The organism is Thauera sp. JM12B12 (assembly GCF_039614725.1).
In the GTDB taxonomy this organism is placed as follows: domain Bacteria; phylum Pseudomonadota; class Gammaproteobacteria; order Burkholderiales; family Rhodocyclaceae; genus Thauera.
In genome coordinates this window covers 3,581,292-3,638,640 of sequence record NZ_CP154859.1, presented here as the reverse complement: position 1 = coordinate 3,638,640, position 57,349 = coordinate 3,581,292, and the positions used below count along the sequence as shown (strand labels likewise).

47 protein-coding genes, 1 tRNA gene and 1 CRISPR repeat array (2 of these 49 only partly in view) are annotated in these 57,349 nt (G+C 65.2%); of the genes, 29 read left to right on the top strand and 19 right to left on the bottom strand.

Translation table 11 applies throughout. The features are described 5' to 3' along the window. A CRISPR array of direct repeats spans window positions 1–4,202; the repeat unit is 32 nt; unit sequence GTCGCGCCCCCCGTGGGCGCGTGGATTGAAAC; it reaches 10 nt to the left of the window's first position. Between the two features lie 66 nt (window positions 4,203–4,268). Together AAG895_RS16510 and AAG895_RS16505 are read right to left on the bottom strand one after the other, a co-directional pair. Then, the gene (locus AAG895_RS16510; RefSeq protein WP_345793072.1) at window positions 4,269–5,285 is read right to left on the bottom strand and encodes a nucleoid-associated protein; all 1,017 of its coding nucleotides are present in this window, start codon (window positions 5,283–5,285) and stop codon (window positions 4,269–4,271) included. 69 nt (window positions 5,286–5,354) lie between these two features. Further along, window positions 5,355–7,049, bottom strand: coding sequence for an alpha/beta fold hydrolase (locus tag AAG895_RS16505; protein ID WP_345795318.1), 1,695 nt, complete (start codon window positions 7,047–7,049; stop codon window positions 5,355–5,357). 300 nt (window positions 7,050–7,349) lie between these two features. Here AAG895_RS16505 and AAG895_RS16500 point away from each other — a divergent pair, with 300 nt between their 5' ends. Further along, window positions 7,350–8,249: a LysR family transcriptional regulator gene (locus AAG895_RS16500; protein ID WP_345793071.1), complete on the top strand. Its 900-nt coding sequence runs from the start codon at window positions 7,350–7,352 to the stop codon at window positions 8,247–8,249. Between the two features lie 36 nt (window positions 8,250–8,285). Here AAG895_RS16500 and AAG895_RS16495 read toward each other — a convergent pair whose 3' ends face one another. The 5 genes from AAG895_RS16495 to benA all read right to left on the bottom strand — a co-directional run bounded on the left by AAG895_RS16495 (window position 8,286) and on the right by benA (window position 13,277). After that, window positions 8,286–9,254: an AraC family transcriptional regulator gene (locus AAG895_RS16495; protein ID WP_345793070.1), complete on the bottom strand. Its 969-nt coding sequence runs from the start codon at window positions 9,252–9,254 to the stop codon at window positions 8,286–8,288. A gap of 302 nt (window positions 9,255–9,556) precedes the next feature. Further along, window positions 9,557–10,333, bottom strand: coding sequence for a 1,6-dihydroxycyclohexa-2,4-diene-1-carboxylate dehydrogenase (locus AAG895_RS16490; RefSeq protein ID WP_345793069.1), 777 nt, complete (start codon window positions 10,331–10,333; stop codon window positions 9,557–9,559). A gap of 27 nt (window positions 10,334–10,360) precedes the next feature. Then, entirely contained in the window at window positions 10,361–11,371 is a 1,011-nt protein-coding gene (benC, locus tag AAG895_RS16485; protein ID WP_345793068.1) for a benzoate 1,2-dioxygenase electron transfer component BenC, read from the bottom strand. Between the two features lie 67 nt (window positions 11,372–11,438). Then, a complete protein-coding gene (benB, locus tag AAG895_RS16480) occupies window positions 11,439–11,927 on the bottom strand; it encodes a benzoate 1,2-dioxygenase small subunit (protein WP_324525864.1) in 489 nt (162 codons plus the stop codon). 15 nt (window positions 11,928–11,942) lie between these two features. Continuing rightward, entirely contained in the window at window positions 11,943–13,277 is a 1,335-nt protein-coding gene (gene benA, locus AAG895_RS16475) for a benzoate 1,2-dioxygenase large subunit (RefSeq protein WP_345793067.1), read from the bottom strand. Between the two features lie 277 nt (window positions 13,278–13,554). On the opposite strand from benA, the gene AAG895_RS16470 reads away from it, so the two are divergent. The 15 genes from AAG895_RS16470 to AAG895_RS16400 all read left to right on the top strand — a co-directional run bounded on the left by AAG895_RS16470 (window position 13,555) and on the right by AAG895_RS16400 (window position 32,390). Continuing rightward, a complete protein-coding gene (locus AAG895_RS16470; RefSeq protein ID WP_345793066.1) occupies window positions 13,555–17,097 on the top strand; it encodes an indolepyruvate ferredoxin oxidoreductase family protein in 3,543 nt (1,180 codons plus the stop codon). 1 nt (window position 17,098) lies between these two features. Beyond that, window positions 17,099–17,422: a 2Fe-2S iron-sulfur cluster-binding protein gene (locus AAG895_RS16465; protein WP_345793065.1), complete on the top strand. Its 324-nt coding sequence runs from the start codon at window positions 17,099–17,101 to the stop codon at window positions 17,420–17,422. A 128-nt stretch (window positions 17,423–17,550) separates the two neighbouring features. After that, window positions 17,551–18,480, top strand: a complete 930-nt coding sequence (locus tag AAG895_RS16460; RefSeq protein ID WP_345793064.1) for a catechol 2,3-dioxygenase — start codon at window positions 17,551–17,553, stop codon at window positions 18,478–18,480. Window positions 18,481–18,596: 116 nt separating this feature from the next. Then, window positions 18,597–19,769 (top strand): ABC transporter substrate-binding protein, encoded by a 1,173-nt coding sequence (locus tag AAG895_RS16455; RefSeq protein WP_345793063.1) that lies wholly within the window; start codon window positions 18,597–18,599, stop codon window positions 19,767–19,769. 100 nt (window positions 19,770–19,869) lie between these two features. Then, window positions 19,870–20,736 carry a branched-chain amino acid ABC transporter permease gene (locus AAG895_RS16450; RefSeq protein WP_345793062.1) on the top strand — a complete coding sequence of 289 codons (867 nt, stop codon included), beginning with the start codon at window positions 19,870–19,872 and terminating at the stop codon, window positions 20,734–20,736. A gap of 4 nt (window positions 20,737–20,740) precedes the next feature. Next, complete coding sequence (locus tag AAG895_RS16445; RefSeq protein WP_345793061.1) at window positions 20,741–21,706, top strand: branched-chain amino acid ABC transporter permease; 966 nt, start codon at window positions 20,741–20,743, stop codon at window positions 21,704–21,706. Next, entirely contained in the window at window positions 21,703–22,479 is a 777-nt protein-coding gene (locus tag AAG895_RS16440) for an ABC transporter ATP-binding protein (RefSeq protein WP_345793060.1), read from the top strand. The genes AAG895_RS16445 and AAG895_RS16440 overlap by 4 nt, the downstream gene beginning before the upstream one ends. Beyond that, window positions 22,472–23,185, top strand: coding sequence for an ABC transporter ATP-binding protein (locus AAG895_RS16435; RefSeq protein WP_345793059.1), 714 nt, complete (start codon window positions 22,472–22,474; stop codon window positions 23,183–23,185). Before AAG895_RS16440 ends, AAG895_RS16435 begins: the two co-directional genes overlap by 8 nt. A 19-nt stretch (window positions 23,186–23,204) precedes the next feature. Further along, entirely contained in the window at window positions 23,205–23,777 is a 573-nt protein-coding gene (locus AAG895_RS16430; protein WP_345793058.1) for a hemerythrin domain-containing protein, read from the top strand. A gap of 34 nt (window positions 23,778–23,811) precedes the next feature. Further along, window positions 23,812–24,255 carry a hemerythrin domain-containing protein gene (locus AAG895_RS16425; RefSeq protein ID WP_345793057.1) on the top strand — a complete coding sequence of 148 codons (444 nt, stop codon included), beginning with the start codon at window positions 23,812–23,814 and terminating at the stop codon, window positions 24,253–24,255. A gap of 749 nt (window positions 24,256–25,004) precedes the next feature. Beyond that, window positions 25,005–25,205, top strand: coding sequence for a helix-turn-helix domain-containing protein (locus tag AAG895_RS16420; RefSeq protein ID WP_345793056.1), 201 nt, complete (start codon window positions 25,005–25,007; stop codon window positions 25,203–25,205). Window positions 25,206–25,263: 58 nt separating this feature from the next. Then, a complete protein-coding gene (locus AAG895_RS16415; RefSeq protein WP_345793055.1) occupies window positions 25,264–28,050 on the top strand; it encodes a DNA methyltransferase in 2,787 nt (928 codons plus the stop codon). Next, window positions 28,047–29,141 (top strand): hypothetical protein, encoded by a 1,095-nt coding sequence (locus tag AAG895_RS16410; RefSeq protein ID WP_345793054.1) that lies wholly within the window; start codon window positions 28,047–28,049, stop codon window positions 29,139–29,141. Before AAG895_RS16415 ends, AAG895_RS16410 begins: the two co-directional genes overlap by 4 nt. Then, window positions 29,141–31,213: a DEAD/DEAH box helicase gene (locus AAG895_RS16405; RefSeq protein WP_345793053.1), complete on the top strand. Its 2,073-nt coding sequence runs from the start codon at window positions 29,141–29,143 to the stop codon at window positions 31,211–31,213. The genes AAG895_RS16410 and AAG895_RS16405 overlap by 1 nt, the downstream gene beginning before the upstream one ends. Then, window positions 31,206–32,390: a GIY-YIG nuclease family protein gene (locus tag AAG895_RS16400; RefSeq protein ID WP_345793052.1), complete on the top strand. Its 1,185-nt coding sequence runs from the start codon at window positions 31,206–31,208 to the stop codon at window positions 32,388–32,390. The genes AAG895_RS16405 and AAG895_RS16400 overlap by 8 nt, the downstream gene beginning before the upstream one ends. 54 nt (window positions 32,391–32,444) lie before the next feature. On the opposite strand, the gene AAG895_RS16395 is transcribed toward AAG895_RS16400, so the two are convergent. After that, window positions 32,445–33,212 (bottom strand): hypothetical protein, encoded by a 768-nt coding sequence (locus tag AAG895_RS16395; RefSeq protein ID WP_345793051.1) that lies wholly within the window; start codon window positions 33,210–33,212, stop codon window positions 32,445–32,447. A 190-nt stretch (window positions 33,213–33,402) separates the two neighbouring features. Then, the gene (locus AAG895_RS16390; protein ID WP_345793050.1) at window positions 33,403–33,996 is read right to left on the bottom strand and encodes a recombinase family protein; all 594 of its coding nucleotides are present in this window, start codon (window positions 33,994–33,996) and stop codon (window positions 33,403–33,405) included. A gap of 502 nt (window positions 33,997–34,498) precedes the next feature. Between AAG895_RS16390 and AAG895_RS16385 the strand changes: the two genes are divergently transcribed. Beyond that, window positions 34,499–35,563, top strand: coding sequence for an AAA family ATPase (locus tag AAG895_RS16385; RefSeq protein WP_345793049.1), 1,065 nt, complete (start codon window positions 34,499–34,501; stop codon window positions 35,561–35,563). Window positions 35,564–36,072: 509 nt separating this feature from the next. Here AAG895_RS16385 and AAG895_RS16380 read toward each other — a convergent pair. From AAG895_RS16380 to AAG895_RS16370, 3 genes are all read right to left on the bottom strand, one after another. After that, window positions 36,073–36,924 carry a hypothetical protein gene (locus AAG895_RS16380; RefSeq protein ID WP_345793048.1) on the bottom strand — a complete coding sequence of 284 codons (852 nt, stop codon included), beginning with the start codon at window positions 36,922–36,924 and terminating at the stop codon, window positions 36,073–36,075. Window positions 36,925–37,326: 402 nt separating this feature from the next. Then, complete coding sequence (locus tag AAG895_RS16375) at window positions 37,327–38,766, bottom strand: site-specific integrase (protein ID WP_345793047.1); 1,440 nt, start codon at window positions 38,764–38,766, stop codon at window positions 37,327–37,329. Between the two features lie 89 nt (window positions 38,767–38,855). Continuing rightward, window positions 38,856–38,932: transfer RNA gene (locus AAG895_RS16370), tRNA-Met, on the bottom strand. Window positions 38,933–39,118: 186 nt separating this feature from the next. Between AAG895_RS16370 and AAG895_RS16365 the strand changes: the two genes are divergently transcribed. The 11 genes from AAG895_RS16365 (at window position 39,119) to AAG895_RS16315 (ending at window position 50,349) form a co-directional block, all read left to right on the top strand. Continuing rightward, window positions 39,119–39,493 carry a hypothetical protein gene (locus AAG895_RS16365; protein WP_345793046.1) on the top strand — a complete coding sequence of 125 codons (375 nt, stop codon included), beginning with the start codon at window positions 39,119–39,121 and terminating at the stop codon, window positions 39,491–39,493. Between the two features lie 58 nt (window positions 39,494–39,551). Continuing rightward, the gene (miaB, locus tag AAG895_RS16360; protein WP_345793045.1) at window positions 39,552–40,904 is read left to right on the top strand and encodes a tRNA (N6-isopentenyl adenosine(37)-C2)-methylthiotransferase MiaB; all 1,353 of its coding nucleotides are present in this window, start codon (window positions 39,552–39,554) and stop codon (window positions 40,902–40,904) included. After that, complete coding sequence (locus AAG895_RS16355) at window positions 40,905–41,945, top strand: PhoH family protein (protein WP_345793044.1); 1,041 nt, start codon at window positions 40,905–40,907, stop codon at window positions 41,943–41,945. Continuing rightward, window positions 41,926–42,708 (top strand): rRNA maturation RNase YbeY, encoded by a 783-nt coding sequence (gene ybeY, locus AAG895_RS16350; protein WP_345793043.1) that lies wholly within the window; start codon window positions 41,926–41,928, stop codon window positions 42,706–42,708. Before AAG895_RS16355 ends, ybeY begins: the two co-directional genes overlap by 20 nt. Before the next feature lie 22 nt (window positions 42,709–42,730). Beyond that, window positions 42,731–43,570, top strand: coding sequence for a transporter associated domain-containing protein (locus AAG895_RS16345; protein ID WP_345793042.1), 840 nt, complete (start codon window positions 42,731–42,733; stop codon window positions 43,568–43,570). Continuing rightward, window positions 43,570–45,264: an apolipoprotein N-acyltransferase gene (gene lnt / locus AAG895_RS16340; RefSeq protein WP_345795317.1), complete on the top strand. Its 1,695-nt coding sequence runs from the start codon at window positions 43,570–43,572 to the stop codon at window positions 45,262–45,264. Before AAG895_RS16345 ends, lnt begins: the two co-directional genes overlap by 1 nt. Window positions 45,265–45,414: 150 nt before the next feature. Beyond that, a complete protein-coding gene (gene glyQ / locus AAG895_RS16335; RefSeq protein WP_345793041.1) occupies window positions 45,415–46,341 on the top strand; it encodes a glycine--tRNA ligase subunit alpha in 927 nt (308 codons plus the stop codon). Continuing rightward, entirely contained in the window at window positions 46,341–48,428 is a 2,088-nt protein-coding gene (gene glyS / locus AAG895_RS16330; protein WP_345793040.1) for a glycine--tRNA ligase subunit beta, read from the top strand. Before glyQ ends, glyS begins: the two co-directional genes overlap by 1 nt. A gap of 64 nt (window positions 48,429–48,492) precedes the next feature. After that, window positions 48,493–49,026: a D-glycero-beta-D-manno-heptose 1,7-bisphosphate 7-phosphatase gene (gene gmhB / locus AAG895_RS16325; protein ID WP_345793039.1), complete on the top strand. Its 534-nt coding sequence runs from the start codon at window positions 48,493–48,495 to the stop codon at window positions 49,024–49,026. Window positions 49,027–49,066: 40 nt separating this feature from the next. Beyond that, window positions 49,067–49,849 (top strand): lysophospholipid acyltransferase family protein, encoded by a 783-nt coding sequence (locus AAG895_RS16320; protein WP_345793038.1) that lies wholly within the window; start codon window positions 49,067–49,069, stop codon window positions 49,847–49,849. 101 nt (window positions 49,850–49,950) lie between these two features. Beyond that, a complete protein-coding gene (locus AAG895_RS16315) occupies window positions 49,951–50,349 on the top strand; it encodes a 4a-hydroxytetrahydrobiopterin dehydratase (protein WP_345793037.1) in 399 nt (132 codons plus the stop codon). A gap of 160 nt (window positions 50,350–50,509) precedes the next feature. On the opposite strand, the gene AAG895_RS16310 is transcribed toward AAG895_RS16315, so the two are convergent. The 5 genes from AAG895_RS16310 to AAG895_RS16290 all read right to left on the bottom strand — a co-directional run bounded on the left by AAG895_RS16310 (window position 50,510) and on the right by AAG895_RS16290 (window position 54,305). Continuing rightward, window positions 50,510–51,076 carry a phasin family protein gene (locus AAG895_RS16310; protein ID WP_345793036.1) on the bottom strand — a complete coding sequence of 189 codons (567 nt, stop codon included), beginning with the start codon at window positions 51,074–51,076 and terminating at the stop codon, window positions 50,510–50,512. A gap of 315 nt (window positions 51,077–51,391) precedes the next feature. Continuing rightward, entirely contained in the window at window positions 51,392–52,168 is a 777-nt protein-coding gene (locus AAG895_RS16305) for an enoyl-CoA hydratase (RefSeq protein ID WP_345793035.1), read from the bottom strand. A 38-nt stretch (window positions 52,169–52,206) separates the two neighbouring features. Beyond that, the gene (lptA, locus tag AAG895_RS16300; protein WP_345793034.1) at window positions 52,207–52,734 is read right to left on the bottom strand and encodes a lipopolysaccharide transport periplasmic protein LptA; all 528 of its coding nucleotides are present in this window, start codon (window positions 52,732–52,734) and stop codon (window positions 52,207–52,209) included. Next, complete coding sequence (gene lptC / locus AAG895_RS16295; protein ID WP_345793033.1) at window positions 52,731–53,312, bottom strand: LPS export ABC transporter periplasmic protein LptC; 582 nt, start codon at window positions 53,310–53,312, stop codon at window positions 52,731–52,733. The genes lptA and lptC overlap by 4 nt, the downstream gene beginning before the upstream one ends. A gap of 3 nt (window positions 53,313–53,315) precedes the next feature. Beyond that, window positions 53,316–54,305: a KpsF/GutQ family sugar-phosphate isomerase gene (locus tag AAG895_RS16290; RefSeq protein WP_345793032.1), complete on the bottom strand. Its 990-nt coding sequence runs from the start codon at window positions 54,303–54,305 to the stop codon at window positions 53,316–53,318. A 153-nt stretch (window positions 54,306–54,458) separates the two neighbouring features. On the opposite strand from AAG895_RS16290, the gene AAG895_RS16285 reads away from it, so the two are divergent. Further along, a complete protein-coding gene (locus tag AAG895_RS16285; protein ID WP_345793031.1) occupies window positions 54,459–56,426 on the top strand; it encodes a monovalent cation:proton antiporter-2 (CPA2) family protein in 1,968 nt (655 codons plus the stop codon). A gap of 41 nt (window positions 56,427–56,467) precedes the next feature. Here AAG895_RS16285 and AAG895_RS16280 read toward each other — a convergent pair whose 3' ends face one another. Both AAG895_RS16280 and AAG895_RS16275 read right to left on the bottom strand, forming a co-directional pair. Continuing rightward, complete coding sequence (locus AAG895_RS16280) at window positions 56,468–57,106, bottom strand: prepilin-type N-terminal cleavage/methylation domain-containing protein (RefSeq protein WP_345793030.1); 639 nt, start codon at window positions 57,104–57,106, stop codon at window positions 56,468–56,470. 60 nt (window positions 57,107–57,166) lie between these two features. Next, a protein-coding gene (locus tag AAG895_RS16275) for a type II secretion system protein (protein ID WP_345793029.1) crosses the window boundary here: on the bottom strand, window positions 57,167–57,349 show its 3' end. The gene runs 522 nt beyond the window's last position; the window shows 183 of its 705 coding nt (coding positions 523–705); its start codon lies off the right edge, out of view; its stop codon occupies window positions 57,167–57,169.

The following is a 57,349-nucleotide window of genomic DNA, read 5'->3' as shown; positions in this document are numbered from 1 at the left end:
CCGTGGGCGCGTGGATTGAAACAGCTTTACAAGTTCGACGCCACGGCAGCGGTCCAGGTCGCGCCCCCCGTGGGCGCGTGGATTGAAACCGTGGTCGATCTGGTGTCAAAGACCCTGGTGGCGGGGTCGCGCCCCCCGTGGGCGCGTGGATTGAAACAAGTGCAGGACATCGGCTAATGGCAATCGTCGCGCAACGTCGCGCCCCCCGTGGGCGCGTGGATTGAAACGACAGCGAGGAAGACGCTAAAGCTGTTGCAGCAGGAAGTCGCGCCCCCCGTGGGCGCGTGGATTGAAACGAGCGCTTAGCTGAAATCGACAGCGCATCGGTGCGCGTCGCGCCCCCCGTGGGCGCGTGGATTGAAACGTGCTCAAGGCCGGAGACGCCTCGCACGCCGATCTGTCGCGCCCCCCGTGGGCGCGTGGATTGAAACGTGTCCTGTGGTGGGATGCGACGGCACCGGACGGCGTCGCGCCCCCCGTGGGCGCGTGGATTGAAACTCTACCACGACGCATTCAAGCGGCTCCTTGCCAGACGTCGCGCCCCCCGTGGGCGCGTGGATTGAAACAAGGGCGAACTGATCGCCGAGGCCAGCAGCAGCGCCAACGTCGCGCCCCCCGTGGGCGCGTGGATTGAAACGTGGTGTGGCACGAGGAGCACAAGGCCTACCACTGGTCGCGCCCCCCGTGGGCGCGTGGATTGAAACGCTGCTCGGGACGATGCTGCGCGCGCGTGCTCGGTGTCGCGCCCCCCGTGGGCGCGTGGATTGAAACACGAAAGGCGCGCTCAAGCTCGAGGCGGGCATCCGTCGCGCCCCCCGTGGGCGCGTGGATTGAAACGCGGCTGCGCGATCTGCGGGGCGTGGCCGGCGGGTCGCGCCCCCCGTGGGCGCGTGGATTGAAACTGTTGCTCGCGAATCACTTCGTCCGGCATGGCGGTGTCGCGCCCCCCGTGGGCGCGTGGATTGAAACTACGCCGACGCCGGCATGACCACCGAGCTCGCCACCGTCGCGCCCCCCGTGGGCGCGTGGATTGAAACACCGACTCACGCTATCCCACCGCGGACGGTTGGGCGGTCGCGCCCCCCGTGGGCGCGTGGATTGAAACGCGGCAGGCGATGTTTGCCGGCGTCGTCGATGTACCGTCGCGCCCCCCGTGGGCGCGTGGATTGAAACTGCGCGACCACGACGTGCGCGTCGGTCATCGACAGGTCGCGCCCCCCGTGGGCGCGTGGATTGAAACGCCTGGGCGAGCAGCATCGACAGTCCGCCCATGGTTCGTCGCGCCCCCCGTGGGCGCGTGGATTGAAACTGGAGCCGCCAGCCATTCAACTTGGAGCTGCCGACGTCGCGCCCCCCGTGGGCGCGTGGATTGAAACGTCGGCTACGGGATGATGAAGAAATGAGCCTTGTTGTCGCGCCCCCCGTGGGCGCGTGGATTGAAACCATGATCGGGCCGTGGGTGACGCGGAAATAGCGGTTGGTCGCGCCCCCCGTGGGCGCGTGGATTGAAACTTCATGCCCCGGGCGCGGCTGGCGCGGCCGTTGTAGGTCGCGCCCCCCGTGGGCGCGTGGATTGAAACCAGCGATAGCCCGCGTACTGATTCAACAGGTTGCCGGTCGCGCCCCCCGTGGGCGCGTGGATTGAAACTGCTCGAGCGGCGTCCAGCGGGCCTTGTCCAGCAGCGTCGCGCCCCCCGTGGGCGCGTGGATTGAAACAACCTGCTGGCCGGCGCGCTCATCGCCGGCTATGGTCGCGCCCCCCGTGGGCGCGTGGATTGAAACGCCCATCCGTTGATCGCCGCGACATTGACGGCCGTGTCGCGCCCCCCGTGGGCGCGTGGATTGAAACAGCGCCACGCGGCTCCGCTTGATCTCGGCCACCGGTCGCGCCCCCCGTGGGCGCGTGGATTGAAACAAAAGCGGCGTTGACGACGCATTTGAGAATTTGAGTCGCGCCCCCCGTGGGCGCGTGGATTGAAACGCGACCAACCTCAACAGCGTCACCGAGGCCGGGCGGGGTCGCGCCCCCCGTGGGCGCGTGGATTGAAACAACCGTTGCACGCCGACGCAAGGATTCGAGTCGATCGTCGCGCCCCCCCGTGGGCGCGTGGATTGAAACGGCGCGGTGCCGTCACCGACGGCAAGCTGCGTTTGTCGCGCCCCCCGTGGGCGCGTGGATTGAAACCGGGGCCTGGTTGAAGTGGTCTTCAGCGAGACCGCGCGTCGCGCCCCCCGTGGGCGCGTGGATTGAAACCGTCACAGAGAACACCGACTCGAACGGCACGATGGCGTCGCGCCCCCCGTGGGCGCGTGGATTGAAACATCGCCGTGATGGAGGGCATCGGCAAGACCACCGCGTCGCGCCCCCCGTGGGCGCGTGGATTGAAACGGCCCGACGATGGCGCCATCGGCTTTGCTGCCGCGTCGCGCCCCCCGTGGGCGCGTGGATTGAAACATGCCGGCTTGCCAGCGGGCGGACAGCGCCATGGCGCGTCGCGCCCCCCGTGGGCGCGTGGATTGAAACCAGCCCGGCTCACGCTTGAGCAGCTTGTCGACGGGTCGCGCCCCCCGTGGGCGCGTGGATTGAAACAGACACTGCCGCCGTGCTATTTCCAATCAACGTGGTCGCGCCCCCCGTGGGCGCGTGGATTGAAACGAAGCAGAACTGGAGAAGGTCGACAACATCACCGTCGTCGCGCCCCCCGTGGGCGCGTGGATTGAAACTGTCCGCGGCGGCGACGGCTTTCTTCGGGCGATTGGTCGCGCCCCCCGTGGGCGCGTGGATTGAAACGATGCCATGCACCCCTCTCTCTCGCCGCGTTGCGTCCGTCGCGCCCCCCGTGGGCGCGTGGATTGAAACGGGCGTGATGGTGCAGGAGGCGGTACGGTTGCCGGTCGCGCCCCCCGTGGGCGCGTGGATTGAAACCTGCGCCGAGTGGACCATTCCGGTGGCGCCACCAAGTCGCGCCCCCCGTGGGCGCGTGGATTGAAACACGCTGACCTTTGCGGTCGACCCGCACGAGGCCAGCGTCGCGCCCCCCGTGGGCGCGTGGATTGAAACATGTTCGCCTCTTCGCCGCTCTCGTACTGGCCCTGTCGCGCCCCCCGTGGGCGCGTGGATTGAAACGATCGCGTGGATCAAGCCTCCGCCGAATCCCTACGGGTCGCGCCCCCCGTGGGCGCGTGGATTGAAACCAGAACGAACCGATCGAGACCACCGAGGCGTGGTGTCGCGCCCCCCGTGGGCGCGTGGATTGAAACGCCTTCGCCGAGCGCCTCGATGATCGTCGCCTTGCCCGTCGCGCCCCCCGTGGGCGCGTGGATTGAAACGGCGATGCCATCCAGGACGATGACGTCGCCGCCAAGTCGCGCCCCCCGTGGGCGCGTGGATTGAAACGTCGGAGAGCGTGAGCGTGCCGGTGCTCGACCAGGGTCGCACCCCCCGTGGGCGCGTGGATTGAAACGCCGCCGCGATCAGTTCCGCCGCCAGTTCGCGTCGCGCCCCCCGTGGGCGCGTGGATTGAAACATGCTGTTCGGCCTGAACGTCGAGCAAGCGGCGGCAGGTCGCGCCCCCCGTGGGCGCGTGGATTGAAACGCCGGTCGTGGTGTCGGGCAGGCAGCGCAGCGCCAGTCGCGCCCCCCGTGGGCGCGTGGATTGAAACATGCGTCATGCGCATGGCGCAGCGTGGCGCGCGATCGTCGCGCCCCCCGTGGGCGCGTGGATTGAAACGCCACCAGCACCGCCCACCGCAGCTCCAGCGCGCTCGTCGCGCCCCCCGTGGGCGCGTGGATTGAAACACGACCCGCGCCGGGCGCCAGGAAGACGTGACCGTCGCGCCCCCCGTGGGCGCGTGGATTGAAACTTGAGCTTGATCGTCTTGGTCACTGCAGAGTCTCCGGTCGCGCCCCCCGTGGGCGCGTGGATTGAAACGACAGGCCGCGCACGATGCCGCACTCAGGGATGATCGTCGCGCCCCCCGTGGGCGCGTGGATTGAAACTCCACGACGCTGGTCAGACGCGCGGACTCGTGCGCGATGTCGCGCCCCCCGTGGGCGCGTGGATTGAAACGGCCGGCAGGGGCTGGAGCGCCCGGACGCGGCCCGTCGCGCGCCCCGTGGGCGCGTGGATTGAAACTCTGTGCGGTATGTGCGGTATGGATAAGGGGATGGTCGCGCCCCCCGTGGGCGCGTGGATTGAAACCGTCAAGGGATCGAACGGAAGCCGAAGCGGAGCGCAGGCTTACTCGACCCGTTTGGCGAGAGGGCTTCAGTCCGATCCCGCCTCGTCCAGCATCCGCTTCAGGTACTCCGGCACGCCGGACAGCACCAGCGTGTCGGTGGCGCGGTCGTAGTGCACCGCGCCGGAATGCAGGCCGCTGCGCTCGAATTCCAGCTTCCAGTTCTCGCCGCTGGCGCTGAAGCGGACCAGCGGGCGGATGGCGCGGCGGTTGGGGACGAAGCCGGGGGCGATCTTGGTCTCCTCGGCGCGCAGCAGGGCGTCGAGGCGCTCCGGGCGCTCGGGGAAGACCTCGCGCGCGAGCGCCTCGAAGACCACCGGGGCACCGGCCTCGCCGAGGGTGTCGAGGTAGTCGTGGGCGCGCTCGAGCACGGCGTCACGGGTGGCCGGGGCGAGCTGTTCGACATCGACGAAGCGGTCGAGGGTGGCGACCAGCTTCTTGGTCTCCTGCAGCGCCACCATCACGTCGCTGCAGCCGAGCACGCGCTTGAACCAGGCGCCGCCCTTGCCGCGGCCGCGCAGGAAGCCGAGGTAGCGCTCGGCGCCGCGCCGCCAGCCGGCGAGGTCGACGCGTCCGGCGGCGTGCAGCGCGGAAAAGTCCACATGGGTGCAATCGAGCGGCTCCAGCCCACCGCCGATCGCCACGCCCGCAGCGCTGCCGAGCAGGGCCACCCACAGGCTGTCGCCGTCGCCCTCGCGGATGCGCGCGAGCACCAGGTGGCCGCCGTCCTCGAGTTCCTCCTCGTCGGCGATCGCCTGCACGCGCTCCGCGAGCTGGCGCGACAGGGTGGTGAAGTCGAGCGTCTCGTCGATCAGGTGCGCGCGCAGCCAGCGCGCGAGCGGGAAGCTCTCCTCGTCGTCCTCGAAACGGCCGAAACCCTTGGCGCTGCGGCTGTCGTACTGGCCGCACAGCTGCTCGACCAAGCGCAGTGCCGCAGGGTCGAGCGCGCAGGGGGTGTCGCGCAGAACCAGGCGCGAGGGCGCGCCGGGCTCGCGGACGAGGGCGTGGACGATGAGGTGGGTGACGACGTGTTCGATGGTGCGCATGGTGGCGTCCCCGGGGCGGGGATGTAGGAAACGGGGGGCGCGATTCTCGCATGCGCGCCCCCGCGGGGGTCAGCGCTCGAGCACGTATGTCCCGGGGGCCGCGCCCAGGCTGGGGTGGCGATCGTCGCTGGCCGGGCGCGCTTCGACGACTGCGCCGGCGCGCGGCTTGAGCCAGGCCATCCAGTCTTCCCACCAGCTGCCCTCGCACACTTCGGCACGTTCGCGCCAGTGCGCGGACTTGTCGCTGCGATGCGCGGGCGCAACCCAGTAGCGTCGCTTGGGCGGCTTCACCGGAGGATTCACGATGCCGAGGATGTGGCCCGAGCTCGAAAGCACGAAGCGCTTGTCGGCGGCGACGTGGTGCAGGGTGTGGAAGGTCTGCGCCCAGGGCGCGATGTGGTCGTCCTCGGCGGCGACCGCGTACAGCGGCTGGCGGATGCGGCGCAGGTCGATCGGTTCGCCGGCGACGGTGAGCGCGTCGGGCTGGATGAGGCGGTTGTTCAGGTAGAGCTCGCGCAGGTACCAGGCGTGCATCGCATAGGGCATGCGGGTGGTGTCCATGTTCCAGAACAGCACGTCGAAGGCGGGCGGCGATTCGCCGTACAGCCAGCCGTGCACGACGTAGTGCCAGATCAGGCTGTTCGAGCGTAGCAGGCGGAAGGAGGCCGCCATGTCCTGGCCGTCGAGATAGCCCTTCTTCTCCATCTGCGCGCTCAGATGGTCGACCGTGTGCGCGTCGATGAAGACCTCGATGTCGCCTGGCTTGTGGAAGTCCACCAGGGTGGTGAATAGCGTCCAGTCGCGCACCGGCACCGCGTCCTCGCCGTAATGGCGCGCCGCCCACGCCATGTAGATCGCCAGCGCGGTGCCGCCGATGCAGTAGCCCACGGCGTGCACCCGGTCGGCGCCGCTGCAGTCGCGCGCCACGCGCACGATCGTGTCGATGCCTTCGGTGAGGTAGTCGTCGAAGCGCACGTCGCGCATCGAGGCGTCGGGGTTCTTCCAGCTCGTGATGTAGACGTCCAGGCCCTGGTCGAGCAGGTAGCGCACCATGCTCTTCTTCGGGTTGAGGTCGAGGATGTAGAACTTGTTGATCCACGGCGTGACGATGACCACCGGCTCGGCATGGACCTGTGGCTGGGTGGGGGCGTAGTGGATGACCTCGAGCAGGCGGTTGCGGAAGATCACCGCCCCGGGCGTGGTGGCGAGGTTGTCGCCGACCTTGAAGCCGTCGGGGTCGGTCATGCGCACGTTGCCGGCGCGCAGGTCCTCGAGCATGTTGTGCCAGCCCTGCATCAGGCTCTCGCCGCGGCTGTCGATGAACTTGCGCAGCGCGATCGGGTTGGTGAACAGGTAGTTGGTCGGCGCCACCGCGTTGAGCCACTTGCGCCACCAGAAGGCGGCGCGGCGGCGCTCCTGGCTGGACAGCCCCGGGGTTTCGTAGAGCATGTCCTGCATGTGGTGGGTGAAGGCGAGGTACCACTCCTTGATCAGGTCCCAGGTCGGCGACTCGGTCCACGCCGGATCGGCGAAGCGCGGGTCGTCGGCATGCGGCCTGACCGGGTCGGGGCTGGGCAGCCCGAGCGCGCGCCGCCAGGTATGCCACTGCAGGCGGCCGAGTTCGGTGCTCAGCGCGGTCATGCGCTCGCCCAGCTCCTGAGGGTGCATGAGCCAGGCGAGCTGGGCATGCAGGATCGGTTCGGCGATGCCGAATGGATCGACGCTGGAGGCGAGCCCGTGGTTGAACTCCCTGAGCTGGCGCATCAGCGTCTGGCCGTCGGGGAGGCCAGGCGGCTTGCGGGCGGGAAGCGTGGGGCGAGCCTTGGCGGACCGGCGGCGGCCGTTCGGTGGGGTGGGTGCTTGCATGATCGTCCTCTCGAACCGTCTGGCGATGATTCTGGACGCATTCGCGCCCGACGTCCCGAAAGGATCTCACGCCTGCCCCGGAAAAGTCCTCGCTGCGGGCGGCGATGTGACGACCGGCCGCAGTGTCGTTCCTCGGTGGGAGAAAGTCGGGCGGCGGGCGACAATACTGTTCTCGAACCATGAACAAAGGCCGCCCGGATGGACCGCTTCGAGGCCATGCGCCTCTTCACCCGCATCGTCGAACTCGGCAGCTTCAGCCGCGCCGCGGAGCAGCTCGGGCTCGCCCGCGCCTCTGCGACGCAGGTCATCAAGCAACTCGAGCAGCATCTCGGCACCCGCCTGCTGTCACGTACCACCCGGCGCGTGACACCCACCGTGGATGGCGAGACCTACTACCGGCGCTGCGTGGCGATTCTCGGCGACGTGGACGAGGCGGAGGCCGCGCTCGCCCATGCCGGGCAGAGCCCGCGCGGCAGCATCCGCGTCGATCTGTCGAGCTCGCTGTGCCGGCTGGTGCTGCTGCCGGCGCTGCCGGCGTTCTGCGCGCGCCACCCGCTCATCCGGCTGGAGATCAGCGTCAGCGACCGCCACATCGACCTCGAGCGCGAGGGCGTGGATTGCGCGCTGCGCATCGGCGCGCTGCGCGACACGCCCTACGTGGCGCGCCGCCTGGGCACGCTGGCGCAGCTCACCTGCGCCAGCACCGACTACCTCGAGCGCCACGGCCGGCCGCGCACGATCGCCGACCTGCACGCGCATCGCGCGGTCGACTACCTGTCGGCGACCAGCGGCAAGCCGGTACCGATGAGCTTCGTGGTCGATGGCCGCAGCGAGGACGTCAGCCTGCCGGGCAGCGTGAGCGTGAACAACGGCGACGCCTACGTCGCGGCGTGCGAGGCCGGCTTCGGTCTCATCCAGGTGCCGCATTACCACGTCGCGCGTCAGCTTGCGGAAGGCACGATCGAGGAGGTGCTGGCCGAGTTCCGCCCGCCGGCGCTGCCGCTACACGTCGTGTCGCGCCCGACGCGGCAGCAATCCGCGCGCGTGCGCGTGTTCGTGGACTGGCTGGGTGAGCTGTTCGCCGGCAGCCCGGACTGAGTGCCGGCGCCGGCCGACGCGCAGCCGGACCGGCGCTCAGGACGCCCTGGGCTGACGGCAGCGCATTGCCTGCGAGGGCAGCACGCCGTAGGTGGACTTGTAGAGCTCGGAGAAGCGGCCGAGGTGGGTGAAGCCGTATTCGAGGGCGACCGCGGTGATGTTCGGACAGGGCTGGGTCGGATCGTTGAGGATCGCGTGCACCCGCTCCAGCTTCTTCTGGCGGACGAAGTTCTTCGGCGTCATGCGCGCGTTCTTCTCGAACAGCATGTACAGCGAGCGCAGGCTGAGGCCGGCGTGCTGGGCAAGCTGCTCGACCCCGAGCTCGAGCTTGATGTTGCGCTCGATGTAGTTGATCAGGCGCTCGAAGCTCGGTGCGTGCTGGGTGGGCGACACCATGCCGACGTTGTGCTTGAGCATGACCATCAGCTTGGTGGTGACGACGCGGTTGTAGTGCTGGAGCATCTGCGGGGTGGCCATGTCGGACTCGGCCTCTTCGCAGAGCAGGCGCAGCAGCAGCAGCAGGCTGTCGATGTCTTCGAAGCGGTGCGGCTCGGGGCTGAACTTGATGCGCTCGTTGGGCTTGAACCAGCGGTGCTCGGCACAGGCGTCGTCGAGCATCGGGGCCGGGATGCGCAGGATGAACTTCTCGCAGTCGTCGGAGTAGGTCAGGTCGAGCGGATCGTCCGGATTGAGCACGAGCACGTGGCCCGCCGACAGGTCGAGCGTGGTGTGGGCGAGGGTGTAGCGGCAGTGGCCCCGCAGGATGAACTGGGCGTGGTAGATGTCGCCGAGGCCCTCGGAGACGATGCGCGCCTGTGCGCCGTAGCTCAGGCGGCAGAGGTCGAGCATGCCGGCACGGCGATGGCTGAGCGAGGCGCTGGCTCCGGTGTTGCCGGACAGGCGCAGGCTGTGCGAGCCGACGTTGGCGCGCACGTATTCGGAGACTTCGAAGGGGTTGGCGGCGGCGAAGACGCTGCTGGAGCGGTTCAGGAACTGGAGAGGCATCACGCAGCCCTCCAGGTAGTCGCATGCTGTTGAAGCAGACGTGACGTGCTCACGGACTTCTCCTCTCCGCCAGGGGTGCAGGCTGGCGCTCGATTGTGCGACCTTCGGCTTCTTGGATGGCCTGTGTCGAGAAATTTAAGAATCTCGATTTTATAGGTTCTTAAAAACCAAGTCTATATTGGCATCCAAAAAATCTTCTTATAGTTCTGCGTCGAGCGCGCAGAAAAAAGCCGCGCTGCATCGCTGCAGCGCGGCCCAAGCGTCCGAGGGGAGGGAGAGGACGCTTGAAAGGGGGGGGGCGATCAGCCCAGGTCGCCGCCGCCCACCGGCAGCACGGAGCCGGTGATGTAGCCGGAGTCGTCCGACGCCAGGAACAGGATGGGGTCGGCCTGTTCGTCGAGCGTGCCGTAGCGCTTCATCAGGCTGCTGTCGATCGACTGCGAGTAGATCTGCTTGTACCAGACCTTCTCCTGTTCGCTCTGCTCCTTGGTGTTGCGCGGGATCAGGCGCGGCGGTGCTTCGGTGGCGCCCGGCGCGGTGGCATTGACGCGGATGCCGCGCTCGCCGTTCTCCAGCGCCAGGCAGGCGGTCAGCGCATTGACGCCGCCCTTGGCCGCGCCGTAGGGCACGCGGTTGACGCCGCGCGTGGCGATCGAGGACACGTTGACGATCGAGCCCTTGCCGTTCTGCTGCATGTAGGGCAGGGCGGCGCGGCAGCACCACAGGGTCGGGAACAGCGAGCGCCGCACTTCGGCCTCGATCTCGTCTTCCTCGTAGTGCTCGTAGGGCTTGGTCCAGATCGTGCCGCCGACGTTGTTGATCAGGATGTCGATGCGGCCGAACTTCTCCACCGCGGCATCCATGACGCGCTGGCACTCGGCGAACTTCTCGAGGTCGGCGGTGAGGCTCAGCACCTCGACCTTGGCCGACAGCGCCTTGGCCACCTCGTGCACGAGCTCCGAGCGGTCGACCAGCACCAGGGTGCCCTTTTCCTTGGCCATCTTCTCGGCGACGCGCTTGCCGATGCCTTGCGCGGCGCCGGTGATCACGGCCACTTTCTTGTTGAATCGATTTGCCATTGTCGCTCCTGACGGGATGGGCAGCGCTCAGACGCTGGCGGCGAACTTCTCGTAGTGGAAGCTGTTCGGTTCGACCTTGCGCTCGCGCAGGTCATGGGCCACGGCTTCGACCATAGGCGGGGGGCCGCACAGGTAGATGTCCACCTTGCCTTCGTTGAGGTGCGTGGGCTCGATGTGGGCGGTGACGTAGCCCTTCTTCGGCCAGCTGCTGTCGTCGGCGACCACGCACACGTCGTAGGTGAAGTTGGGCAGCGCGGCCTTGAAGGCGTCCAGACGCTCGAGCTCGACCACGTCGGCGTCGGTGTTGACGCCGTAGATGAGGTGGATCGGGTGCGCGCTGCCGCCGGCGGCGACGAGCTTGTCGAGCATGGCGAGGAAGGGCGCGAGGCCGGTGCCGCCGGCGAGCATCAGCACCGGGCGGGCGACGTCGCGCAGGTAGAAGCTGCCGATCGGGCCGGCGAGCTTGAGGGTGTCGCCGGCCTTGGCGGCGCCGGTGAGGTAGCCGCTCATCAGGCCGTTGGGCACGTTGCGGATGAGGAAGCTGACCTTGCCCTCGGCGGGCATCGAGCTGAACGAGTAGGCGCGGGTTTGCTCGGTGCCGGGCACGGTGAGGTTGGCGTACTGGCCGGGCAGGAAGGCGAGCTTGGCGATGCCTTCGCCCTGCAGCACCAGGCTGAGCGTGCTCGGCGACAGCTGGCGCACCTCGGCCACGGTGGCGGTGAGGGTGGCGTGCTTGATCTTGCACACCTCGGACGAGGCGGGGATGTTCACCACGCAGTCGCTCTTGGGGTGCATCTGGCAGGTGAGGACGTAGCCGAGCTTGGCCTCTTCCTCGCTCATCGCGTCGTCGATGTAGAAGCCGAGCTCGTACTGGCCGGATTCGGCCTTGCACTTGCAGGCACCGCAGGCGCCGTCACGGCAGTCGATGGGGACGTTTACGCCCTGGCGGTAGGCCGCATCGGCCACGGTCTCGGTGGCGTTGCAGTCGATGAAGCGGGTGACGCCGTCCTCGAAGTTCAGCGCGATCTTGAATGTCATGGTTGTCTCTCCGGGTGGGGCGGAGTCGCCCGCGCCGTCGCCGGCGCCGGGCGCTCCGCCCTCGTTGTCAGACGTGGTAAACGTCGATGACGTGGCGGATGTAGTCGGTCTTCAGGACGACCTTCTTTTCCTTGATGAGCGGGCTCGCACCGGACACGTCCAGGGTGTAGAAGCTGGTGCCGCAGAAGTGGTCGGTGTGGTTGTAGCGCACGCTCATGGTGTGCCAGTTGAAGCGCAGCTTGACCGTCGTGCCGCTCTGCTCGACCACCTCGACGTTGCTGATGTGGTGGTTGGTGCGGGTGTCGGGGATGGTCGCGCTCGAGCGCTCGGTGCGGATGCGGAACACGCGGTCTTCCAGGCCGGCACGGCGGCCGTACCAGATCAGCGAGATCTCGGTCTGCGGGTCCTCGGTGAGCTCGCCGTCGTCGTCCCAGGCGGGCATCCAGAAGGTGCAGTTCTCGTCGTACATCGCCAGCCATTCGTCCCACTCGCGGTCGTCGAGGTGACGCGCCTCGCGGTACAGGAAAGCGCACAGGTTCTCGTAGGAAATGCTCATCTCATGGGTCTCCGGTTATGCGTTCTTGGCCGCGACAGCCTTGCGGATCTCTTCAAGCCAGTAGGTGTGCTGGGCGACGTACAGGCCCTCGTCCTCGGTCTTCACGCCGGACAGGATGGGCTTGAGACCGATCTTGTCGGCCTCGTCGTCCGGGCCTTCGACCCAGTGCGTGGCGCCGCGCGACATGTCGTTCCACTCCAGCGAACGGCCCATGAAGCCTTCCTGGCAGGCGCGGAATTCCTCGAGGTCGTCCGGCGTGGCCATGCCCGAGGCGTTGAAGAAGTCCTCGTACTGGCGGATGCGGCGGGCACGGGCCTCGGCCGACTCGCCCTTGGGCGCGATGCAGTAGATGGTGACTTCGGTGCGATTGACGTCGAGCGGGCGGAACACGCGGATCTGCGAGCTGAACTGGTCCATCAGATAAACGTTCGGGTACAGGCACAGGTTGCGCGAGTTGCCGATCATCCAGTCGGCCTTGGCTTCGCCGAATTCCTTGACCAGGCGGTCGCGTTCTTCCATCAGCGGACGGTCTTCGGGGTTGTCCCAGCGCGTCCACAGCAGCAGGTGGCCGTTCTCGAACGAGTACGAGCCGCCGCCCTTCTTGGCCCAGCCCCCGGCGCTCATCGCATTGATGTCGTCCCCGGCGTCGCGGCTCTTGCGCTGCGCCTGGGTGGCGGCGTAGTTCCAGTGCGTGGCGGTGACGTGGTAGCCGTCGGCGCCGTTCTCGGCCTGCAGCTTCCAGTTGCCCTCATAGACGTAGGTCGAGGAGCCGCGCAGCACCTCAAGGCCCTCGGGGGACTGGTCCACGACCATGTCGATGATCTTCTTCGACTCGCCGAGGAAGTCCTCGAGCGGCTGCACGTCGGCCTTCAGGCTGCCGAACAGGAAGCCGCGGTAGGACTCGAAGCGCGCGATCTTCTTGAGGTCGTGCGAGCCTTCACAGTTGAAGCTCTCCGGGTAGCCGGTCTCGGCGGGGTCCTTGATCTTCAGCAGCTTGCCCGAGTTGTTGAAGGTCCAGCCGTGGAACGGGCAGGTGTAGGTCGCCTTGTTGCCGTGCTTGAAGCGCGCCAGCGTGGCGCCGCGGTGGGCGCAGGCGTTGATGAAGCAGTTGAGCTGGTTGTCCTTGTTGCGGGTGATGAACACCGGCTGACGACCGATCTTGGTCGTGTAGTAGTCGTTGATCTTCGGCAGCTGGCTCTCGTGGGCGAGGTAGATCCAGTTACCTTCGAAGATGTGTTCCATCTCGAGATCGAACAGTTCCTTGCTGGTGAACATCTCACGCTTGCAGCGGAACAGGCCCTTTTCCTTGTCCTTCTCAATCAGTGAGTCCAGATATTCCGTGGTGATCATCGCCAGAGTCTCCTGTGTTGTCTGATGCGCGGAGCACTCATCGTAGGGATGACAAAACACCCGAAATATCCACTTCTTGCAGCATCACTATCCGCTTTGTGCACGGGAAGGCGCAGTGCACAAAGCGGATAGTGGTTGTGCAGGAAGTGGATATTGCCGCCCTCCCGCTGCCCCTAATCTGCAATCCAGATCGTTCCGGTACGCCGCCCGGCGGGCCCGGAGTCGAAGCCAGCAAACACCCGGGATTCGGGGCAGAGAGAGAAGGGGACGGACAGACATGTCATCCGGCAAGAACACGGTCACTCCATTCACCCAGGAAGAGGGTGACATCCACCTCGGCGGCATCGACGCGATCGTCCGCCTGACGCTCGACCAGGTGCGCACCGACGCCCGTCGCGGCCTCAAGACCGGCATGTTCGTCTCGGGTTATCGCGGCTCGCCCGTGGGCATGCTCGACGCCGCGCTGATCAAGCAGCAGAAGCTGCTGGTGCAGAACCACATCCACTTCGTCGATGGCATCAACGAAGACCTCGCCGCCACCGCGGTGTGGGGCACGCAGATGCTGCACACCGTCGGCAAGCAGAAGTTCGACGGCGTCACCGGCATGTGGTACGGCAAGGCGCCGGGCGTGGACCGCTCGGGCGACGCGCTCAAGCACGCCAACTACACCGGCATCGCCAGGAACGGCGGCGTGCTCGCGATCGCCGGCGACGACCCGAGCTGCAAGAGCTCCTCGCTGTGCTCGCAGTCCGAACCGATGCTTTACCACGTCGGCATCCCGTCGCTGTACCCGGGCAACGTGCAGGAGATCCTCGACTACGGCCTGCACGGCTACCAGATGTCGCGTCTGGCGGGCGTGTGGATGGGCATGAAGATCGTCACCAACGTCGCCGACGGCACCGGCACGGCCAACGTCTCGCCCGAGCGCCTGAACTTCGTCACCCCCGACCTCGAGTTCGACGGCAAGCCGTTCACGCCCAACATGAACCTGGGCATGAACGTGCGCGTCGAGGCGCTGGAGATGGAGCAGTCGCTATACACCCGCCGCCTCGAGGTGGCCAAGCGCTACGCCCGCGCCAACAATCTGAACAACGTCGTCTTCCCCAACCCCGACGCCTGGATCGGCATCATCACCGCGGGCAAGACCTACAACGACCTCAACCAGGCCTTCCTCGAGATGGGTCTGGACGACGCGGCGCTGCGCCGCTACGGCATCCGCATCCTCAAGATGGGCATGCTGTTCCCGATGGAGCCGACCATCGTGCGCGAGTTCGCGCAGGGTCTGGAGGAGATCTTCGTCATCGAGGAGAAGCGTCCCTTCCTCGAGATGTTCGCCAAGCAGGTGCTCTACGGCATGGCCAACGCGCCGCGCATCGTCGGCAAGTTCGACGAGGAGGAGAAGGAGCTGCTGCCGCACTACGGCGAGTTCGAGTCCGACACCATCGTGCGCGCGCTGTTGAAGCGCCTGTCGCGCAAGACCCGCATCGAATCGGCCGAGAACTGGCTCAAGCGCCTGGACGAGATCCACTCGCGCAACAAGCTGCCGACCGCGGTGCGCACCGCCTGGTTCTGCTCGGGCTGTCCGCACAACTCCTCGACCCAGGCGCCCGACGGCAGCATCGTGTCGGCGGGCATCGGCTGCCACACCATGGCGATGTGGATGGGCCGCAACGTGGTCATGGGCACCCACATGGGCGCCGAGGGCACGCAGTGGATCGGCATGGCGCCCTTCACCGAGGCGCAGCACATCTTCCAGAACATGGGTGACGGCACCTACGCCCACTCGGGCAGCCTGGCGATCCGCTATGCGGCCTCGACCGGGGTGAACATCACCTTCAAGCTGCTGCGCAACGCGCACACCTCGATGACCGGCGGCCAGGCCATCCAGGGCGAGGTGCCGGTGGTGAACATGGTCTCCGACCTGCTGGCCAACGGCGTCAGGAAGATCATCGTCACCACCGACGATCTGTCCCGATTCAACGGCGTGCAGCTTCCCGGGGACACCGAGGTCTGGCACCGCGACCGCATCGAGGAGGCGCAGCGCGCGCTCGCCGCCACCCCCGGCTGTACCGTGCTGCTGCACGACCAGGAGTGCGCCGCCGAGCTGCGCCGTGCGCGCAGCCGCGGCAAGGCCGACGAGCCGGTCGAGGTCACCGTCATCAACGAGCGCGTGTGCGAAGGCTGCGGCGACTGCGGCGAGAAGTCGAACTGCATGTCGGTCGAGCCGGTGCAGACCGAGTTCGGCCGCAAGACCCGCATCCACCAGTCGTCGTGCAACAAGGACTTCAGCTGCGTGAAGGGCTTCTGCCCCTCCTTCCTCACCGTGACCCCGCACCCGGCCCCGGCCAGCGAGGGTGCGCCGAAGAAGAAAAAGGGCCGCATCCCGGCGCTCGAGCGCGCGCTGCCGGCGCCGGTCAACAAGGTCGATGACAGCCTGGGCTTTGGCATCCACGTGATGGGCATCGGCGGCACCGGCTCGGTCACCGTGGTGGCGACGCTGGCGCGTGCCGCCCGCCTCGAGGGCAAGCACGTGATCGGCCTCGACCAGACCGGTCTGGCGCAGAAGGGCGGCGCGGTGATCTCCGACATCAAGATCACCCACGCCCCGTTCAAGGGGTCGAACAAGATCTCGGACGGCCGCGCCGACCTCTATCTGGGTTTCGACATCCTCAACGCCACCGACCCGAAGAACCTCGACAAGTGCAACCCGGAGCGCACGATCGCGGTCGTGTCCACCACCCAGACCCCGACCGGCCAGATGGTGACCAACCGCAAGGCGCTGTTCCCGGCGACCAACGGCCTCACCTCGGGTATCGACCGCGTCACCCGCAAGGAGCACAACGTGTTCCTCGACGGCGAGGCGTTGGCCGCGGGCCTGTTCGGCGACGCGATGGCGACCAACAACTTCATGGTCGGCGTGGCCTTCCAGGCCGGCACCATCCCGCTCAAGGCCGAGTCGATCGAGGAAGCCATCCGCCTGTCCGGCGTGGCGGTGGACATGAGCCTGGCGGCCTTCCGCTGGGGCCGCATGGCGGTGCTCGATCGTGCCTTCGTCGAGGCCGAGGCCGGTCGCCAGAAGTCGGGCGGCAGCGTGGTCACGCTGCACAAGAAGCCGCAGCTCTCGCCGGCCGCGAAGGCGATCGTCGACTCGATCGGCGCCGACGGCGAGGTCCGGCGCCTGGTCGAGATCCGCGTGCCCGAGCTCATCGCCTTCCAGGACGAGGCCTACGCCAGGCGCTACGCCGAGGTCGTCAAGCGCGTGGTCGTGGGCGAGCAGAAGGCGGTGTCGTCGTCCAGGCTCGCCGAGGCGGCCGCCCGCTACCTGTACAAGCTGATGGCCTACAAGGACGAGTTCGAGGTCGCCCGCCTGCACACCGACCCGGCCTTCCTCGCCGAGCTCGACGCGCAGTTCCCGCATGGCTACTCGGTCAAGTACAACCTCGCGCCCCCGCTGCTCTCGAAGACCGACCCGATCACCGGCCACCCGCAGAAGAAGCAGTACGGCGCGTGGATGTTCAAGGCCTTCAAGCGCCTGGCGGGTCTCAAGGGCCTGCGCGGTAGCGCGCTCGACGTGTTCAGCAAGACCGAGGAGCGTCAGATGGAGCGCAGGCTGATCGAGGAGTACATCCAGCTGCTCGACCAGATCCTCGCCAAGCTCAACCCGGTGAACCACGCCGCGGCGGTGGCCCTGGCAAGCGTGCCCGACGAGATCCGCGGCTTCGGCCACGTCAAGGAGAAGAACCTCGCCGCTGCCCGGGAATTGCAGGCTGCGCGCCTGAAGGCCTTCAACGAGGCGCAGCAGGAACGGCAGGTGGCCTGACATGGACAGCCGCGCGCCTAAGGTCTTCCACGAGGTGACCCTCGTCGAGACCGGTGAGGTGTACCGCTGCCGCGAGGACGAGACCCTGCTCGGCGGCATGGAGCGGCTCGGCAAGCGCGGCATCCCGGTGGGCTGCCGCGGCGGCGGCTGCGGCGTGTGCAAGGTGCAGGTCGAGGCGGGCGAGTACGCCAAGCGCGTGATGAGCCGGGCCTACGTCAGCGCCGAGGAGGAAGCGGTCGGCATCGTGCTGGCCTGTCGGGTGAAGCCGCTGTCCGACATCCGCCTCGCGGTGCTCGGCAAGATGAAGAAGAACGTCTGCGCCTGAGGCCGGACGTGCAGTGCAAGGCAGTCGTAGAAACAGGCGGGCAGCGTCCCGCCACATAAGCAACCCCGGGAATCGCCGGGCGTGACCGCGCCCGGGATCCCGTTCATGACCCGAAGAGGAGATACAAAATGGCAACCACCGGAGTGATGCGTCCCGGCCACATCCAGCTGCGCGTGCTCGATCTCGACGAGAGCGTGGCGTTCTACAAGAACGTGCTCGGCCTCGTCGAGACCGGCCGCGACGCCGCCGGCCGCGTGTATTTCAAGGCCTGGGACGAGCGTGATCACAACAGCGTGATCCTGCGCGAGGCCGATCGCGCCGGCGTCGATCTGATCGGTTTCAAGGTCAAGGACAAGGCGACCCTCGAGCAGCTCGACAAGGACCTGCAGGCCTACGGCGTCGCCACCGAGCGCATCCCCGCCGGCGAGCTCCTGGAGACCGGCGAGCGCGTGCGCTTCACCATCCCGACCGGCCACGTCATGGAACTCTACGCCGACAAGACCGACGTCGGCAACGGCCAGCCCTACACCAACCCGGATCCGTGGATTCCGGCGTCCGAGCACGGCATCGCCCCGCACCGCTTCGACCACTGCCTGCTCTACGGCCCGAACCTCGAGGAGAACCTCAAGCTGTTCACCGAGGTGCTCGGCTTCCATCTCGTCGAGCGTGTGCTCATGGAAGACGGCAAGTCGCTGCTGGCGACCTTCATCTCGTGCTCGCACAAGGCGCACGACCTCGCCTTCGTCGCCCACCCCGAGCCGGGCAAGCTGCACCACCTGTCCTTCCTGCTCGACAGCTGGGAAAAGGTGCTGCGCGCCGCCGACATCATGTCGATGAACCGCGTGTCGATCGACATCGGCCCGACCCGCCACGGCATCACCCGCGGTTCGACGATCTACGCCTTCGACCCCTCGGGCAACCGCTTCGAGACCTTCTGCGGCGGCTACGAGACCTACCCGGATCACGCGCCGATCACCTGGACCTTCGATGAGGTCGGGGCCGGCATCTTCTATCACGACCGCAAGCTCAACGAGCGCTTCCTGACCGTCGTGACCTGATCCGCGCCCTGCCCGGCGCCGCGTGCGCCGGGCGCCCGCCTGCGCCCGCATCCCGCAAGGGAGGGCCGGCTTCGCGCCAAGAAAGTGATTCACCCCACCAAAAAGGAAGAGACATCATGACAATCCGTTTCCAGTTCGCCCGTAACGTCGCCCTCACCCTCGCGCTCGCCGCCGCCGGCATCGGCGCCGTGCAGGCCGAGGACAAGGTCAAGGTCGGCCTCATGCTCCCCTACACCGGCACCTATGCCGCGCTGGGCAACGCCATCACCAACGGCTTCAAGCAGTACGTCGCCGAGAACGGCGGCAAGCTGGGCGGTCGCGAGGTCGAGTACGCCGTCGTCGACGACGAGTCGAACCCGGCCAAGGCCACCGAAAACGCCAAGAAGCTGGTGTCGCGCGAGAAGGTCGATGTGCTCGTCGGCACGGTGCACTCGGGCGTGGCACTCGCCATGGCGAAGGTCGCCCGCGACACCAAGACGCTGATGATCATCCCCAACGCCGGCGCCAACGACCTCACCGGCCCGCTGTGCTCGCCCTACGTCTTCCGCTCGTCCTTCTCGGCCTGGCAGCCGTCCTACGCCATGGGCGAGGCCCTGGCGAAGAAGGGCGTGAAGAGCGTCGCCACCGTGACCTGGAAGTACTCCTTCGGCGAGGAGTCGGTCGCCGGCTTCAAGGAGGCCTTCGAGAAGGGCGGCGGCAAGGTCGTCAAGGAGATGACGCTGCCGTTCCCGAACGTGGAGTTCCAGCCCTTCCTCACCGAGATCGCCTCGACCAAACCCGACGCCGTGTTCGTGTTCTTTGCCGGTGCCGGCGCCGCGAAGTTCGTCAGCGACTATGCCGCTGCCGGCCTCAAGAACAGCATCCCGCTCTACGGCCCGGGCTTCCTCACCGACGGCAACCTCGCGGCGATGGGCGGCGCGGGTGAGGGCCTGATGACGACGCTGCACTACGCCGACGGCCTCACCACCGAGAAGGACAAGGCCTTCCGCACCAAGTACGCCGAGCTGTACAAGATCCAGCCCGACGTCTATGCGGTGCAGGGTTACGACGCGGCGCAGATGTACGAGGCCGGCCTCAAGGCCGCTGCCGGCGACCCTTCCAAGCAGGACGCCGTCATCAAGGGCATGGAGTCCGCCAAGATCGACAGCCCGCGCGGCGCCTTCACCCTGTCCAAGGCCCACAACCCGGTGCAGGACATCTACATGCGCGAGGTCAAGGGCGACCAGAACGTGGTGATCGAGGTCGTCTCCAAGGGGCTCGAGGACCCGGCGCGCGGCTGCAAGCTGTAACCGGCCCGCGGGGCGATCCGACCGGTCGCCCCGGCTCCCGTCTCATTCTTGAACCCATATCGATCCTGGCAGGCGGACGCCTGCCGGGAGGGGGAGTGTCATGGATTTCGCAAGCTTCCTGATCCAGACGCTGAACTCGCTGCAGTACGGTTTGCTCCTGTTCCTGGTGGCAAGCGGGCTGACGCTGGTGTTCGGCATCATGGGGATCATCAACCTGGCGCACGGCAGTTTCTACATGATCGGCGCCTACCTGGCCTTCGTGCTCACCAGCGCCACCGGCAGCCTGGTGATGGCGATCGCGCTCGGCATCCCGCTCGCGCTGGCCTTCGGTGCCTTCCTGGAGTGGGCACTGTTCTCCCATCTCTACAAGCGTGACCACCTCGAGCAGGTGCTGCTGACCTACGGCCTGATCCTGATCTTCGAGCAGCTGCGCAGCCTCCTGGTCGGCGACGACGTGCACGGCGTCGCCATCCCGGGCTTCCTCGACGCCTCGATCCAGCTCACCGAGGTGATGAGCTATCCGGTGTACCGGCTGGCCATCTCGGCGGTCTGCATCGTGCTCGCGGTGGCGCTCTACTACGTCATCCAGCGCACCCGTCTCGGCATGATGATCCGCGCCGGCAACGACGACCGCGGCATGGTCGAGTCGCTCGGCATCAACATCAACATGATCTACCGCGTCGTGTTCGCGCTCGGTGTCGCGCTCGCCGCCCTCGCCGGCATGCTGGCCGCGCCGATCTCGTCCGTGTTCCCGAACATGGGCAGCCACGTGCTGATCATCTCCTTCGTGATCGTCGTCATCGGCGGCATCGGTTCGGTGTGGGGCGCGCTCGTCGCGGCGCTGATCGTCGGCTTCGCCGACACCTTCGGCAAGGTCCTGGTCCCCGAGCTCTCCGGCATCGTCGTGTATGTGGTGATGGCGGTGGTCCTGCTGTGGCGCCCCGAAGGCATCCTGAAGAAAGGCTGAGACCATGAACGCACACGCCTCCCTGATTCCCAAGCTCGTCGCGCTCGCGATCGTCGCCTGCGTGCCGCTGTCGGGCGAATCCTTCTACATCGAGATCGTCGGCAAGATCCTGGTGATGGCGATCTTCGCCATGAGCCTGGACCTGCTGGTGGGCTTCACCGGTCTGGTCAGCTTCGGCCATGCGGCCTACTTCGGCATCGCCGCCTATGCGGTCGCGATCCTGAGCCCGGAGTACGAGGCCGCCAGCCTGTGGTACGTGCTGCCGGCCGCGGTCGGGCTGTCGGCGCTGGCCGCCTTCGTCATCGGCCTGTTCGTGCTTCGCACCAAGGGCATCTACTTCATCATGGTGACGCTGGCCTTCGCGCAGATGGCCTACTTCATCTTCCACGACACGCCGCTGGGCGGCGGCTCGGACGGCACCTACCTCAACAACAAGCCTTCGGCCTCGATCTTCGGCTGGGAGCCGTTCGACCTCACCAACGAAGTGCACATGTTCTACTTCATCCTCGTGGTGATGGTGCTGGTGTATCTGTTCCTCGCCCGCGTGCTGCAGTCGCCCTTCGGCCGCGTGCTGGTGGGCATCAAGAGCAACGAGCACCGCATGCAGTCGCTCGGCTACTTCACCTTCCGCTACAAGCTCGGCGCCTTCACGCTGGCCGGCGCGCTCGGCGGTCTGGCGGGCTTCCTGTACGCGGTGCTGTTCGGCTTCGTGACCCCGGAGCTGCTGTCCTGGCACGAGTCGGGCAACGTGCTGCTGATGGTCATCCTGGGCGGCATGGGCAATCTCGTCGGCGCGATCGCCGGCGCCTTCGCCTTCGAGGCGATGCGCGAGGTGTTCGCCGACATCACCAAGTACTGGCAGCTGCTGATGGGCGGCGTGATCGTCGCCGTCGTGCTGTTCCTGCCGGGCGGTCTGGCCGGCGTGCCGGGTCGCATCAAGCGCGCCCTGCAGGGAGGGGAGGCCAAATGAGCACAACGACGAAGAACGAGGTCCTGCTGCAGGCCGACAAGCTCACCCGCCGCTTCGGCGGCCTGGTGGCGAACCAGGACATCAGCGTGACGCTCGAGCGCCAGATGATCCACGTGCTGCTCGGCCCCAACGGCGCGGGCAAGTCCACCTGCATCAACATGCTGTCGGGTGATCTGCCGCCGTCCGAGGGCAGGATCCACTTCATGGGCAAGGACATCACCGGTCTGACCGCGGCGCAGCGCTCGCAGGTGGGCATCGGGCGCAGCTACCAGCGCACCAACATCTTCCCGCAGTTCACCGTGCTCGAGAACGTACGCCTGGCCGCGCAGTCGCGCCGCCAGCAGCCGTGGCGCATCTTCAGCAAGGCCATGGAGCAGAAGTGGGCGCTGGAGAAGGCACGCGCCTGCATCGAGGAGGCCGGCCTGGGCAAGCGGGTGGACTGGGTGTCGGGCGTGCTCAGCCACGGCGAACAGCGTCAGCTCGAGATCGCCATGGTGCTCGCCACCGACGCGCAGGTGCTGCTGCTCGACGAGCCGCTCGCCGGCATGGGTTCGGAGGAATCCGCGAGCATGGTCGAGGTGCTCAAGCGCCTGCGCCAGACGCGCGGCATCCTGCTGGTGGAGCACGACATGGACGCCGTGTTCGCGGTCGCCGACATGATCACGGTGATGGTCAACGGCCAGTTGCTGGAGTGCGGCCCGCCCGCGCAGATCAAGGCCAGCGTGGCCGTCCAGCAGGCCTATCTGGGTACGGAGGACAGCTTCCATGTCTAACATGCTGCTCGAAGCCAAGGAAGTTCATACCTACTACGGTGCCAGCCACATCCTGCATGGCATCGACTTCAACATCCGCGAAGGCGAGGGCATCGCCCTCATGGGCCGCAACGGCATGGGCAAGTCGACGCTGATCAAGAGCATGCTCGGCATCGTGCGCCCGAAGCACGGCCGCGTGCTGGTGCGCGGCGACGACTACACCAAGGCGCGCACCTACCAGACGGCACAGCAGGGCATCGCCTACGTGCCCGAAGGCCGCGGCATCTTCAAGAGCCTGACCGTGCGCGAGAACCTGCTGATGTCGGCGCGTGCCGGCATCGACGGCCGCCGCGAGTGGACCTTCGATCGCGTGATGGCGACCTTCCCGCGCCTGGGCGAGCGTATCAACAACGGTGGCTGGCAGCTCTCGGGCGGCGAGCAGCAGATGCTGACCATCGGCCGCGCGCTGATGACCAACCCCGACCTGCTCATCCTCGACGAGGCCACCGAAGGGCTGGCGCCGCTGATCGCGATGGAGATCTGGCGCATCGTCAAGGAGATCCGCAGGACCGGTATCGCCACCGTGATCGTGGACAAGAACCACGGCGCGGTCACCAGCATCTGCGACCGCGCGATGATCCTGGTGAAGGGGCAGGTCGTGTTCGACGGCACCAGCGACCAGATCCGCGCCCAGCCGGAACTGATCCAGAAGCACCTCGGCGTCTGAGTCCAAGGAGGAATTCGCCATGAGCAACAAATCGCTGGACATCATCCATGACGAGCACCGCGCCCTGGCCGCGATGCTGAGCGGCCTGCGCGGCCTGGTTGCGTCGATCGAAGCCGGGCGGCTCAAGCCCGACTTCGACCTGATGGCGTCCATGATCGAGTACGTCGAGATGGTCCCCGAGAAGGTGCACCACCCGAAGGAGGACACCTATCTCTTCGCCAAGCTGCGCCTGCGCAGCGACGAGGCCTTGCCGATCATCGAGCGCCTCGAAGGCGAGCACCGCGAGGGCGACGCCCGCATCGCGGCATTGCGCGCGGCGCTCGACACCTATCGCCGCGAGGGGGAGGCCGGCTTTGGGGGCTTCCAGGCTGCGCTCAAGACCTACATCGAGCACGAGTGGCAGCACATGAATACCGAGGAGCATCTCATCTTCCCTCTTGCCAGGAAGCACCTGACTGCGGAAGACTGGGCCGAGATCGACGCCGCCTTCCTCGCCAACGACAACCCGTGGCAAGGTCCGGCGGGTCAGTACGCGGCGCTGTTCACCCGCATCGTGAACATCGCCCCGGCCCCGGTGGGCCTGGGCGGCTGAGCGCGGGGGCGCAAGCAACCACTGGAGAGACGGAATGACCGAAGTGCAGGCGGGATTCGACTGGGACGATCGCTATCTGCTGGGCCATGGTGCGATGGACGACACCCATCGCGAGTTCGTGAGCCTGGTCGATGCGCTGCTGAAGGCGCCCGATGCCGAGCTCGGGCAGGCGCTGGCGGCTTTTGCCGCCCACGCCGTGGCGCACTTCGAACAGGAAGATGGCTGGATGAAGGGCACCGATTTCCCCGCCGCCGACTGTCACATCGACGAGCACGCCAAGGTGCTCGCCTCGGTGCGCGAGGTGCAGCAGGAACTCGCCGCCGGCAACCACGACATCGTGCGCGAGCTCGCGCACGCGCTGATGGACTGGTTCCCCGGTCATGCCGACTACATGGATTCCGCGCTCGCACTGTGGATGGTCAAGCGCTCGCACGGCGGCGCACCGCTGGTGTTCCGGCGCGACAGCGCAAAGGGCTGACGCACACAGACTCCCTCCCCGAAATCAGGATGCACGTCGTGGTTGCCTTCTGCGCCTTGGCGCAGGGGTGGTTTCGGGTTCGGCTCGCTTCGGCGAGCCTTTTTTTGGCTGGCGCTTGCGCCTCGTCCGGTGGCGGGCGGATGCAGCAACGCGCGCCCGACGCCGGTCCGGGCCAATGAAAAAGGGGCTTGCATCGCTGCAAACCCCTGAATTTGTTGGTGGTGATGGGCAGAATCGGCCGATCGACACCAAAAAAACGCAAGGCGATGATTCTTAAGAATCTTTCTTGCTGACAGGGTGGTGATTTTTCATGTTAGTGCATCACCTGGGTGATGCACTTCCTGCCGGGTAATTTGCGCCGTTCGCTGGGCGACGTCAACAGCAGCATGGTCATCACCTCGTTATTTCGATTGAATATACGGAAGACCTGCTCGTGACATGAACAACCCAGTGGCCGGCTCGACCCCGTTGCTGTCTCCCAGCGTCCTCCGAAGTGGCCGTTGGTGACCTACCCCCGCCGGCCTTCAGGAGTCGTTCGTCGGCAAACCTCTCGGGTCGGTTAAGGCTGGGCTCGGCTCTTCAGGTGCAGAGGTCGAACGACAGCGGTTGTTGAAGGCTGTAAAGCGGGGCGACGACCGAACCTGAAGCTTCGCGCCGATGAGATTCGGGGCTCCCTCGCGTGGGTCAGGTGGTAAACTTGGCCAAACTTTGGAAGACTTCGCCGCGTGACACCAAGCGAACCGCCTGACATGAACCAACCCGATAGCGAAATTCTTACGCTGGATGAAGTGGCGGTCTTCCTCAAGGCAGGGAAGAAAACCGTGTACCGGCTGGCCCAGCAGGGCGAGATACCGGGATTCAAGCTGGGTGGCACTTGGCGGTTTCGTCGCAGCGAGTTGGATCGCTGGATTGCCGCGCAGATAGCCAAGAAAGCGCACGACAAGACATGAACTCCCCGCAGAACGAGAGCAGCCAGTCGGCTTTGCCCAGAGGAGGGGCTGCACGCCCATGAATGCCGTAGAAATCGAACAAGCCATCACGGACCTTGCTGAGCAGCCCTTTGACCCCGCAGAGTTCCCCTATGCATTCCTTGAAGCCTTCGGCAACAAGGAGACGACCATCAAGCGCCTGCGCGCGGGGGCGTCGAACAAGTCCGACCTCGGCGGTGTTCTCCAGACCAGCAACATTCACATCCTGACCTGCGACGTAGGGCGGGTGTCCCAGACGCTGGCCGCCCTCAAGGCCAGCCTGGCAACAGCCAAGGCCAAGGCGAAGTTTATCCTCGCCACTGACGGCATGGACTTCGAGGCCGAGGACCTGACCAGCGGCGAGACCGTTGCCTGCGCCTTTAAGGATTTTCCGGACCACTTCGGCTTCTTTCTGCCGCTGGCGGGCATCAGCACCGTCCGCCAGATCAGCGAGAACGCGTTCGACATCCGGGCCACCAGCCGCCTGAACCGACTCTACGTCGAACTGCTGAAAGACAACCCCGATTGGGGTACGGCCGAGCGCCGCCACGACATGAACCACTTCATGGCGCGGCTCATCTTCTGCTTCTTCGCCGAGGACACCGACATCTTCGTCGGCAAGGGCCGCTTCACCGAAACCGTGGCAACGATGAGCGCCAAGGACTCGATGAACACGCACGAGGTCATTGCTACGCTGTTCCGCGCCATGAACACTAAACGCGAGGACCGGGCCGCCGCCAACATCCCACGATGGGCGGAGGATTTTCCCTACGTAAACGGCCAGTTGTTCGCCGGCAGCGAAGCAGTGCCTCGGTTCAGCAGGATCGCCCGGTCCTACCTGCTCCACGTCGGCGGCCTGGACTGGACCAAGATCAACCCCGATATCTTCGGCTCGATGATTCAGGCCGTCGCCGACGACGAGGAGCGCGGCGAGCTGGGCATGCACTACACCAGCGTTCCCAACATCCTCAAGGTGCTGAACCCGCTGTTCCTCGATGACCTGCGTGCGCGGTTGGCAGAGGCGGGCGACAATCACCGCACCCTGCTGAACCTGCGCAAACGCATGGGGAAGATCAGGGTCTTTGACCCCGCCTGCGGTTCCGGCAACTTCCTTGTTATCGCCTACAAGGAGATGCGCGCCATCGAGGCCGAGATTAATAATCGGCGCGGCGAGCCTGACCGTGCATCCGAAATCCCGCTCACGAACTTTCGAGGGATCGAGCTGCGCGACTTCCCGGCGGAGATCGCACGCCTCGCGCTGGTCATCGCCGAGTACCAGTGCGATGTGTTGTACCGAGGCCAGAAGCTAGCGCTCTTGGAGTTTCTGCCACTGCGCAATGAGAACTGGATCACCTGTGGCAATGCGCTTCGCCTTGATTGGCTGAGCATCTGTCCATCAACCGGGACGGGCGTAAAGTTGCAAGCGGACGACCTCTTTGAAACGCCGCTCGACCAAGCTGAAATCGACTTTCAGAACGAAGGCGGCGAGACGTACCTCTGCGGAAATCCGCCCTATCTGGGAAACAAGCTCCAATCAGAAGAACAAAAGTCCGATTTGGCGGGTATCTTTGATGGTCGATTAGAAGGTTGGAAGTCTCTCGACTACGTTGCCGGGTGGTTGATGAAGGCGGCGGACTACGGTCTAAAGAGCAGCGCCGCCTCGGCCTTCGTGGTAACAAACTCTGTTTGTCAAGGTCAACAGGTCCCCATCTTGTGGCCCACAATCTTCGCCACGGGGCACTCAATCGACTTCGCGCATACCTCGTTTAAGTGGTCGAACTTAGCCAGCCACAATGCTGGAGTTATTGTCATCATTGTGGGGATCTCGAACGCAGCCGGAAGGAAAAAGCGGCTCTACACGCACGACGACGATGGCTCTGTGTTGAAGCGTCTGTGCGACAACATCAACCCTTACCTTGTCGATGGCCCGAACCTGGTTGTAGAAGCTCGGCGCGATCCTCCTAAAGACCGGGCTCCAATGCTCTTCGGAAATATGCCGCGCGATGGCGGGCATCTTATTGCTTCATACGAGGAGAAGATCACCGAGTCTCGCGGGGACAGAATTTTTGAGAAATACTTGAGGCGCTTTGTCGGGTCTGAGGACTTCATTCAGGGCAAGCTCCGGTACTGCTTATGGATCGAGGAGAGCCAGTGGCGTGACGCAACTCTCTCTCCTGCAATTAGACGACGCCTTGATGCCGTCAAGACCATGCGGTTGGCCAGTAAAGCAGGCTCGACGAGAGATTATGCGAAAGCGCCCTACAGGTTCGTGCAAATTCAAGGAAGAGCTAAACAATCTGCCTTGATCGTTCCGCGTCATAGTTCGGAGCGCCGACCTTACCTTCCCGTCGGTCTGTTGGAGGCCACGACAGTGGTCGCCGATAGTGCCTTTGCACTTTACGATGCGCCGCTTTGGAGCTTGGCATTGATAGCGTCACGTCTGCATCTTGTGTGGGTTGCTGCCGTCTGCGGGAAGCTAAAAACGGATTATCGGTACTCGAACACTTTGGGATGGAACACCTTTCCCATTCCGGTGCTTACTGACAAGAACAAGGCAGACTTGACCCATTGCGCCGAAGATATCCTCTTGGCGCGCGAAGCACATTTTCCGGCAACGAGCGCTGATCTCTATGACCCTGAATCAATGCCCGCGAACTTGCGCCAAGCGCACGAGCGAAACGACGAGGTTCTTGAGCGTATCTATATTGGTCGCAGATTCCGCAATGATACGGAGCGACTCGAAAAGCTGTTCGTGCTATACGCCAGCGGGCAGAAGGAAGCTCCTATTCGCGCAGCGGCCCATTCAAAACCCCGGAGGCGAACGTGAGTCAAGCTGATTTCATTGCTCAACCTGACACTCGGACAACTCTTGATGCATTGCAAGCTATCTTGCAGAACGGCGCGGTGGAGCGACTTGATGTCGCGGTCGCATACGTCACCAACAGTGGTGTCCATGACCTTCTTCGGAGGGTATCCAGCACACTAGGTGGCGATTGGGCGGCGATTCCGAAAAGGTGGATTACGTCCTTTGACTACTGCCGAACAGAGCCGGTGGCTCTTGACTGTCTCTTATCGTTGCCCAACTCGTCCATACGTATCCACGACGCTGCGTTCTGTTTGGAGCACGGGGGTGCTCCCAAAGTGCCCTTCCATCCAAAGGCGTTTTTGATACGAACCAATCAGCGTGATTTTGCCCTTGCGGGGTCTGGGAATATGTCCAGATCTGGCCTATCACGAGGCATTGAAGCGGGGCTTGTTGTGAGCGTGAGTCGACTTCATCCTGCCGAGCCAACGGCGACTGCAGCTATCCACGCTATGAGCACGTGGTTCACAAGAACATGGCAGGTTTCGACACCGTTGACCGCACCTATTCTTGCGAGCTACAGGCAGGTCTTTGAGCACAAGGACAATTTGAAGGCGCCGACTCCGACGGAAGACGACGTTGCGAGTACCGACACTGGTCGCAGTGCCTTATCAACCAAGGATCTGCAACGACTCCGCGTGTGCAGGCATTTTTGGATTGACGCAGGGAACGTCACCAGGAACCGGGGGCCGCATTTACCCGGTAATCAACTCATGATGAAGCGCCTGTCAAGGGTGTTCTTTGGATTCGGTTCGACCGCTGTCCCAGAGAACACATACATCGGCGACGTGGAGATCAGCTTCAACGGCGGTCAAAGCGCGCCGTTCTCGCTGACCTACAGCGACAATAAGATGGATAAATTAGTCCTCCCAATACCAGGTGCTGGCGGACCTCCTGCTTACGACAACGAATATTTGTTATTTGAGCGAACCATGCCGGGTGTCTTCAAGTTGTCCATCGGGGACAGAGTTTCAAAGGCTCACTGGCTCAAGAAGAGCACAGCTATCGACGGAGCCTTTCGTATGTCGAGCGGGCGTGAGTGGGGCGTGTTCTGATGAAAGGCTTAAACAGCAATATAGTGTGTTCACAGAGCATTCCGTCCGTTTCCGTTACCTACGCCCGCAACGGTGCGTCGACCACGGCCAATGCGCTTGGGATGCGGCCCATGCAGGAGCGGGCCTACGAGAAGCGGGGCGAGCAATACCTGCTCATCAAGTCGCCGCCCGCATCGGGCAAGAGCCGTGCGCTGATGTTCGTTGCGCTCGACAAGTTGCATAACCAGGGCCTGAAGCAGGCCATCATCGTCGTGCCTGAGAAGTCCATCGGTGCCAGCTTCAACGACGAGCCGCTGTCGAAGTACGGTTTCTGGGCTGATTGGCACGTTGAACCCAAGTGGAACCTGTGCAACGCGCCGGGCAACGACAATGGCGGCAAGGTCAAGTCGCTGGGCGCATTCCTCGAAGGCGACGACAAGGTGCTGGTCTGCACCCACGCCACATTCCGCTTCGCGGTTGATGCGTACGGCGTAGAGGCGTTCGACGACCGCCTGATCGCGGTGGATGAGTTCCACCATGTTTCAGCGAACCCGGACAACAAGCTCGGCTTGCACCTCGGGCAGTTCTTCGCGCGGGGCAAGACACACATCGTTGCCATGACCGGCTCCTACTTCCGTGGTGACGCCGAGGCCGTGCTGGCCCCGCAGGACGAGTCGAAGTTCGATACCGTCACCTACACCTACTACGAGCAGCTCAACGGCTACGAGTACCTCAAGCAGCTCGACATCGGCTACTTCTTCTATAGCGGGCCTTACGTCGATGACATCCTCAATGTTCTCGATCCCGCCGAGAAGACCATCATTCACATCCCAAACGTCAATTCGCGCGAGAGCACGAAGGACAAGATGCGCGAGGTGGAGCACATCATCGAGGCGCTGGGTGAATGGCAAGGCATTGACCCCGCGACCGGCTTCCAGCGTGTCAAGCGCCCGGATGGTCGCGTGCTGCGGATCGCCGATCTGGTCGATGACGATGCCGCCAAGCGCGACCGCGTGTCCGCCTCGCTCAAAGACCCTGCGCAGAAGAACAACCGCGACCATGTGGACATCATCATCGCGCTGGGCATGGCGAAGGAAGGCTTCGACTGGATTTGGTGCGAACATGCGCTGACCGTGGGCTACCGCGCCAGCCTGACCGAGATCGTGCAGATCATCGGCCGAGCTACCCGCGACGCGCCCGGCAAGACCCGCGCGAGGTTCACCAACCTGATCGCCGAGCCGGATGCAGCCGAGGAAGCCGTCACCGAGGCCGTCAACGATACGTTGAAGGCCATCGCGGCGAGTCTGTTGATGGAGCAGGTACTGGCTCCGCGCTTTGAGTTCAAGCCCAAGAATCCCGACAACGGCCCGACGCCGGGCTTTAACTATGGCGAGGGGGGCTACGACCCGGGCCGCTGCAACATCGGTGTCAATGAGCAGACAGGGGCGTACCAGATCGAGATCAAGGGTCTCGCCGAACCCAAGAGCAAAGAGGCAGCGCGCATCTGCCAGGAAGACTTGAACGAAGTGATCGCAGCCTTCGTGCAGGACAAGGCCACCATCGAGCGTGGCTTGTTCGATGAGGAACTGGTGCCCGAGGAGCTGACGCAGGTTCGCATGGGCAAGATCATTAAGGACAAGTATCCCGAGCTTGACGCCGAGGATCAGGAGGCCGTGCGCCAGCACGCCATCGCCGCCCTCAACCTCACGCAGCAGGCCAAGCGGCTTGTCACCGAAGGCGAGAGTGAAGGTTCGCCCAACACCGCCCTGATCGACGGCGTGCGTCGCTTCGCGATGGACGTGCGCGAGCTGGACATCGACCTCATCGACCGCATCAACCCCTTCGGGGAAGCCTACGCCATCCTTGCCAAGACCATGAGCGAGGACAGCTTGAAGCAGGTCGCGGCGGCTATCTCGGCGAAGCGCACGAGCCTGACGCCGGATGAGGCGAAGGAGATGGCCGTTCGCGCCGTCCAGTTCAAGAAGGAGCGCGGACGCATTCCGGTGCTCGATTCTCAGGATGCGTGGGAGCGACGCATGGCCGAAGGCGCGGTCGCCTTCATGCGCTTCAAGGCGGAGGGACGCTATGAGTAACGCTGATCTCGACGAACTCGCTGCGGAGCTTGCCGAGTTCGCACCGCCCGAGAAGAAGGACGGGCGTCCGGCCAGTGAGGAGCGCGTCATCGCGGGCTTCGAGGAAATCCAGCGCTTCACCCAGCAGCACGGTCGTGCGCCACAGCATGGCGAAGACCGCGACATATTCGAGCGCCTATACGCCGTTCGGCTCGATCGTCTGCGCGCGCTTCCGGATTGCCGCACCTTGCTCGAGCCGCTGGATCATCAGGGCTTGCTTGCTGGGGCACCGATCCTTGCCCCTTCGGCGGACGACGCCATCGACATCGATGACTTGGCTGCCGAACTGGCGGATGTTGCCGGCGCGGACGACATTACGGTCTTGCGCCATGTCCGTACCAGCGCCGAGAAGCGCGCCGCCGAGGAGATCGCGGATCGCAAACCCTGCGAGGACTTCGAGATCTTTCGGCCCTTGTTCGAGCGCGTGCAAGCGGAAGTCAAGACCGGCATGCGCCAGTCCCAGCCCATCGAAGCGGGCCGCCGCGCGATTGAGGCCGGGGACTTTTTTGTTCTCGATGGAATCACGCTGTACGTCGCCGAGATCGGCGAACCATTGAAAACCACCGCCGGGGAAGTGGACCGCCGCCTGCGCCTCATCTTCTCCAACGGCACCGAAAGCAATCTGCTGTTGCGCTCGCTCCAGCGTGCGTTCTACAACGATCCCGCCGCGCGGCGGCTGGCCTCGTCCGAGAGCGGACAACTCTCCTTCGGTGGCGAGCTTGAAGCCGATGATGTCGAAAGCGGCACGATCTACGTCCTGCGCTCCCAATCAGATCACCCGTATATCGCGCAGCACCGCGACGTCATCCACAAGGTGGGCGTGACCGGTGGCAGGGTGGAGACACGCATTGCCAACGCGGAGAACGAGGCAACCTACCTGCTGGCAAAAGTCGAGGTCGTTGCGACCTACAAGCTCGCGGGGATCAATCGCACCAGGATGGAGAACCTGTTCCACAGGCTGTTCGCACCCGCGCGGTTGAACATCACCATCAACGACCGCTTCGGTCACCCCGTGCAGCCAGAGGAATGGTTTCTCGTTCCGCTGTTTGTGATCGACGAGGCCGTCGCGCGCATCAAGGATGGCAGCATCACCGGCCACATCTACGATCCCAGCGCAGCGAAGTTGGTGAAGGCATAGGGCAGCTCAGATGCATGAATAGCCTTGGCTGTCGGCCAGAATGACAACGCTGGGTTACAGCGGAGGATAGCGTCCGGTGGCCAGATCATCGGTGAGCTTCGCCACTTCCTTTTCGTCTACGCCAAATCTTACAATCGAGGGCTTCTGAGCGATCGAGGCGCGAATTCTTTGGAGCGTGGCCTCGCGATCCGATCGAGATTTCAGGCGCCTAAGCTTGCTTTCCATGACCATAAAGGAATCTGAGCTTGACCTTTGATGGCAGTTCATGCAGCCAAACGCTTCGAGGGTGACGCGCTTAGGCTTCGTGAACGGATATACATTATTGACAAGCTCCGTCTGCATGAACTTGCCCAGATAGTTCTCCTTTTTAACATACCCGATGATGTCGTCAGCGTTCGCGTACAGCACGAGGATGAAAACGATGGCGAAGAAAATCCTCTTCCCGCGTCTCTCGTTTTCTTCCTGTTCTGCCACCTGTTGAGGCGTAGGCATTGCCGCCAGGCGCGCTGCTTCCCGCCGGCGCCGTTCGCGTTGTTCTTCCTGCTGGCGCAGGATGTGAGGCGAAACGTCCGCCGCCTCGCGCTCGATTGGCGGAGCCCCAACAGTCCTCAATTGAGCGAGGGCCCGTTGAAGATCGCGTTCAAGCCTTTCTGTGTAGGCGATCTGTGCTTTAAGGCGCGAATCCCATTTTTCGATCGCTGCATCGTATCGCGCTACGACGTCCCTCAATTGTTCTTGGTAGTGACGTTCGCGCTGAAGAGCGATTTGTTCGCCGATATTCCTTTCGACGGATGCGCCTGCGATGTAGTCAAAGGTGCTCAAGTTGCGTCCTCAATGTGATGGATACGATAGGCTTTATGGTCGGCGCTTTGGTCACAGCAGCGCCGTTCTCTACACGCATCCAATGTCGTTGTGCAGCCCTGATACAGTCCTCATTATGTGGAATCAGGATTCTTGTTCGATTGAAGGACCTGAAATTTGGCGCCTTTAATCGAAGAAGGCCGGCATGAAGCTATGTGGCGCCTTGTGCGCCTTGGGTGGCACGTAGCCGCATGATGGTCTGCCTACTTGTCTTCAGGGTGCGTGCAATCTCAGCAACCGAAACGCCTGCTTTTAGATTCTCAATCGCCTCGAAACGCTGGGTTTCCGACAAGGCTGCAGGTCGGCCAAGCGCCTTCCCTTGCTTGCGTGCTCTGGCCAGGCCTTGTTGGGTTCGCTCCACCAGCAGATCGCGTTCGAATTCTGCGACCGCTGCGATGACCGACATGGTCATCCGACCAGCGGAACTTGTCAGATCGACCCCCCCAAGCGCCAAGCAGTGAACCCGCACACCGACACGTGCCAACGTTTCAACTGTTGCACGGACATCCATTGCGTTACGCCCAAGCCGATCGAGCTTTGTCACTACAAGTACATCGCCGCTCTCCAACCTGTCCACGAGCCGTTTGAAGGCTGGCCGACGTAGCGCCTGGGTTGAGCCACTGATGTGCTCGGTAACAATCCGGTGCTCTTCAATGCTGAAGCCGGCTGATTCGATTTCGAGCACCTGGTTGTCGGTGGTTTGGCCGGCTGTAGAGACTCGGCAGTATGCAAAAACCCGTGCCATGATTTTAAAGATGTACGAAAAGGATGTCCGAATTATACATGTGTTCGAAAATATGGAAAGCTATATTTCGGACATCTTGCGGCGGGATGTCCGAAAACGGTCGTTTTTGGACATCGAGACATGTGTTTGGACTTCGTGGACAGAGCTGTCCTGGCCATGTAACGGGTGCCGAAAGGCAAAAACATGGGATGCGCGCCCGTTACAAGTACACGTTGGATCGCGTGTAACGCTTTCTCGATCTTGTGACCTGCGGGGCAAGGGCGGTGGATTGGAGGTGCTTTGAATCCTCTTCGGGCCAACGCTGATCTTGCAGGTGGGTATTTGTCTTTGAAAATGGGGCTTGCGCAACGAGCAGTTTTCCGATTAAATTTGCGTTGCCGGCAAAGGCTGTGTCGGTGTAGTTTTATCAGTAGATCAACTGGGGCACACTTAAGCGACGGCGTTCAGTCAAGCACCAGGATCTCCTCGATACCCAAGACCATATTGGCTATCAGGAGATCGTATGCCCAAGAAATCAATTCCCCAAAATCACCGAGATCTCGGTGATTTCTTTCGATCCGTTGATCTCGCAGAGAACCGGGTCGACATTCCCTCAGCAGAAGTTTTCACGGACGACGGCGTTGCTGATCTTGAGCGTTCAGCAGATGCGAAGGACTCGGATGTCCGGGTCCGTATCCTGGGCACCGTGAAAAAGCTGAGGCACGTTGGCGGGATTAAACCTCTTGCCACGGTACAGCCGGACTGGGAGCATTTCCTCGACGGTCTTGAAGCATCGCACCCGAATTTCTTGTCGTTTATTGAACTGTTGCGCGATCAGTTTGCGCTCACAACGTGTTTGGGGGATGGTCGGGTCTGCTTGCCGCCCGTACTTCTGGACGGACCTCCCGGCATCGGGAAGACTGACTTTGCGCTCACGCTTGCCGTGTGGTTGCGGGCGCCGCTGCTTTGCCTCGACATGGCGTCCGCGCAGAGCGGTGCAGCGCTCGCGGGTAGCGACGCATTTTGGTCGAATTCACAGCCGGGACGACTTTTCGATACCCTCGCGCTTGGCCCTGTGGCGAACCCCATTGTGATGCTCGATGAGCTTGATAAGGCTGCGGTTGGAGGTAGGTACAGCCCGGAGGCCGCGCTGTATCAGCTGCTTGAGCCGAAATCAGCGGCGCAATTTCGAGACTTGTCGGTTCCCCAAGTGTCCCTTGATGCGAGTCACGTGTGCTGGATCGCAACGACGAATGACGTGAGCGTCTTGCCGAAACCTATTCGCTCAAGGTTCGTTGAGTTGTCAATTCCAGCTCCGACTCGTGAGCAAGTTGTTCGGATCGTACATTCGATTTATGCGGGGCTTCGTGAGCGGAGGGCGTGGGGGCGCGCGATGCACGAGGAGCTGCCGGCCGAGGTGGCTGAATTGCTGGCGGATTGCACGCCACGTGCTGTACGAGTGCAACTTGAGCGAGCTTGTGGCAAGGCTGCCCGCCGGGGCAGCAACGTCCTCTCCCCAGAGGATTTGGTTGTAGAGAGACCAATCTCGAAGCAGCGTCGTGGAATCGGGTTCGTGGGGGTGGTGTGAGGATTTTCATCGACACCGAGTTCACGGATTTTCATCAGCCGAGATTGATCTCAATCGGGCTAGCAGCTGATTCCGGTGAAACGTGGTACGCGGAGTTGGCTGATGGTTGGTGCGAGCACGATTGCAGTGAGTTCACACGTAAAAACGTGTTGCCACTGCTGGCCTTGGACAAGACGTGTAGGCTGACGCGAAAGGCTGCGGCCGTCGCAGTATCGGAGTGGCTGGTCCGTGTTTCTGCTCAACGGTTCCCTGTTATTGTTTTTGATGCTCAGGTGGATTGGCTCCTGCTTGTGGGCCTGATTGATGAAGGTGATCGGGAAGGCAGGGGTAACATGGCTCCCGTACCCCTTTCCTGGCCAGGTAGCGCCATGGCTTGCAGATGCACAGACCTCCTTGAAGCGTGCCTCGGGAGCCATCCGCGTCGGCACAACGCGCTTGTCGACGTGCAGGCTTTGCGTGAAGCGGTGCTTCAGACCGAAGACGAATTCCGTTGCAGGTAACGTTGAGTCTCAGCCGTGCGATGCATTGATTCTTCTGCGTTCAAGGACGGGGAGGTAATTAAGGAAGATGCCTCGACCATCCGGATAAATCACACGACACTCTTCACATTCGAGAATCCTGCCGACATCCAGGCGGAGCTGTTGCGCGAGCTTTTCCAGTGCATCTTTGAAAGAGGTCGCACGGATATACCAAGACGATTGCTTCGTCTCGCCGCCAAGTGAAGACCAAAAGCGTTTGGCTTTTGTGGGGAAATAAAGCCAATCCACGTCCAGCGTTTTCGTGATGTAAGAGCCGATCTTTGCGACTCGAGTGAGCCTGTCGTCACGAATGTGGCGCGTGATGACGACGCGCGACCGCGATCCAGCCTCCGCAGTCCACGCCGAGCGCGCAACGTCGACGGGAATCGATGCATTGACTGCGATGTGAACGTGCCACTGGCCGGATTTGTGCCGCTGCGGGACCGCAACGTATTGGAGTTGGCAGCCCCTGCGCCGAAGGGTGGCAATAAAGCGCGAGACGGCCCGTTTCCAGTCGTCGATGCTCCAAGAGCCTTCCGCCGGGGAGCGTGTCAAGGTGACAAGCCGATCGCAACCGAAGGCCTTGACACGATGTCGAACGTCCCTGCGCGCTGCACCAATTTTTCTGTTGAAGTCGCGTTCTTTTTCGCGGGCGTTTGCCTTGTCGTCTTCAGGGTCGGCCTTCTTTCTTTTCACGGCCCGCATGTCGACTTCATAGCCGCCGCTTTGAAAAGAGGTTTTCTTCACTCGATACACCTCCAACGCATCTTGGGCGTTTGAGATGTTACCGGATAACAAGTATACGTCAGGGGTGCCGGAAATATCGGCATGGGCTGTCTGCACGGGCAAGCTCCAATGAACCCCTGGCGCGAGCCAGGGGTGTTGGAGGATCTCCGCAGCAGCCGCCACCCCAAAAAAACATCTAATGAGACGACGGCGGGGTTGTGCCCGACAGTTAGCTCCCCCGTCCTTGCAACCGGTGTTTGTCTCCACCGGCCAGCCCCTCGATCCAAAAAAGGGGAATACAAGAACGTTAACTTAACCAGCAGCTGCTTTGCTGGATAAGCCGCGCGATGCGCGTCAGGGGTTGATATGTATTAGCGTAAAAATTATACCACGAAATCCATTAAATGGAATGTGTGACGCTCAATTTTTATTTGCAAGGCTGGCCGTAAGAGGCGTGTTTCCGGGGGGTGTTGTTTTACTTGTGATCCTGTGGATAATCGAAAAGAGGCGATGCGTCTGTCACTTACGATGGATAAGCGCGCGGATCTGCTTTGGCGGGTAGAAGTTCACGTCGAATTGAACTTTCTCGATGTCGGCCTTGAGGCTTTCGAACGCAAACATGGTCAGGACGTCTCCGCCCGTGTAGTGACGATCCTGCGTGTCGCTGTATTCATGCCCGGCAAGTCTCGTGCGCCGGTCTTTGGGTACGTCCTTGAGCCGCATTGCAGAGATTAGTGTCGAACGAAAAGAGTGGAATGTTTTGTTGCTTCTGCCGGACGGAGCCCCATCTTTTTCTGTGAGGTCGGATCCGATGCCACATTTGCGCCTGTAGGCTGTGAATCTTCGGCTTGGCTCTTTCGTGAAGTCGCCTGTCCGTGCGGGGTTTTCGGGTAGTTCTGGGAAAAGGCGCCCTTGTCCGACTGCGCCGGCATAGGAAAGAAAGCCAAGCTCGATGAGCTTCGAATGGATCGGGATAATCCGGCGAGATGCAGTGTTCTTCAGGCGCTTATTGAAGTCGTTGTCAAGAATCGAGATCGTTTCGATGCCGTCATGTGTCCCGATGTCGGACACTGTCAGCTGACAAAGCTCATTGAGTCGGGCGCCCGTGAAAAGACCCAGGAGTGGGAGCCAGAACTCCGATTGCGTGCCGAACGTTCCATAGCGATATTCGTCCGACTCGAATAGGGCCTTGAGGTCGTCGAGCTGGAATCGATGGTAGGGGTTCTCGTCGATCTTGCCAGGGTATCGAAACAGTTCGCTGAAGTCGTCAGGGATGCGGCGCTTACCTTTTGCCCATCGGAACAAGGCTCCGGCGCGCGTGAGGCGCTTCTCGCGGTTCCGAGGTGCTCCCCCTGTTGTTGAGGTCAGCACTTCGCCCTGGAACTCTTCCACGTCGTCCGCAGTGACGGCGTTAATGGGGATGTCGCCAACAAGGTTGATGAATGCTCGGATGTGCGGCCAGTGATCATTTCGCGAAGTGTTTTCGCCGTCAGCCCAGCTGTTGCCCGAGATCTTCTCGGCTTTGTAGTCTTCGTATGTCTCCGAGATGGACTTTCCAGGAATGACCGCCTGGGATGGCTGGAAGGCTTGAGGGACGATGGTCTGAACGGTCGTCGCTGGCTGTCGCAGCACCTCGATGATTCGTGTCACGGCGTCGAGCTCATGTGGCTCTGCCTCTACATCGATGTGGTGGGCGCCCCAGTCGGACAGCTGGGCTCGGATGGTGAGAGGTCTGATCTTCATGCGTTGGGATGGCGACAGGGCGCGGAGCAGTTGGAAGAGCGCGTCGGTGAGTGCTGCACGAGCGCGCGCTCTGATGATAGCGGTGCGCCTGTCGGTGGTCCGAAGGGATTGGATCACGGTGGACTGTGAAAAGCAGTCCTGGAGGTCGCGCGGAATGCGGCGCCGGAAGAAAAAGACGGATCCATGCCGGGATCGCGCAAGGTGGTTGCTGGTCATGTGTGTATCACCTATGTGCACCACACTGACAGCGCGCCGGCAAAGAAAAAGCCGCTGATCCTTTGGAGTCAGCGGCTTGCGTGTTTTGTTGGTGGTGATGGGCAGAATCGAACTGCCGACCTACGGGTTATGAATCCGTCGCTCTAACCGTCTGAGCTACATCACCAGCCGAGCTCGCGAATATAGCGGCTCACGGCGTGGGTCGTCAATAGTCGAACGTGCCCGGTGATCGGGCATGTTGCGCAGGCTGCCCGCCGCGCGCGCCAGCTGGGTGCTGACGGGTATCCGCTGCGCCGGTCGGAATGCTTGATTTATAAGGGCTTTTGCATTGACATCGGCGAGGCGATCGGAGATGATCCGACGCCTGTTTCCCAACGTTCCGGATCGTTCCGGCTCCGCCTTGCGTGCGCATCTGATCTTCGCTCTGGTGGCCAGTGTGCTTGGCCTGGCTTCTCCCCTGGCGGTTGCGGCCCTGCCGCGGCCGATTCCCGACGAGGCGGTGAAGGCGAAGATGGCCTTTGCGACCGCCGGCGCGGTGCATGTGAAGGGCGAGGCCTTGCGCCTGAGCCCCGGCGCGCAGATCCGCGACACCTCCAACCGCATCGTGCTGCCCTCGCATGTGTCGGGCGAGCACACGGTGCGCATGCTGCTCGACAACAACGGCCAGGTGCACCGGGTGTGGATCCTCACCCCGGAAGAGGCGGCGATGCCCGCGCCCAAGCGCTGATGGGTGCCGCGATGCCCGCTCGGCGGACCGCCACGCCCGGCCTGACTTCCCTTTCAAGATGAAGAAACTCTACATCCGCACCTTCGGGTGCCAGATGAACGAGTACGACTCCGACAAGATGGCGGACGTGCTCGGTGCCCACGAAGAGCTGGTCAAGACCGACAACCCGGAAGAGGCCGACGTGATCCTCTTCAACACCTGCTCGGTGCGCGAGAAGGCGCAGGAGCGGGTGTTCCACGACCTCGGCCGGGTGAAGCTGCTCAAGCAGACCAGGCCCGGGCTGATCATCGGCGTCGGCGGCTGCGTGGCGAGCCAGGAGGGCGAGGCGATCGTCAAGCGCGCGCCCTACGTCGACGTGGTGTTCGGCCCGCAGACCCTGCACCGCCTGCCCAAGCTGATCGAGGCGCGCAAGCAGACCGGCCGTTCGCAGGTGGACATCTCCTTCCCCGAGATCGAGAAGTTCGACGCCATGCCGCCGGCGCGCGTCGAGGGCGCGAGCGCCTTCGTGTCGATCATGGAGGGCTGCTCGAAGTACTGCACCTTCTGCGTCGTGCCCTACACCCGGGGCGACGAGGTTTCGCGTCCGCTCGAGGACGTGCTCGCCGAGATCGCCGGCCTGGCGGCGCAGGGCGTCAAGGAAGTGACCCTGCTCGGCCAGAACGTCAATGCCTGGCGCGGCGAGCTCGTGCGCGAGGACGGCGAGCAGGGCGACTTCGCCTTCCTGCTCGAGTGCGTGGCCGAGATCCCGGGCATCGAGCGCATCCGCTACACCACCTCGCATCCGCGCGAGATGACGCAGCGCCTGATCGACTGCTACGCGAAGATCCCCAAGCTCGTCTCGCAGCTCCACCTGCCGGTGCAGTCTGGATCGGATCGCGTGCTGGCGGCGATGAAGCGCGGCTATTCGGTGCTTGAATTCAAGTCGGTGGTGCGCAAGCTGCGCGCGGCGCGGCGTGATCTGGCGCTGACCTCGGACTTCATCGTCGGCTTCCCGGGCGAGACCGAGGAAGACTTCGAGAAGACCATGAAGCTGATCGAGGACGTCGGCTTCGACGGCTCCTTCAGCTTCGTCTACAGCGCGCGCCCCGGCACGCCGGCCGCCGACCTGGAAGACCCGGTGCCCCAGGAGACCAAGCTCGCCTGGCTCGCCCGCCTGCAGAAGCGCATCGACGCGCAATACCAGGCCAACAGCGAGGCCATGGTCGGCACGGTGCAGCGCATCCTGGTGGAAGGCGCGGCGAAGAAGAACGCCGAAGCCGAGATGATGGGCCGCACGGACAACAACCGCGTGGTCAACTTCCCTTCCGACTCGCCCCATCGCGACCGCCTGATCGGCCAGTTCGTCGAGGTGCGCATCACCGCGGCTTTGCCGCACAGCCTGCGCGGCGAAATCATCGTTCGGGAATCCTGAATGGCGAAAACCCTGGAAGTCTTCTTCGAGCCGGTGGACAACCCCCGGCTCGCCCGCCTGTGCGGCGTGCTCGACGAGAACCTGCGCCAGATCGAGAACGCCTTCGACATCACGGTGAGCCGGCGCGGTGAGCACTTCACGCTTACTGGCCATCCAGCGCAGGTGCTGCGCGGCGAGATGGCGCTCAAGCACTTCTACGAGCGCGCCGACAAGGACCTGTCGCTCGACGACGTGCAGCTCGGCCTGATCGAGATCGGCACCCGCGGCAGTGGCGCCGACCCGCTGCAGCCGGCGCCGGTGCTGATGACCCGGCGCACCGAGCTGCACGGGCGCACGCCGCGCCAGGTGGAGTACCTGCGCAACATCCAGGAATTCGACATCACCTTCGGCATCGGCCCGGCCGGTACCGGCAAGACCTATCTCGCGGTGGCGAGCGCGGTCGATGCCTTCGAGCGCGACCTGGTCGAGCGCATCATCCTCACCCGCCCGGCGGTCGAGGCCGGCGAGCGCCTGGGCTTCCTGCCCGGCGACCTGGCGCAGAAGGTCGATCCCTACCTGCGCCCGCTCTACGACGCGCTCTACGACCTGATGGGCTTCGACCGCGTCGGCAAGCTCTTCGAGCGCAGCCTGATCGAGATCGCGCCGCTCGCCTTCATGCGCGGGCGTACGCTCAACAACGCCTTCATCATCCTCGACGAGGCGCAGAACACCACGCCCGAGCAGATGAAGATGTTCCTTACCCGCATCGGCTTCGGCGCCAAGGCGGTGGTCACCGGCGACCTCACCCAGGTCGATCTGGCGCGCGGCCAGCGCAGCGGCCTCAAGGAGGCGCGCGCGGTGCTCGCCGACGTGCGCGGCATCGCCTTCACCGAATTCAACAAGGAAGACGTGGTGCGTCATCCGCTTGTCGCACGCATCGTCGAAGCTTACGACCGCGAGGGCGCACGCCTCGAGCGCGAGAAGGCGGCCGCGCGTGCGGCGCGGGACAAGGATCGCGAAACGACGGACAGGGAGCAGCAGGATGCCGAAGATGGCGAATGACGCGGTGGCGGGCACGCCGAAGATCACCGCCTTCACCGCCGATGGCAAGGCCAGCCGGGTGAAGGCCGAGCGCCTCGAGATCGACTTTGGCGACGGCCGCAAGCTCCTGCTGGCCTTCCCCGAGCGCGCCTGGGGCGACCTCGAGATCGAGGCGGATGCCGACGACGAGGCGGCGGTGCCGATCCTGTCGTTGCAGCCCGGGGCCTGCAATCTGCTGACCCTGCGCGTCGATGTGCATCACGACATGGCCTTCGTCGAGCCCATCGACCTGCCCGCGGGCGAGCATCCGCCGGTGTTGAAGCTTTCGGTGCAGAAGGCGGTCGAGGGCGAGGACAAGGCCAACGCCCCCAAGAAGAACCATATCCGGCGCTGGGCGCAGGCGGCGCTGCGCCAGGACGCAGAGGTTACCGTGCGCCTGGTCGGCGAGGACGAGGGGCGCACGCTCAACCGCGACTATCGCGGCAAGGACTACGCCACCAACGTGCTCAGCTTCGCCTACGCCGAAGGCGAGGCGCAGCCCGCGTTGCCCGAGGCGGCCACCGAAACGGTGCTTGCGGGCGACCTGGTGCTGTGCGTGCCGGTCGTGGCGCGCGAGGCGGCCGCGCAGGGCAAGACCCTCGAGGCGCACTTTGCCCATCTGGTCGTGCATGGCATGCTGCACCTGCAGGGCTACGATCACGAGAGCGAGACCGAGGCGGCGGAGATGGAAGCGCTCGAGACCGCCATCCTGCGCGATCTCGGCTACGCCGACCCCTACGCCTGAAGCGGAGACTTCGACAACCAAAATGGACAGTTCCCCTAAACCCTCGTTACTCGAGCGACTTTCGGCCCTTCTCTCGCGCGAGCCGGAAGATCGCGAAGAACTCCTCGCGCTGCTGCATTCGGCCTTCGATCGCAACCTGATCGACGCCGATGCGCTCTCCATCATCGAAGGCGCCCTGCAGATGTCGGACATGCAGGTGCGCGACGTGATGATTCCCCGTGCGCAGATGGACTGCGTGCATCTGGACGATCCGATCGACACGATCGTCAACTTCGCCATCGACACCGCGCACTCGCGCTTCCCCGCGATCGGCGACGGCAAGGACGACGTCGCCGGCATCCTGCTCGCCAAGGACCTGCTGCGCTACTTCGCCGGGCGCGAGTTCGACCTGCGCGACATGCTGCGCCCGGCGGTGTTCGTGCCCGAATCCAAGCGTCTCAACGTGCTGCTGCGCGAGTTCCGCGTGTCGCGCAACCACATGGCGATCGTTGTGGACGAGTACGGTGGCGTGGCCGGTCTGGTGACCATCGAGGACGTGCTCGAGCAGATCGTCGGCGACATCGAGGACGAGTACGACTTCGACGAGGCCGGCGACAGCATCCGCCTCGACCAGAACGGGCGTTACCGCGTGAAGGCCACGACCGAGATCGAGGACTTCAACGAGGCCTTCGCCACCGACTTCAGCGACGAGGAATACGACACCGTCGGCGGCCTCGTCATCCGCCACTTCGGCCGCCTGCCCAAGCGTGGCGAGTCGCTCGAGGTGGGTGGGCTGAAGATCCAGGTGCTGCGCGCCGACAGTCGTCGGGTGCACACCCTGGTGGTGGAGCGCCTGCCCCAGCCCGAGTCCGTGCAAGAGTGATGCGGCGGCGGGTGGTGCTCGCGCTGCTCTCGGGCGGCGCGTCGGTGTTCGCCTATGCGCCCTTCGGGTGGTACCCGCTCGCCCTGATCGCCGTCGGTGTACTGGCGTGGCTGCTCGCGGGCGTGGCGCGCATCCGCGACGGCCTTGCGCTCGGCTTTGCTTGGGGCTTCGGCGCATTCGTGGGCGGGGTGTCCTGGCTCTACGTCGCCCTCGAGCGCTACGGCGGCATGCCGGCGCCGCTGGCGGCGCTCGCCATCGCGCTGTTCTGTGCCTACCTGGCGCTCTATCCCGCGCTCGCTGCGGCCGCGTTCATCAGCCTGCAGCGTCGCGTCGCCGTGCGGCCGGCGCAGCTTGCCGCCGCTGGAGCGGGCCCCGTGGGAGCGGACGCTGTGGGAGCGGACGCTGTGGGAGCGGACGCTGTGGGAGCGGGCTTGCCCGCGAACATCGCCCGCTCGCCCGCTGCATTCGTGGGCAAGCCCGCTCCCACGGGGCGGGGATCGCCGGCGATGCCGGTGCGTTCCGCCGCGCTCTTCGCTGCGCTCTGGCTGCTTTCCGAGTGCTTGCGCGGCGTGGTGTTCACCGGCTTCCCGTGGCTGGCGCTCGGCTATTCCCAGACCCCGCCCAGTCCGCTCGCCGGCTATCTGCCGCTGATCGGTGTCTACGGCGTCGGCGGTCTCGCGGCCTTCGTCGCCGCACTCGTGGCGTTCCTGCCTGCGGGCCGTGGCACGCCCACCCGGCGCTGGGCGCCCGTTGCCGTGGTCGGTCTGGTGCTGGCGGTCGGCATGGGGCTCGCCGGGCGCGCGTGGACCGTGCCGACCGGCGCGCCGCTGCCGGTGGCGCTGGTGCAGACCAACTTCGAGCAAAGCTTGAAGTGGGACCCCGAGCGTTTCGCCGACGTCCTCCAGGTGAATCTCGACCTCGTCCGCGACGGCTTCGCGGCCCCGGCGCCGCCGGCACTGGTGGTGCTGCCCGAGACTACGCTGCCGACCCTGCTCGATCGCCTGCCCGAGGGCTACTTCGACTGGCTTGCCCGGCTGGCCGGCGATACAGGCGGCGACCTGGTGATGGGGGTGTTCCGCCGTGACGACGCGGGGCGGATCTACAACGCCGCGATCAGCCTCGGCACGGCGCCCGTGCAGCACTACGCGAAGCAGCATCTTGTGCCCTTCGGCGAGTACTCGCCACCGCTCTTCGGCTGGTTCTACAAGCTGGCGCAGATCCCGATGTCGGACCAGACGCGCGGTGCGCCGGGCCAGCCGCCGATGCGCTTCGGCGACCAGCAAGTCGCGCTCAACATCTGCTACGAGGATCTGTTTGGCGCCGAGCTGATCCGGGCGCTGCCCGCGGCCACGCTGATGCTCAACATCTCCAACCTCGCCTGGTACGGCGATTCGCTCGCCCAGCCCCAGCACCTGCAGATTGCCCGTGTGCGTGCGCTTGAAACCGGCCGCCCGATGCTGCGCTCGACCAACACCGGCATGACCGCGCTGGTGCAGCCGGATGGCCGTGTGAGCGGTGTGCTGCCCGAGTTCGAGCGCGGCGTGCTGCGCGTGGAGGCGCAGGGCTACAAGGGGCTCACCCCTTATGCGCACTGGGGCGATTGGCCAGCGCTGGGCCTTGCGCTGCTGATCCTGATGGCGGCCTTCCTGCGCCGGGTCCGTGGGAGCGGGCTTGCCCGCGAAAGCAGCCCGTGAGCGCGCGATGTTCGCGGGCAAGCCCGCTCCCACAGACAGTAGCTCTCACATGACGGTGTCCGCCGGCCACCTGGCTGCCCCTCATGGCCCGAAGCCCGGTAAAATCCCAGCTTTTGCGTGCGCTGCGCGGCCCGGAGGCTGCCCGAGACCATGACCACTGAAAACCGACTCGTGAAACCGACCTTCCAGCAAGTCATCCTCACGCTCCAGCACTTCTGGGGCGAGCGCGGCTGCGTGCTGCTGCAGCCCTACGACCTCGAGGTGGGCGCCGGCACCAGCCACACCCACACCTTCCTGCGCGCGATCGGGCCCGAACCGTGGAACGCCGCCTACGTGCAGCCCTCGCGCCGGCCCAAGGACGGCCGCTACGGCGAGAACCCCAACCGCCTGCAGCACTATTACCAGTTCCAGGTGGTGCTCAAGCCCTCGCCGCTGAACATCCAGGAGCTCTACCTCGACAGCCTGCGCGCGCTCGGCATCGACCCGATGGTGCACGACATCCGCTTCGTCGAGGACGACTGGGAGAACCCCACCCTCGGCGCCTGGGGCCTGGGCTGGGAAGTGTGGCTGGACGGCATGGAGGTCACCCAGTTCACCTACTTCCAGCAGGTCGGCGGCCTGGACTGCAAGCCGGTGCTGGGCGAGATCACCTACGGCATCGAGCGCCTGGCGATGTACCTGCAGGGCGTGGAAAACGTCTATGACCTGGTGTGGTCGATCGCCCCCGACGGGCGCAAGGTCACCTATGGCGACGTCTATCACCAGAACGAGGTCGAGCAATCGACCTTCAACTTCGAGCACAGCAACGTCGACTTCCTGTTCTCGCTGTTCGCCAACTACGAGTCCGAAGCCAAGCGCGTGATGGAGGTCGGTCTCGCGCTGCCGGCTTACGAGATGGTGCTGAAGGCCGCGCACACCTTCAACCTGCTTGACGCCCGCGGCGCCATCTCGGTGACCGAGCGCGCCGCCTACATCGGTCGCATCCGCAACCTGTCGCGTGCGGTGGCCCAGGAGTATTTCGAATCCCGTGAAGCCCTCGGCTTCCCGATGCTGAATGCTGAAAAGGAGGCCGCGTGATGACCGCCGCGACCCTGCTCGTTGAACTGCTCACCGAAGAGCTGCCGCCCAAGGCCCTGCCGCGCCTGGGCGAGACCTTCGCCACCAAGATCGCAGAGGGCCTCAAGGCCAAGGGGCTGGCGCCCGCCGACGCGCCGTTCCGCACCTTCGCCAGCCCGCGCCGCCTGGCGGTGACGGTGGCGCAGGTGGCTGCCGAGGCCGCTGCCAAGGAAGTCACCGAGAAGCTGATGCCGGTGTCCGTGGCGCTCGACGCCGAGGGCAAGCCGACCCCGGCGCTGCTGAAGAAAATGGAGGCGAAGGGCGTCCCGGCCGATGCGGTTTCGGGCTTCGAGCGCCGCATGGACGGCAAGGCCGAGGCGCTGTTCCACACCGCAACCGTGGCGGGTGCGAAGCTCGCCGACGTGCTCGCGGGCATCGTGCAGGACGCCATCAAGGCGCTGCCCATCCCGAAGGTCATGCGCTGGGGCGACGGCGACGCCACCTTCGTGCGTCCGGTGCACAAGCTCACGCTGCTGCACGGCGCCGAGGTGGTGCCGGGCCGCGTGCTCGACCTGGATTCGGGGCGCAGCACCCGCGGCCATCGCTTCATGAGCCGCGGCGAGATCGACATCGCGACTGCGGATGCCTACGAGCCCACGCTGCTCGCCGAGGGCAAGGTCATTCCCAACTTCGCCGAGCGCCGCGCCAACATCGAGCGCCAGCTGCTCGCCGAGGCCGCGAAGCAGGGCGCGCTGTTGAATGAATACGCCGACCTGCTGGACGAGGTCGCCGCGCTGGTCGAGCACCCGACGGTGTATGTGGGCGAGTTCGAGGCCGAGTTCCTCGCCGTGCCGCAGGAGTGCCTGATCCTGACCATGCGCGCCAACCAGAAGTACTTCCCGCTCTTCGACGGTGCCGGCAAGCTGCTCAACCGCTTCCTCATCGTTTCCAACATGCAGGTGGCCGACCCGAGCAACATTGTCGCCGGCAACGCCCGCGTGGTGCGACCGCGGCTGTCGGACGCGCGCTTCTTCTTCGAGCAGGACAAGAAGCAGAAGCTCGAGGCCCGCCTGCCGCGCCTCGCGCCGGTGGTCTACCACAACAAGCTCGGCAGCCAGCTCGAGCGCGTCGAGCGCCTCGAGGCGCTGGCCGGTGCGATCGCCGCGCAACTGCATGGAGACGTCGCCGCCGCGAAGCGTGCCGCGCGCCTGGCCAAGGCCGACCTCGTTACCGACATGGTGGGCGAGTTCCCCGAGCTGCAGGGCATCATGGGCCGCTACTACGCGCTCGCCGACGGCGAAGGGCAGGTCGTCGCCGACGCCATCCAGTCCCACTACCAGCCGCGCTTCGCCGGCGACGCGTTGCCCGAGGGCAATGTCGCCGCTGCGGTGGCGCTGGCCGACAAGCTCGACGCCCTGGTCGGCTTCTTCGGCATCGGCATGGTGCCGACCGGCGACAAGGACCCGTTCGCGCTGCGCCGCGCCGCGCTCGGCGTGCTGCGCATCCTGATCGAAGCGCCGCTGCCGCTCGAGCTGCCCAGGCTCATCGACACCGCCGCCGCTGGCTTCAAGCCCGGCCTGCTCGGCGCCGAGGGCTTCGCCGCGCAGCTGCAGGACTTCATGTTCGAGCGCCTGAAGAACCTGCTGCGGGAGACAGGGCGCGACGGCGCGGTGATCGACGCCGTACTCGCGCTGAAGCCCGCCCGCATCGACCTGGTGCCGGCCAAACTCGCCGCGGTGGAAGCCTTCCGCGCGCTGCCCGAGGCCGAGGCCCTGGCTGCCGCCAACAAGCGCATCGTCAACATCCTCAAGAAGGCCGAGGGCACGCCGGGCGAGCCCGATCTCGCGCTGCTGCAGGAGGCGGCCGAGAAGGCCTTGTTCCACCAGGTGGTCGAGGTCGCGCCGCTGGTGCGCTCGCACGTCGCCAACGAGGACTACACCGCGGCGCTGTGCGCGCTCGCCGGGCTGCGCGCGGCGGTGGACCGGTTCTTCGAGGACGTCATGGTGATGGCGGAGGAGCCGCTCACCCGCGCCAATCGTCTCGCCCTGCTCGCGCAGCTGGCCGGGCTGATGAATCAGGTGGCCGACATCTCGCGCCTTTCGGCCTGATCGCCTTCGACCCGCGGCGCGCGAAGTCGCGTCGCGGGTGTGCGTACCCCCCAGGAGCCTGCCGATGAAGCTCATCATTCTCGACCGCGACGGTGTCATCAACGTCGATTCCGAGCAGTTCATCAAGTCGCCGGAGGAGTGGAAGCCCATCCCCGGCTCGCTCGAGGCGATCGCGCGTCTCAACCAGTGGGGCTGGCGGGTGGTGGTGGCGTCCAACCAGTCCGGCGTCGGTCGCGGGCTGTTCGGCATGGACACCCTCAACGCGATCAACGACAAGATGGTGCGCAGCCTCACCCAGGTCGGCGGCCGGCTGGACGCGATCTTCTTCTGTCCGCATGCAGCCGATTCGACCTGCGACTGCCGCAAGCCGAAACCGGGCCTGTTCCAGCAGATCGCCGAGCGCTTCAACGTCGAGCTCGCGGGCGTGCCCTGCGTCGGCGACAGCCTGCGCGACCTGCAGGCCGGGGTCAGTGCAGGCTGCCAGCCCTACCTGGTGCTGACCGGCAAGGGGATGGCGACGCGCGAACACCCCGAGCTGCCGTCCGGCACGAAGATCTTCCCCGACCTGGATGCGGTCGCGACCGAGCTGACCGCCTGAGCCGCCCCCTCCGCCATCCCATCGATATCCGAGTCCCGTCGTGCACCTGATCCGCTCCTTCCTGTTCGCCATCATCCTCGCGGTCGTGACGATCCCCTACGCGCTGTTCGGCATCCTGATCTTCTGGGCGCCGCCGATGACGCGGCATCGGCTGATCACCACCTGGGTGCCGGTGATGATGTGGGTCATCCGCCATGTGCTCGGCATCCGCTACCGGGTGCTCGGCCGCGAGAACCTGCCGAGCACGCCCGCGGTGGTGCTGGCCAAGCACCAGTCGGCATGGGAGACGATCGCGCTGCAGCAGATCCTGCCGCCGCTGTGCTACGTGCTCAAGCGCGAGCTGCTGCGCGTGCCCTTCTTCGGCTGGGGGCTGGCGAGCATCCCGGGCATCGCGATCGACCGCTCGGCGGGCAAGGATGCGATGTCGCAGGTGGTGGAGCAGGGGCGGGCACGTCTGAAGGAAGGCCTTTGGGTGGTGGTTTTCCCCGAAGGCACGCGCGTGGCGCCGGGCACGAGCCGGCGCTACAAGCCGGGTGGCGCCATCCTCGCCAAGCGTTCCGGCGTGCCGGTGGTGCCGATCGCGCACAACGCCGGCGAATTCTGGAAGCGCAACGCCTTCATCAAGCGCCCGGGCGAGATCGTCGTCAGCATCGGGCCGCTGATTCCGGTGAAGGGCGAGAAGGCGGAGACGGTCAACGAGCGCGCGGAGGCCTGGATCGAGGCCGAGATGCGTCGCCTGTTCCCGCACCACTACACCGGCGAGGCGGCCGCTGCGGCTGCCGAACCCGAGGAGGCTACGGGCAAGGACGATCTGACCGCCTGAGGCCTGCGCGGGGGGCGCTCCGAGGCAGGACGCCGGGTTCCGCCGGGTGGACGGACCAATGTGCGCTGGCTACATTGGAAGCCCACCCCGAGGAGGCTGCCATGAGCAATGAACCCCTGCCGCTGGACGAGGCCGAGATCCGTGCGCGGCTCGAGCGCGAACTGCCGCACTGGTACTACGAAAACGGCTGGATACGGCGCAAGTACCGCACCGGAGGCTGGAAGGGCACGCTGATGTTGGTGAACGTGGTCGGCCACCTCGCCGAGGCGGCCTGGCATCACCCCGACCTGGCGGTGTCCTACGCTTTCGTGATCGTGAAGCTGTGCACCCACTCCGCCAAGGGCGTGACCGAGCGCGACTTCGCACTTGCACACAAGATCGAGGAGGTGGTGCAGTGGCAGCCGGGGCAAGAAGGCGGTGTGCTCGAGGGCACGCCGAACGACGACGCGCGCTTCCGCTACATCAAGTACGACTCGGGCCCTGATCCCGACGCTGCATGAGCGAGTCCCGTGGGAGCGGGCTTGCCCGCGAACATCGCGCGCGAAACGGGCGCAGCGTTCGCGGGCAAGCCCGCTCCCAAGAAAGCGATCCGCGCGCGCGATGTAGACGCAAAAAAGCCCCGCAGTGCGGGGCTTTTTCGTTCAGCCGGGCTGAGAAAGCTTAGGCAGCCTTCTTGGCAGCGGCCTTGGAGCCGGTGCTGACAGCCTTGACGGTGGCGTTGGTCGCGGCAGCCACGTTGGCTTCGGCGATCTCGGCGACCTGCTTGGCGGCCTTGCTCATGCTGTCGTAGGCGCTGTTGGCGGCAGCGATGGCCGACTTGACGGCGGCGACGGCCACGTCCGAACCGGCGGGAGCCGACTTGGCAGCCTTGTCCAGCGCGGAGGCGACGCCCTTGTTCAGCTCGGCGACCTGGCCTTCGAAGACCTTGCCCATTTCTTCCTGGCTCTGCGAGGTGATCTCGTAGACGCTGCGGGCGTAGGCGACGGCCTTCTCGACGATCGGCTGGGCCAGCGAAGCCTGCAGGCCGACGAGCTCCTGCACGTCCTTGGCAGCCAGCAGGGCCTTGGTGTTGGCCACGCCGTCTTCCAGCAGCGAACGGGCGGTGTTCAGGTTCAGGGCGGCGAGGCGCTCAGCGCTGGCGAAGGCGGTGTTGGCCAGGGTCAGCAGGGTCTCGATGTTGGCCTTGTTGGCGGCGGCGAACTGCTCGGGGGTGACGAAGTTGCTCATGTGAATCTCCTTGACGAAAGTGTGGGTGCATCAACATCGCTTCTCTAGCTGCGATGTTGCGTTGCAGCATGGTTCGGATTATACGGATGCGATGCGGGCTGTCAACCGAAAATTTGTGCATCGCACAACGCCGATTCGATTGCCGTGCTCAATCGCCCGCTCCGGCAGACCCACTGCAGACAGAATCGAAGCGTCCGAGACCGGGACCGGGCTCGACGATTGTCCGCCCTGGGTATTGCGGTTCCGTGACCGCGCCGCAACAAAATGCGGCCGGCATTGCGCCGGCCGCTTTCGATACAGGAGACCCGTGCCGGATCAGTCGTGGCGGAACTGCGGCTTGCGCTTCTCGACGAAGGCCGCCATGCCTTCCTTCTGGTCATTGAGCGCGAACGCGGCGTGGAACACCCGGCGCTCGAACAGCAGGCCCTCGTTGAGGCTGCTTTCGAAGGCGCGGTTGACCGACTCCTTGATCATCATGACCACCGGCAGCGAGAAGCCGGCGATGGTTTCGGCCGCGCTCATGGTCTCTTCGAGGAGCTTGTCGGCGGGCACCACGCGTGACACCAGGCCGGCGCGCTCGGCCTCGGTGGCGTCGATGAAGCGCGCCGTCAGGCACATGTCCATCGCCTTGGCCTTGCCGACTGCGCGCGGCAGGCGCTGGGTGCCGCCGGCGCCGGGCAGGGTGCCGAGCTTGATCTCGGGCTGACCGAACTTGGCGGTGTCGGCGGCGATGATGATGTCGCACATCATCGCCAGCTCGCAGCCACCGCCGAGGGCGAAGCCCGCCACTGCGGCGATCACCGGCTTGCGGCAGGTCTTCACGCGTTCCCAGTTGCGGGTGATGTATTCGGACTTGTAAGCGTCCATGTACGAGAAGCTCGCCATCGCGCCGATGTCGGCGCCGGCGGCGAAGGCCTTCTCGGAGCCGGTGATGACGATGGCGCCGATGCCATCGTCGGCTTCGAAGTCGTTCAGCGCCGCGGTGATCTCGTTCACGACCTGGTCGTTGAGCGCGTTGAGCGCCTTGGGTCGGTTCAGGGTGATGAGGCCGACGCGGCCGCGCTTTTCGGCGATGATCATTTCGAAGCTCATGCTCTCTCCTTGGGTACGTCTGGTATCAGTGGGTCGGACTATTGCCCGCCGTCCGACTTGGGCTGGATGACTGCGCGCACCCGGCTCGGGGCCGTGCCCGGCTTGCTGCCGGGGGCATTGGTGGCGAGGTAGTTCTCGGTGATGGCGTCGTACTCGATGTAGTGGCCGCTGACCTGGTCGCCGCCGCTGGTGACCTTGGCGCGATTGAAGAGCCGGGCCTTCTCGCTGCGGCTGTCGTATTCGATGCGCTCGGCCTCGCCCTCGACGTACTCGGTGCTGCCGTCGCGGCGCTGGCGGAAGGTGGCCAGGCCCTTGCCGGCGGCGGTCGCCACGCCGTTCTGGAAGCCGGCGGCGTCCTGGGTGACGACCAGCTTGTCGCCGCGGATGACCAGGGTGCCCTGGGTCAGGACGACGTTGCCCTCGAAGATGTGCACCTTGTTGCGGTCATCCACTGTGAGGCGGTCGGCTTCGATGTTGACCGGCTGGTCGCGGTCGGCCTTCTCGGCCAATGCGGGCTGGCCTGCCGCCGCGAGGGCGAGCAGGGTGGTGAGCAGGAGGCGTTTCATGATGGCGATCCTTGGCGGCGGGGCGGCATCAGGGTCCTGACCTCGCCGATGAGTTCGAGCGTGCCGAAGAGGTTGTCGGCGCGCATGCCCTGGGCCGTGGCGCGTGCCTCGCCACGCGTGAGCACGACCGGCGAGTCGGTCAGCGCGCGATGGGCGTCGGGCCACACGGTGAGGGTCTCGGAGTCGAGCGTGAGCGGCAGCGTCTCGGCGGTGGCGGGGCGGCGCACGCGCACCTCGCCGGCGAGATCGACCTGCTCGCCGCCCGGCGAGACGTCCGCGCGGCGCGCGCTGATCAGGGTCTTGCCCTGCTCGCCCTGCATCTGCAGCCGCGGCTGGTGCAGGCGGGTGACGTCGCTGGCGGGAAAGTGCTCGAGGCGTTCGGCAAGCAGCTCGTAGCGTTGGCGCCCGTCCACACCGAAGCCCACGACGCGTGTCTGCTCGGCGATGAAGTCGGGCCCGGTCTGCTCTTCCTGCATGACGGGATCGTCGATGCGGGTGACGCGTTCCAGCCATACCGAGGCCGCGGCGAGCGCCGCGAGGGCGAGGACGGGGTAGAGGCGCCAGGTGTCGACGCGCATCGTTCAGATGACCTTCGCCAGCATCAGGTCGTGGGTCGTCAGCGCGCCCGCGAGCCGGCCCGCCTCGTTCACGACCAGGAGCTGGCTGATGCGCATTCGCTCCATGACCTCGGCAGCCTCTACGGCGAGCGCGCCAGGACCGATGCTGCGCGGGTTGCGCGACATGACCTCGCTCACGCGTGCGGTGCGCACGTCGACGCCCTTCTCGAGCGCACGGCGCAGGTCACCGTCGGTGAAGATGCCGAGCGGCAGGCCGGCTCCGTCGGTGATCGCCGTCATGCCCATGCCGCCCGCGGTCATCGCGAGCAGGGCCTGGGTCAGCGCTACGTCGGCTGCGACCTGCGGTACGGCGTTGGCCGGACGCATCACGTCGCCGACGTGGGTGAGCAGGCGACGGCCGAGGGCGCCGCCGGGGTGCGAGCGCGCGAAATCCTCGGCAGCGAAGCCGCGGGCGTCGAGGAGGGCGACCGCGAGGGCGTCGCCGAGCGCCAGTGCCGCCGTGGTGCTGGCGGTAGGCGCGAGATTGAGCGGACAGGCCTCCTCGGCGACGGCGACTTCGAGATGGCAGTCGGCCTCGCGCGCGAGCGGCGACTCGGGCTTGCCGGTCATCGCGATCAGCCGCGCGCCCTGGCGCTTGACCAGGGGCACGATCATCAGCAGCTCCTCGCTCGAGCCCGAGTTCGACATCGCGATCACCACGTCCTCGGGCGTGATCATGCCGAGGTCGCCATGGGCCGCCTCGGCCGCGTGCACGAAGTAGGCCGGCGTGCCGGTGCTGGCCAGCGTGGCCGCGAGCTTGCGCGCGATGTGGCCCGACTTGCCGATGCCGGTGACGATCACGCGGCCATGGCGTTTCAGGATGATGTCGACGGCACGCTCGAATTCCCCGCCGATGCGGTCGGCCAGGGCGGCGACGGCGTCGGCCTCGATACGCAGCACGCGGCGCGCGAGCGCGATGACGCGGCTTTCGGCGGAAGCGGTGATTGGGTCCATGGGATCGATGTTTTACACTGGCAGGATGCGGGGGCGAAGCGGTCGGCGACCGAATGCGGATGTGATGCGCGCTGCCTCCGACTCGATCGACGGATTGTATAACAAACATCCGGGGCGCCGCCCGGCGCCCCCCTCAGGCCTCTTCCGCCCGCCATGCTCAATACCCTCGACTTCGTGGTCCTGCTGCTGGCGGCGGCGGTGGTCATGGTCGCCCTGTTCCGCGCCATGAACCTGCCTCCCGTGCTCGGCTACCTGCTCGTCGGTGCGCTCGGCGGACCGCATGCGCTGAACCTGATGCAGGAGTCCGCCGGCGCGCGCCATCTCGCCGAGTTCGGCGTCGTGTTCCTGATGTTTTCCATCGGCCTCGAGTTCTCCCTGGCGCGGCTGATGGCGATGAAGCGCATCGTGTTCGGCCTCGGGCTGGCGCAGGTGCTCGTCAGCATCGTGCTCGCCACCTTGCTCGGGCGCGTGTTCGGTCTTGGCTGGATCGCCAGCTTCGCGCTCGGCGGGGCGCTGGCGATGTCGTCGACGGCGATCCTCTCCAAGCTGCTCGCCGACCGCATGGAGCTCGACAGCCGGCACGGGCGCGAGGTGATCGGCGTGCTGCTGTTCCAGGACATCGCGGTGGTGCCGCTGTTGATCCTGCTGCCCGCGCTGTCGCGGCCCGCCGAGGAATTGATGGTGACCCTCGGCCTGGCGACCTTGAAGGCGGTCCTGCTGCTGGTGTTCGTCCTCGTCTTCGGCCAGCGCCTGATGCGCTGGTGGTTCACGCTGGTGGCGAAGCGGCGGTCGAACGAGCTCTTCATGCTCAACGTCCTGCTCATCACGCTCGGTCTGGCGTGGTTGTCCGAACACGTCGGGCTGTCGCTCGCGCTCGGCGCCTTTCTTGCCGGGATGCTGATTTCCGAGACCGAGTATCGCTACCAGGTCGAGGAGGACATCAAGCCGTTCCGCGATGTGCTCCTCGGGCTCTTCTTCGTCACCGTCGGCATGCTGCTGGACGTCATGGAGATCCTGCGCCACCTGCCCGCCGTGCTCGGCATGCTGGCCGGCATGCTGGTGCTCAAGTTCGGCGTCGTGTTCGGGCTGTCCCGCCTCTTCGGTTCGCCGCCGGGCACCGCGATGCGCTCGGGCCTGTGGTTGTGCGCCGGTGGCGAGTTCGGCTTCGTGCTGCTGTCACTGGTGCTCGGCCACGACTTGATGCCGCACGGCCTCGTGCAGGTGACGGTGGCGGCGCTCGTGCTGTCGATGCTGGTGGCGCCGATGATCGTGCAGATCAGCGACCGTCTGGTGATGCGCTTCGTGGCCTCCGAATGGCTGCTGCGATCGATGGAGCTCACCCGGGTCGCCGCCCAGTCGCTCAACACCGATCGCCACATCATCGTCTGCGGCTACGGCCGCAGTGGGCAATACATGGCGCGCTTCCTCGAGCAGGAGAACGTCAGCTACGTCGCTCTCGACCTCGACCCCGAGCGCGTGCGCGAGGCGGGCGCCGCCGGCGACACGGTGGTCTACGGCGATGCGGCGCGGCGCGAGACGCTGATGGCGGCCGGCATCATGCGCGCGAGCGCGCTGGTGGTGTCCTTCGGCGAGGTCGAGTCGGCGCTGCGCGTGATCCACCACGCTCATGCCTTGCGCCCCGATCTGCCGGTGGTGGTGCGCGCCAGCGACGAGGCCGACATGGAAAGGCTCGCCCAGGCCGGCGCCGCCGAGGTGGTCCCGGAGGCCTTCGAGGCCAGCATCATGCTCGCCTCGCATGCGCTCGCCCTCATCGGGGTGCCGCTCAAGCGCGTGGTGCGTCGCATCCGCGACATCCGCAACCAGCGCTATGCGCTGATGCGCGGGTTCTTCCAGGGCAGCAGCGAGTTCGGCGAGGGCGGTGACGCCAATGAAGCGCGCCTGCGCTCGGTGAGCGTCCCCCCCGGCGCCGCGGTGGTCGGCCGCGCACTCGGCGAGATGTCCCTGGACGCCCTCGACGTGTCGGTGTCGGCGGTGCGGCGGCGGGGCATTCGCGGGCTTTCGCCCGGGGTCGAGACTCGCATCGAGGCCGGTGACGTGGTCGTGCTGCTTGGCGCGCCGAGCGCTCTGGAGGCCGCCGAGCAGCGGCTGCTCGGCGGCTGATCGCGACCTTCGAGGGCGGCAGGGGGGCTGCGCGGCGGCCGTCACAGGCTCGCGCACACGGTGTGGCTGTTGGCGTCCTGCAGAGGATTGGCGGCGGAAATCGCGACCACGCCCTCGTTGCCCCGGGTGCCGGCGCGCACCGAGCCGCGTGCGGGGTCGCCGTCGTCGAGCGCGAGGTCGAGCTGGCGCACGATCTTGCCGGGAATGGCGTCCGAGCACACGACCATACCCCCCGGCACGCCCAGGATGCTGTTGCCGCGCTGTACACCGAGCCGGCCGCCGAGCGCATTGCGCGGCAGGAAGCCGGGGGCGTCGGGGTCGGTGCTGCCGGTCATCAGGTTGGCGAGGCGCAGGTGGTGCCAGAAGCGCACCGTTTCGGCGCCGTCGAGCGCGTCCCAGTCCCCATTGATCACCCCATTGCCGTTGCCGGCGACCGTGCACGCCGCGCCGTCCGGGCACAGGTTGCGGGTGGCTGCGGGGTCGTCGCCCGGCAGGCTGCGGAAGCGGTCCTGGTAGGCGTGCACCATGGCCGGGATGCCGCGCAGGTCCTGCGCGAGGTTCTTCGCCTTCGCGCTGTCGATTAGCTCCTGGCCCTTGAGCACGCCACCGAGCAGCAGGCCGATGATGAGCAGGACGATGGCGATCTCGACGAGGGTGAATCCGTTCTGCGGCTTCTTCATGTGCGTGTCTCCTTGGTGGGCGTGGGTGAATGGGGGCGTGGCGGTGGGCAGCCCAACGGGCTACAGCCGGCCGGCCTGGGCGAGGCGCGCGATCAGCAGCGGGCGGCCGATCCAGGCCAGCAGATCGTCGAAGTCGGCGGTGGCCTCGCCGGCCTGGTAGGTGGGTGCGGCCGGCGCGACGGCGGCGTTGAGCCCGTCCATCCGGCGGTTGGCGCCGGCCGAGACGATGACCGCGACTGCCTG

Excerpts from the sequence above, each read along its gene's own strand:
- AAG895_RS16285 (WP_345793031.1), top strand. The coding sequence starts at position 54,459 with ATGCTCAATACCCTCGACTTCGTGGTCCTGCTGCTGGCGGCGGCGGTG.
- gmhB (WP_345793039.1), top strand. The coding sequence starts at position 48,493 with ATGAAGCTCATCATTCTCGACCGCGACGGTGTCATCAACGTCGATTCC.
- AAG895_RS16310 (WP_345793036.1), bottom strand. The coding sequence starts at position 51,076 with ATGAGCAACTTCGTCACCCCCGAGCAGTTCGCCGCCGCCAACAAGGCC.
- lptC (WP_345793033.1), bottom strand. The coding sequence starts at position 53,312 with ATGCGCGTCGACACCTGGCGCCTCTACCCCGTCCTCGCCCTCGCGGCG.
- lnt (WP_345795317.1), top strand. The coding sequence starts at position 43,570 with ATGCGGCGGCGGGTGGTGCTCGCGCTGCTCTCGGGCGGCGCGTCGGTG.
- AAG895_RS16450 (WP_345793062.1), top strand. The coding sequence starts at position 19,870 with ATGGATTTCGCAAGCTTCCTGATCCAGACGCTGAACTCGCTGCAGTAC.
- AAG895_RS16345 (WP_345793042.1), top strand. The coding sequence starts at position 42,731 with ATGGACAGTTCCCCTAAACCCTCGTTACTCGAGCGACTTTCGGCCCTT.
- AAG895_RS16415 (WP_345793055.1), top strand. The coding sequence starts at position 25,264 with ATGAATGCCGTAGAAATCGAACAAGCCATCACGGACCTTGCTGAGCAG.
- AAG895_RS16365 (WP_345793046.1), top strand. The coding sequence starts at position 39,119 with ATGATCCGACGCCTGTTTCCCAACGTTCCGGATCGTTCCGGCTCCGCC.
- AAG895_RS16435 (WP_345793059.1), top strand. The coding sequence starts at position 22,472 with ATGTCTAACATGCTGCTCGAAGCCAAGGAAGTTCATACCTACTACGGT.
- AAG895_RS16495 (WP_345793070.1), bottom strand. The coding sequence starts at position 9,254 with ATGCCTCTCCAGTTCCTGAACCGCTCCAGCAGCGTCTTCGCCGCCGCC.
- AAG895_RS16455 (WP_345793063.1), top strand. The coding sequence starts at position 18,597 with ATGACAATCCGTTTCCAGTTCGCCCGTAACGTCGCCCTCACCCTCGCG.
- AAG895_RS16470 (WP_345793066.1), top strand. The coding sequence starts at position 13,555 with ATGTCATCCGGCAAGAACACGGTCACTCCATTCACCCAGGAAGAGGGT.
- AAG895_RS16305 (WP_345793035.1), bottom strand. The coding sequence starts at position 52,168 with ATGAGCTTCGAAATGATCATCGCCGAAAAGCGCGGCCGCGTCGGCCTC.
- miaB (WP_345793045.1), top strand. The coding sequence starts at position 39,552 with ATGAAGAAACTCTACATCCGCACCTTCGGGTGCCAGATGAACGAGTAC.
- AAG895_RS16390 (WP_345793050.1), bottom strand. The coding sequence starts at position 33,996 with ATGGCACGGGTTTTTGCATACTGCCGAGTCTCTACAGCCGGCCAAACC.
- benB (WP_324525864.1), bottom strand. The coding sequence starts at position 11,927 with ATGAGCATTTCCTACGAGAACCTGTGCGCTTTCCTGTACCGCGAGGCG.
- AAG895_RS16445 (WP_345793061.1), top strand. The coding sequence starts at position 20,741 with ATGAACGCACACGCCTCCCTGATTCCCAAGCTCGTCGCGCTCGCGATC.
- AAG895_RS16430 (WP_345793058.1), top strand. The coding sequence starts at position 23,205 with ATGAGCAACAAATCGCTGGACATCATCCATGACGAGCACCGCGCCCTG.
- AAG895_RS16505 (WP_345795318.1), bottom strand. The coding sequence starts at position 7,049 with ATGCGCCAGCTCAGGGAGTTCAACCACGGGCTCGCCTCCAGCGTCGAT.
- AAG895_RS16510 (WP_345793072.1), bottom strand. The coding sequence starts at position 5,285 with ATGCGCACCATCGAACACGTCGTCACCCACCTCATCGTCCACGCCCTC.
- AAG895_RS16290 (WP_345793032.1), bottom strand. The coding sequence starts at position 54,305 with ATGGACCCAATCACCGCTTCCGCCGAAAGCCGCGTCATCGCGCTCGCG.
- AAG895_RS16315 (WP_345793037.1), top strand. The coding sequence starts at position 49,951 with ATGAGCAATGAACCCCTGCCGCTGGACGAGGCCGAGATCCGTGCGCGG.
- AAG895_RS16385 (WP_345793049.1), top strand. The coding sequence starts at position 34,499 with ATGCCCAAGAAATCAATTCCCCAAAATCACCGAGATCTCGGTGATTTC.
- glyS (WP_345793040.1), top strand. The coding sequence starts at position 46,341 with ATGACCGCCGCGACCCTGCTCGTTGAACTGCTCACCGAAGAGCTGCCG.
- benA (WP_345793067.1), bottom strand. The coding sequence starts at position 13,277 with ATGATCACCACGGAATATCTGGACTCACTGATTGAGAAGGACAAGGAA.
- AAG895_RS16355 (WP_345793044.1), top strand. The coding sequence starts at position 40,905 with ATGGCGAAAACCCTGGAAGTCTTCTTCGAGCCGGTGGACAACCCCCGG.
- AAG895_RS16500 (WP_345793071.1), top strand. The coding sequence starts at position 7,350 with ATGGACCGCTTCGAGGCCATGCGCCTCTTCACCCGCATCGTCGAACTC.
- AAG895_RS16375 (WP_345793047.1), bottom strand. The coding sequence starts at position 38,766 with ATGACCAGCAACCACCTTGCGCGATCCCGGCATGGATCCGTCTTTTTC.
- AAG895_RS16400 (WP_345793052.1), top strand. The coding sequence starts at position 31,206 with ATGAGTAACGCTGATCTCGACGAACTCGCTGCGGAGCTTGCCGAGTTC.
- AAG895_RS16425 (WP_345793057.1), top strand. The coding sequence starts at position 23,812 with ATGACCGAAGTGCAGGCGGGATTCGACTGGGACGATCGCTATCTGCTG.
- ybeY (WP_345793043.1), top strand. The coding sequence starts at position 41,926 with ATGCCGAAGATGGCGAATGACGCGGTGGCGGGCACGCCGAAGATCACC.
- lptA (WP_345793034.1), bottom strand. The coding sequence starts at position 52,734 with ATGAAACGCCTCCTGCTCACCACCCTGCTCGCCCTCGCGGCGGCAGGC.
- AAG895_RS16280 (WP_345793030.1), bottom strand. The coding sequence starts at position 57,106 with ATGAAGAAGCCGCAGAACGGATTCACCCTCGTCGAGATCGCCATCGTC.
- AAG895_RS16420 (WP_345793056.1), top strand. The coding sequence starts at position 25,005 with ATGAACCAACCCGATAGCGAAATTCTTACGCTGGATGAAGTGGCGGTC.
- AAG895_RS16465 (WP_345793065.1), top strand. The coding sequence starts at position 17,099 with ATGGACAGCCGCGCGCCTAAGGTCTTCCACGAGGTGACCCTCGTCGAG.
- AAG895_RS16490 (WP_345793069.1), bottom strand. The coding sequence starts at position 10,333 with ATGGCAAATCGATTCAACAAGAAAGTGGCCGTGATCACCGGCGCCGCG.
- AAG895_RS16405 (WP_345793053.1), top strand. The coding sequence starts at position 29,141 with ATGAAAGGCTTAAACAGCAATATAGTGTGTTCACAGAGCATTCCGTCC.
- glyQ (WP_345793041.1), top strand. The coding sequence starts at position 45,415 with ATGACCACTGAAAACCGACTCGTGAAACCGACCTTCCAGCAAGTCATC.
- AAG895_RS16440 (WP_345793060.1), top strand. The coding sequence starts at position 21,703 with ATGAGCACAACGACGAAGAACGAGGTCCTGCTGCAGGCCGACAAGCTC.
- benC (WP_345793068.1), bottom strand. The coding sequence starts at position 11,371 with ATGACATTCAAGATCGCGCTGAACTTCGAGGACGGCGTCACCCGCTTC.
- AAG895_RS16460 (WP_345793064.1), top strand. The coding sequence starts at position 17,551 with ATGGCAACCACCGGAGTGATGCGTCCCGGCCACATCCAGCTGCGCGTG.